This window comes from Roseibium sp. AS2 (genome assembly GCF_038900065.1).
Lineage (GTDB): Bacteria > Pseudomonadota > Alphaproteobacteria > Rhizobiales > Stappiaceae > Roseibium.
This window is the reverse complement of sequence record NZ_JBBMQN010000007.1, coordinates 229,535-284,742: the sequence shown is the minus strand read 5'-3', so window position 1 is coordinate 284,742 and position 55,208 is coordinate 229,535. Positions and strand designations below refer to the sequence as shown.

Genomic DNA, 55,208 nt, shown 5'->3' with positions numbered 1-55,208 from the left:
CACACGGCAGAGCCCTTGCGAGCTGCGCGGTGTCGGCTTGATCAAAAATGGGGAAGAAAGTTGGTACGCCCAACGGGACTCGAACCCGTGTTTCCGCCGTGAAAGGGCGGCGTCCTAGACCGCTAGACGATGGGCGCGCGGTCGACGCGGCTGCGTCGTGGGGAGGCTTATAGGCGGGAATGGTTCGGCCCGCAAGAGCTTATGTTACAATTTTTTGCAGGCCCGGATCACCGGACCTGCCACTGTTGAAAACCGGCCTGTTTCACCACTCGCCGGTGTTCGGCATGGACGCCCAGGGGTCTTTGATTTCAAGAGCTTCGCCCTTTTGCAGAAGCTCGAAGGAAATGTTGTCCGGCGAACGAACAAAGGCCATGCGGCCGTCCCGGGGCGGGCGGTTGATCGTAACGCCTTTTTTCTGGAGGGTTTCGCAATAGTCATAGATGTCGTCGACCTCATAGGCGAGGTGGCCGAAATTGCGTCCGCCGGAATAGCTCTCCGGATCCCAGTTCCAGGTCAGTTCCAGCAGGGGCGCGGAATTGGCCTTGCCGGCTTCGATATCCTCGGAGGCTGCCAGAAAGATCAGCGTGAAGCGGCCCTTCTCGTTCTCGATCCGGCGCACTTCCGTCATGCCCATCTTGTTGCAGTAGAAATCCAGGGAGTCCTCGATGCTGGTCACGCGGACCATCGTGTGCAAATAACGCATGTCCTATCCTTTTCCTCTCGCGAGGCGCATTTTCATTTCAAGGGGCACCGGACAGGCCGATGAAGTGCATAACCAGTCTGCCCGAAGCGCAAGACTTTGTGGCACAATTCAACAAAGGTTCCTACCGGCGCATTGTCGTTCTGACCGGCGCGGGGATCTCGACGGAATCCGGCATCCCGGATTTTCGCTCACCCGGCGGTATCTGGTCCCGTTGGCAGCCGGTTCAATACCGGGATTTTCTCGCGCTGGAGAGCAAGCGCCTGGAAGACTGGCAACGGCGGTACGAGATGCTGGCGTTTTTCCGCAGCGCGCTTCCCAATGCCGCGCACCGGGCGATGACCGGTCTGGCCAACGCGGACCGGCTTGCATGCCTGATCACACAGAATGTGGACGGGCTGCATCAGAAGACAGGATTTCCGGAAGACCGGCTGGTCGAGATCCATGGCAATTCCACCTACGCGTCCTGTCTCGACTGCGGCGCGCGCGCAGACCTTGAAGCGCAGCGGGCGTGTGTTGACGACGGGCGGAGCCCGCGCTGCGACCGATGCGGCGGGCTGCTGAAGGCGGCGGTGGTCAGTTTCGGCCAGCAGATGCCTGACGACGCCGTCCGGAAAGCGGCGGGCGCAGCGCAGGACTGCGATCTGTTCTTGGTGCTTGGCTCCTCGCTGGCCGTGCATCCGGCCGCGCAATTGCCTGCACTGGCGGTCAGGGCAGGTGCTGAACTGGTGATTCTCAATCGCGACGCCACACCGCTCGATTCGCTGGCGTCCACAGTCATTCGAACGCCGCTTGCTCGAACATTTGCCGATTTCGGCGGGCCAGGGGCCGATATTCCGTAAATGGCCTGTGGTTAGTTCGTTAATTTCCCTTCTCGTCGGAAAGCACAATGTTATCCTTTTATTAGGAATCAGCAGTCGGGCGAGTCGGGTTTTGCCCACAGTTGTGATGATGCGGACCAGGGACGGGACAAAAGGCTATGGGGGTTAAGACCGCACGGGAACCCCGCGCACTCGATACGATGACGGAAGATGTTGCCGTCGATGTCTTCGAGATTGCCGGTACGATTAAATGGTTTGATGTCGGGAAGGGCTATGGCTTCATCGTTCCGGACAGCGGCGAGGAGGACATTCTCCTGCATGTCACCTGCCTCAGGCGGGACGGCTTCCAGACCGCCTATGAGGGCGCGCGGGTCGTTTGCGAAGTGCTTGACCGGCCGCGGGGCCTGCAGGCCTTCCGCATCCTGTCCATGGACGAAACCAGTGCCACGCATCCCTCGCAACTGCCTCCCTCCAGAACCCATGTTCAGGTCGTTGCCGAAAGCGGCTTCGAAAAAGCCACCGTCAAATGGTTCAACCGGGTCAAGGGCTTCGGTTTCCTGACGCAGGGCGAGGGGACGGAAGACATATTCATCCACATGGAGACGCTGCGGCGCTTCGGTATCACGGAGCTGCGTCCGGGGCAGGACGTTCTCGTGCGGTTCGGCGCAGGTCCCAAGGGACGTATGGCGGCCGAGATCCGGCCGGTCGGCACCGGGACCCATATTCCCGCTTCCCACTGATCGCCGGTCGCGGTCGCACCGCCGTTTTCGCTCGAAAGCCAGGGCCGGACATGTTCCGGCCTTCTTGTTGTCCGAACGTTCACGGAAGTTTTTCTTTTGTCGGCCCTGCCTCGAAGGCAGGGTGATCCGGTGTCAAATTCCTGCATCTTCAGTGTTGCGTCAGGACGTGTCAGAATGCTTCTCCACCTGTCCCGCCCGGTTCTGTTCATGGTCTTGTCCGTTGTCGCGACAATGGCTTTTTCGGGTGCTGTCCGCGCCGACACCCCGCAGACGGATCTGCCGGTCGAAACGCTGGTCGTCACATCCGCTGACCGGATCCACCGCTTCCAGGTGGAGGTCGCCGCTAGCGACCGCGAACGTGCCATGGGGCTGATGTTCCGCGAAGAAATGGGACCGGACACCGGCATGCTGTTTGTCTTCGAAAGCGAAGACCAGCGCTATTTCTGGATGAAGAACACGCCGTTGCCGCTCGATATCATTTTCATCGGCGCGGATGGAGCCATTGTCAGCATCGCCGCCGGCACCACTCCGTTTTCCACAGACACGATCCCGTCCGGCAAACCGGCCAGGTTCGTGCTGGAACTGAATGCGGGCCGGGCTGCGGAGCTGGGGATCGGGGCCGGGGACACCGCCAGCAGTCCGTCGATGACGACCGACTAGGTCCGAGGCGCTGCCGACTTTTCTGTCCGCGCCGGCACTGCTCGATGCTGAAGGTATTTTACGGATCGGGTTTGCCCCGGAGTGCCATCCGGCAGGGCGATGGCGCTTGCGGATACATGGCATCTACACGTTCCGACACTCCGTGTACCAAACGGGACATGCTTCCCTGACGACAAATACTATCTTCCTTCCAAACTGAATAAGCGTCGCTGAAGGAAATTCAGATGCAGGCACGCGCGCTTGTGGTCGATCTCGGTCGCTTGCTGAGCATTGATCTTGCTCCTGACAATGCCGGGCACTGCGCACTTCGGATCTCCGGGACAGTCGTCGTCGTCGCGGTAAGCGAGGACGGCAAGACACTGAGCTTCGAGGCGATGATCGCGGATGCTTGCGAACATGATTTTCGCGTGGCTTTGGAAGCAAACCATTCCGGTGACTTCGGTGCGACTTTCGTCAGCCTCGATCCCGTGGAAACCGCGTTTATTGCCAGGGAGGTCATCGCGGCGGAACGGGTCACCAGCGATGATCTGAACATCGCCCTTTGCCGGTTTGTCGATCGGGTGGCGGCGTTGCGAGCGCATTTTGTCGACGGAGATACGCTGGCGGCAGTCTCCGAAGACCGCGACACGGCAGGTGAAGTGATCCTGATGCGCGTCTGAGACTTTCGACATTCGAGTTTCATGCAATTTTTCGAGATAGGGGAACGGCACCATGGGTGGCATTCGTCTGGACACAACACAGTCCATTCAACTGATACACACACAACATCAGGAGTATGACCCCGATACGCAACCGCAAGCCTGGCTGCAGCCGATTCCCGGTCATGTGACCAACCGGTTGGCGCGTGAGGATGCCCGTCCGAGCTATACGACTTTCGTGGAGGTTCTCGGCGTGTCGAACGAGAAGGGGGAGGCTATCGAGAACAGACTCACCTATCAGACCAGGGAAAACCTCAGGATGCGCTGTGCGCAGATGATCCCGGTCGAGAAGAAACTGTTCGACGAGATATTGACCTTCAAGCACTACGCGCGCGCACGCACGGCGGAAGAAATGCGGATGGACATCCGCACGATCCTGACCGCGGTGGTGGCCCAGGGCTGTCCGCTCGATCTGGCGACGGTACTGCGCAAGGACCTGAAGCATATGACAGCCGAGGAGGTGGCAGACCTGGTGCGCCGGCTTTCGTATGACGATTGTGCCCTCTTCGAGCTTGAGTTCGACCCGGAACGGCCGATTTCTCTCGAGGTATTGAAGACAGGCCTGAAAACGTCGCTCGGTGAACTGCTCTTTCACTTGCGCCTGGATCTGGACGAAGAGCTCCTGAATTTATTTGATTCTCTGGTCTATCAGAACGACAACGAGTCGCAGCAGGATATTGCGAGAGGCCTGTTCAAGTTGCAACTCGGAGATATTCAGGGCGCGGCGGAACTGCTTGGACAAGCGATCACCAACCTCACCTTCATGTATCGAAATCCTGAGGGGCTTGAGTTGATGAGCCTCCTTTTGGCGCGCGCCCCGGTCGAACCGGATCGCGCGAACCAACGCGAAGCAACCGTGATCTTGCAAAAAATTTTGGATGTACGGATCCGCGGCTTTACCGTCGCCCGCGATGAAACCGGTCAGTTGCAACTCGAGCGCGTGAGCAACGTCAAACTCCACATCGATCAGAAACTGACACAGGAACAGGTCGACAACATCAGGGCTGTCTTTGAGGAGGTCTGTGACAAGCCATACAGCAGGCTCGGCGGGATCCTTGAGTTCGCACGATACGTGGGTGACCAACGGCAGGAAAACCCTGATGCGGCGCTGGCGGACTTGTTTGCCGCCTTCGAGCCCGATCTTTCCACCGTGGTCGACGAGTATGGATTTGGCAACTGCATCAGCCTGGCGGCGAAATTGCAGAGAAAGCTCGCTGACATCGGTATTCAGTCGATCGTGACAGGCATTGCGAATCCGGGGCTCACGGGACTGTCCCTGACGCAGGACCAGTCCGGCCTCGTGCATCACACGGACGTGGTCATCCCCTACATAGGCGAGGACAATGAGCAGCATCACGTGATGATTATTCCGGGGATGGGAGTGCAGCCTGCGCCCGGTGTATACGGGCAGGAGTTTTTTGGTGATCACACCGAACCGTTTCAGGGTCTCTTCTATCTGACGACGCCGGAGGGAGAAGGGGTGCAGATCGGCACGGTGCAAAAGGACGCGATGGGGCACCTGGCCAAAATCCAGTCCCGCAAGGAAGCGCCGGATGGAACAACCACGACCGTGTTCGGTGTCGATCTGAACAACGGCACGATTTATCTGAACGGCAAGGCCTCCGAAGAATACGCCGGCGCCGAGATCGGTGAACGGACAGACCGGGGAAGGGTCGTTCTGAATTTCCGGGAGTTGATGTCAAATCCGGATGGCGCCACAACCGTGATGGTCCCGACAGAAAATGCGGGCACCGAGCCCATGGAAATGACAAACCGTGAGGCCTGCGAGCTGTTTCTGACCTGTCTGGGTCATCAGTTTTTCGAGGGTCAACCTGATCCGGAGGCAACAACCGATCTGTTTGTCGATGACATGATGGCCTTTCTCGAAATCGCCGAGGAATACGGCGACACGGTTCTTTGGCCGGCCGTGCGCGAAACGAAAAGCTGGCTTGCCGGACATGGCGCCACCGGTTGAAATCAAAAGAAACGACGTCAGGAAAGCATGATGACTGAGAAACAGACGCGCTCGGAACTGACCCGCGAGCAATTGCACGCCATGGCACGCCGGATCCTGAAGCAGGGCAGCGAAACGCCGGCGGTTGCCCTTCACGCCGCCTTCGGAGGATCCGGCGCGACCGGGTGGAACGACGAGGCGGAACCTTCCGATCCGCCATCCGCGCCGCCGCCATTGGACAATGCCGGCGCGAACGACGTGTGATAGGACGGGTTTTCCTGCTGAAAACATCCATGACCGGCTTTGCGACCTGCCGCCAGGTCTCGCACCTGTACCGGCTCTGCCTGATATCCGCTTGAGCGGGGGCCGGTTTCGTTTCGCTCGACGGGGTCAATTCAAATGAACATGGCATTGAGAGGGGGGCGGGGGCGGTTGTCGTGTCTCCGATCGCGCCGTGAATACGTCTCGGGCGTCCATGGATCGTGGGTATGAAGACTTCCTGGCTTGTTCCCGCTTGACGGAACCCGCGAACGTCTTTACACCCCCAGAAATCAGCAGTCGGGGCATAGCGCAGCCTGGTAGCGCATCTGGTTTGGGACCAGAGGGTCGCAAGTTCGAATCTTGCTGCCCCGACCATTTCTCCAGCTTTCAGAAACGCCGGTTTTGGCAGCGATCAGCGTCAGGCAGCGATGGCCGCCCGTTTCGTGGCGGCAACTGTGCACTCTGGTCTATGTCTTGAAATTGTTGTGATCAGTCCGGCGCCAAGACGCCAAAAAAGACTCGACACTGAATCGGGTTACCGGTCGTAGGCCTTCAGGAGAAGGGACATCACGTTGAGGAACTCGTCGCGTTTTTCACGAGACAGGTCATCCGGATCCGAAACGCCGTAGTCGAGGGTCAGGATCATGTCCCACATGGTATCGATATTGGCGGCTTCGATTGCAGCTTTCAGATCGTCAGTGCTTACAGTCACCGGTCGGACATGTTCCGGCACATACGCGTCAAGCGGTTTCAGATGGTCGTGTTGCATATTCTGGTCTTGCTCATTCTCTTCCGTGAAGCTGACCCGTTCCGGGCGCCCGCTCCCTGACCGGTCTGTTCACGCAATGATGCCCGAAAAAACGTGGGCCGATGACTGCTTGTTCACGTAAAGTCAGCTCATAACACGGCGGGCGGTCTGCTGTCATGTCACGATAGTGTCACGCAGGCGCCATCGACTGACAGCGTTAACACGGGCTTGCAGCGGAACTTGTTCAACGTTCGTGGTGGCTGAAAGGCCGAGAGAGCCAAGATCGGTGTTGACTCTGGTGGCAAAGGCGGGAAAAAGCTCCTGTAAGAGAAATTGACTCTCCGCGATCCGATTTGAGGGCTGTTCACATGGTTGCGCGCATCTATCGTCCGGCAAAGACCGCCATGCAGTCAGGCAAGGCGAAAACCCATCGCTGGATACTGGATTATGAGCCGGAGGCTGCCAAGTCCGTCGAGCCGTTGATGGGCTACACGTCTTCTTCAGACATGAAACAGCAGATCCGGCTTTATTTCGAGAGTCAGGAAGACGCGGTGGCCTACGCCCGGCGTCACGGCATTCCGCATCGGGTTGAAAAGGTTCACGAGCGGAAGGTGCGCGGTTCGGCCTATGCGGACAATTTCAAATTCAACCGTGTGGCCCCCTGGACACATTGAACGCGCGTTCCGCGTGCCGGCGCAATCGTCCCGGCATGCCTGTTGATTGCGGATCAGCGGATCGAATGAAGTTTCATTTCAGCGATCAGGACAAGGAACCGGATCCGTTCGGCAAAAACACGGCCCCGTAGCTCAGCTGGATAGAGCGCTCGCCTTCTAAGCGAATGGTCGCAGGTTCGAATCCTGCCGGGGTCGCCATTTTTTCATTTTCAAGAATTTCATTTTTCGCACTGTCGCTTGCCGGTTCCTGGCATACCGCGAGATCACCGGCTTCAAGTCGTTCGTGTCGACAGGCCCTGGAAAGGGCCAATACGATCAAGGGGCAGAGCCCGTTCACATGTTGAAATGGTATGAGTCGATCTGGTTGTCTGCTAGCTGCGTTTGAGCGCAAGAATGTCCGGGCTCCAGGCAGGCGCAACGCTGCAGGCGAGCAAGTCGGTCATGTACCGCTGGGATGGGTAAACGGCCACCATGTGCGACATCAAGGTGTTCGACCGGGCAGAAACTTCGGCCGGGCGACATGACTTGACTGAACAGAGCAGCGGTTCCGGTCGTCTGGCGAGGCAAGCCTCGGTCAATTCAAGCCTCAGAAGGGACCGGTTCGAACCTCGCCATCCCGGACCATGCCGGGAGCGAAACAGATCAATTTAGTAGGGTCGCAATGGGCGCCTGCTGCAGCTGGAAAGGAGAAGCGCCGCCCGGATGTGTTCGGCACGGCGCGATCTCTTGTCGCCAAGTGGCGGCTCAGGCTGATTCGGCTTTTCCGGAATCCATCGTCTTTTGACCCACCATGAGGGGGGTGATCTTGGACTTCAGGATCGTATCGACATCTTCGGACCCGTCCTCAAGGGACTGAAGCGCCATATCGAGGAAATAGGAACAGAACGTGCGACCGTCCTTGTCCGATTCCTTCTTTGTATAGCGGATCATGCGCTTGATCGCTTCGATTGCCGGTTCCTGTTCAATCTCGGTACGGTCCGGTTTGACAACTGTCTTAGACATAGCACTACCCACCAGTATTCGTATTGCCGATTGCAGCAACGCTGCTGTGACCATCCACCAAAATCATGCTGTTGCAGCGTGAAATGAGCGTGATAAGGTGTTGTTGTGTTTCCGGTTGCGCGATATTCGCAGTTGCGCAATCACGGATCCGAAAACCTAGAATTCAAAAACGGGGAATTGATGGCAATCGCGTCCTGCTTCGCATGTCTGGGACGGCCTTTGCTCCTCGATAAGGACCAGGATCCCGTCGCGGTAAAAACCCGCAAGGCGCTGGCGATCATGGGGTATCTTGGCCGCATGGGCGGCCTGACGTCGCCAAGGGAAGCGCTGGCCGATCTGCTGTGGAGCAGCACGGACAGACACAAGGCGATGCAGTCGCTGCGTCAGGCCCTTCGCCAGCTCAAGACGGCCGAAGAAACTGCCGGCATCGATGTCGTTCGCTCCTCTCCAGGTCACGTTCAGCTCGATCAGGCCCTGTTCTTTTCCGATCTGACCCGGGTTCTGGAATTGGTGAACCGCGGCAACGCGTCCGACTTCCGCGAGGCGGAAGAGCTGTGGCGCGGCGAATTCATGAGCGGATATGATGACATAGATCCGGAATTCTCCGACTGGCTGACGGTGGAACGGGAACGGGTCCGCTCGGAAGTGGCCAGTGCGGCGTTTCGGCACCTCAACGAGATCTCCGTCGACGACGAAGGCGCGAAGGTGGAGGCCGGCGGACGCTTTCTCCTCAAGATGGATCCGGCGTTCGAGTCGGCGCATCGGGTGTTGATCCGGCTGTATCTCAAACTGGGCCAGCGCGAACGGGCCGAGCAGCAACTGCGGACATGTGAACGCGAAATGCGGTTGCACCTGGATGCCGAGCCGGAGGAGGAGACCAAAAATCTTCTGCAGCGGGACGACGCGGCTTCAGCCCGCCACGAGGGCCTGCAGGACACCGGGGACGTGAAGCCCATCAGGGGTTTTCTTCCCAACAACGAGGATGTCGTCCGCCTCCCGGAAATATCGATCCTGTCGACGTCGCTGTCAAAAAAAGGCCTGGGCGATGCCGTGCACCTGAGGGAAGAGGTGGTCTCCGGCCTGTCTTCATTCAGGTCGTTTGATCTTTACGAGTCGCAATACTTCGGTGACGAGAACGCACCGAAACCAACCCTCGTAGAAGGGCAGGAACTGGGTAGCTACCTGCTTCGATTCCGGCATGATGAACGGTCCGGCAAGATCGTGATCCAGTTTGAGGATCGAAGCAACGGTCAGATCGTTTTCAACGAGATCGTCGATTTTTCACTTTGGGAAGGCATTACTCCGGTAGCCAGCCAGATAGTGAGCCGGATCCATATGCACGCAACCGCTAGGCTCAGAAATCCCTCGAATACAGCTGTTTTTGCGCGTTGGTGCCAGGCCGAAGCACTCTTGTGGGACTTTACCAAACAGTCCGATGAAAAAGCCATGCGCTTGCTTGATGATCTGGAGCGGACGCACGGGTCGTTCTCCATGACCTATGCAGGGAAAGCATCGATCATCATGAAGCAGGAACTGCATTTTCCACTGCTGGACAGAACGATCAGCGAAGGCGAGAACAATCTGCTCAACCTAGCTGAAAAATCAATAATGCTGGATCCTTGGCAGGCTGTGAATCAACGTGTGTATGGCTGGGCACTGATCTTGTCCAACATGCCGGAAGAAGCAAAGCGCGCCTTTCACAATGCCGGACGTCTGAGTTCAGCAGATCCGGCGAACTTGATGTCGGTTGCGGAAGGGCTGGCGTTTTCTGGCGATGTCAACGAAGCGCGCGCAACAGCACAAAGAGCATTCTCGCTCTTCGCGTTTGTTCCGCGTGTTTTTTACGAGTATCTGGCGAATATCTATTTTGCTGCCGAAGATTATGAAAGCGCGATCAAACAGATCGAGCGTGGAGCCGGAGTTGGTATCAGTGGCCTTACGACTCGTGTTGCCGCGTTGGTGTGCGCCGGACGTGAAGAAGAAGCGCTCCAGACGTTAAATCGCTTTGGGGAACATCGCGCGTCGTTGTTGAAACATTCACCGGAAATGGCGAATGATCCACACAATTGGCGACTGAAAATAAACTTCTTCCAAGATGAAAAGGTTCGACATGACTTCGACAAAGGCGCCGCCCTTGTGCAGAGGTTCCTGTTCGACGGTTCGGGATCAGTTTAACGAGAAGGCCCTGGAAAGTTCGCTCAGGTAGGTTTCGTCGCCGTTGCTGAGCTTTTTTTGATTCAGCCGATACGGAAGAGCTACCGCATTGGGCACGCTTTTCTGATCGACGACCTTGAAAGTGAGCAATTTTGTAGACTGCTGCGGCAGGCCGATTTCCTCAAGCAGAGCTGAAGGGTCTTTTGCGAAAGTTTTTCGAAGGTCTTCATCGAGAGCTGCTTTTGCGATCAGCTTTCCAAGGTCTTTCATGTTGCTTTTGTAATATGGAAACCTGGCCATATCGATCACCTCCATCCTTCAACCCGAACTTCCCCGTGAGGATGAAGTCCGGGTGAATGAAAATTTTGTGGCGAAATTTTATTTCGGCAGGTCTTCATAGAAGCAGTTGCCGAGTGCCAGCATTCCGAGCTCTTCGAAGTAGCTTTCGTCATTGGCGGCAATGCGTGCTGCATCGACTTCGGCCGGGATGACCAGGTGGACCGTGTCGGCGGTGTCGGCCAGGATCGTCAGATTGCTCTGTACGCCGATTTCTGCCAGAACTTCAGTCGGGTTCTCGATCAGCTGATCGCGGGCAGCGGCATCCTGGATGATTGCGCCAAGTTTTGCTCCGATTTCGAGTTCGGTTTTCGATGTGTTGATGGCGTTCATGATAAGCCTCCTGAAGTTGTTGTTAAAAGAATATCTGCCAGGAACTTGGATGGTCACCGGGCAATTCTGAATCGGGCGAAGCGTTAGTAAAAAATTATCTTCACTAGTCTATTGTTACTTTGTGACTGCTTCGAAGCAGAATGTAGAATGAATTGGCGTCTACTCACAATAGTAGTTCCGACAATCTGCGATGGATGCAATTGCTGGGTGAGTAACGGCGCCAGATCGCTGCTGTGGAAGGGGTTTCAATGATGCTGGTCGGGAACAAGGGGCAGGCTGTGCCCGGCTCGGAAAACGCGCTCAAGGGGCTTGCCGAAGGCGTGATTGCGGACCTTGTCCGTGTCGGTCTGGTGACCGCCGGCGCGGGCGCTTCCCGGCTGGAGACATTCAAGTACGAGGAAGCCTTGAACCTGTTTTCACCGCTCCTGACGCATTTCGACGTCAGGCTCAGGCCGATGTCGCGGCCTGGCTGCCCGGTCTGGTTCTGCACCGGCATCCTGAAAATGAGTGAGTCAACGGCGGCAGCCCGGGGGGCTATGGGCCGGGGAATTCCTGCCGGTGGGCAGGGAATGCGGAGAGCAGATGCAGCCATAAGTTGTCTTGGCGAGATGGCGGAACGGGTAAGCCTTTGTAGTCTGGGTCCCGAAGATCCGCGGACGGTTTCCAGATGGGTGGAGCAACCGGAAGTGGATTTGGCCGGTCTTCTGGGATTGAGCGCGACGCAAGAGATGGCTGCTGCCTGCGGCGCGAGTGTGTCTGCCAGGGAGGGGCCGGTTTCGGATCCCGGGTCGTCGGCATCCTCCGCCGGGTACGTCCCCTTGCGCAGTCTGATCACCGGTCAGGTCTCACAGTTGCCAAGTTTCGGTGTTCTGTTTCAGGGCGCTGAGCAGACCGTAGGCCCGTTATCTGGGCTCGCATCCAGTACCGGCTGCGCGGTCTGGCCGTCCCTGGAAGGCGCGCGGGAGCGTGCGTTGCTTGAGCTTGCGGAGCGGGATGCGGTGGCTCAGATGTGGTACAACCGCCTGGGGATAAACCGGATCGTCAAGACCCATCTTCAAAAATTACTGCCGAGTGAACTTTATATTTTTCTGAATGAGCAGTCGCGTGGTTGGGGTGTCTATGTGCTCGAAACCGATCTGGCGGTTCAGGTTGCAATGGCGGTGTCCTTTGACCCCGGAGGACGTGGATGTGCCTTTGGATCTTCCGCGGGCTGGGATCTTCCCTCGGCTTGCACGAGTGCAATTGAAGAGATGCTGCAGTCGGAAAATTCACTTGCCCTGATGGACAGGGCCTACCCCGACAAGGGGACGGCTACAGATGGCAGGAGCCAGGAACCGCGCCAGCTGGCCTATGCGCGCCACAGTTCGATTCTTGACGACCTGCCTTTGAAGACAGCACCGACAGCGCGCGACAGTTTTCTGACGGATACATACAGTTACGCGGATCTCCTGCAGAGTTGTGCCGATGCGCATATCGAAATCTGGGAATTCGACGCCACGCGCCCGGACCTGGGCATCCCTTGCATCAAGCTGCTCTCACCGGACCTGTGCGCCTGGGAGCCCCGGTTCGGGCGGCGGCGGCTGTTCCAGGGGGTGGTCGATCGCGGACTGCGCGCCAGCCCCGCATCGGAACAGGACTTCGCCGCGCGACCGTTTCCGTTCTAGGGCCAGCGGGCAATCAGGTTTGGGTCGCGTCTCGACCGGCCCCTGAGTGTTTCCAATCTCTGGCACCCCTGACTGCAGGCGACCAGATAGGCGGGCAGACAGCGCGTCAGCACATTGGAGTTCCGCACCAGACACTTCCCGGACATGGTGGTTTGACAGCCGGAAAATGGCCGGTTAATAAAACATGACTCCTGAATTCAAGTTTTAGATGCAGGGCGTCCGGATGACGACTGGGTCATCCAATCTCTGGAAGAAACTTCTGGCGGGGACGTACCCCGCCATTTTTTTCCGATTGGCGTCTTCAGCGAAGACGTGGACGTCCGTCTGCGTGGGGCCGGGCCAGCGTCATGACCCAGAAATTCCGCCACTTTCCGGTATTGCGGTTGGTCCGGGCGATGCCCACCCGGGTCACATGCGGATTGAGCAGGTTCTTGTTGTGCCCCTCGGACCCGCGCCAGCCGGCGAACGCCGCCGCAAGATCCGCGTATCCGGCCCCGAGGTTTTCCGCGGCCGCGGAGTTGGCGTAGCCTGCCTTGTCGAGACGTTGGGAAAGCCCGAATGCGCTGTGCGCCCAGGTCTCCATGCTGTCACGCTCGGCAATGTGCCGCGCCATCTTCTGGGACACCGCATCCAGTTCGCTGTCGTGGCGAAGCGCCGGGAGGCCATGTCTCTCGCGGTCGTTGTTGATCATCGACAGCATCTGCGCCTTGTCGACCGGCTGGTCGGTCAGAACGGTTCTGTCCTCGAGTTCGCCGCCGCCGGGCACGACACTGCATGCAGACAAGGCCACGCCCATCAGAAACAGCGCAATCGCGGCGCGTCTGCCGTGTAAACCGGTGGCCGGCTTCATCAGGTTTCGTCTCCCGGCCAGACGACGCCTTCGTCGGAGAAGAAATTGTAGGGTCCGGGGAAATCTTCCACATAAGTCATATGGGTCACCACGCCTGTCCGGTCCGAATGGTGGTGCAGAAAATAGGCCGCCGGCTCAAAGTTGAACATGGCCGGCCCGTCTTCCGTCAGATCAAGTGCGACCTGGTGCCCGGTGCTGGGGGCCAGCGTCATGATCCGGCCGGCAAAGGCGGCGATGATCGGCCTGTGCAGATGTCCGCACAAAAATCTTTCGACATGGGCATGCGGGGAGACGACGTCCGCAAGTGCCTCGGCATCGGTGAGGCCTATGGCGTCCATGTGCTGGATACCCGAGAGCGCGGGAGGGTGGTGCAGGGCGATCAGGGTGGGGCGCCGGTCCTCTCGCAGTTTTCCGTCAAGCCAGGCAAGTTGCGCCTGTCCGAGTTCCCCGCAAGGACTGCCGGGCAAGTGCGTGTCGAGCGCGATCAGGCGCACGGTGCCAATGTTCACCGCATAGCAGATCTTGCCGTCCGCGGTCTCCGTCAGGCCCGGAAAACCCGCCATCTCGCGGCGCATGTCGGCTGTCCCGTCGTGATTGCCGGGAAGAAGGTAGACCGGCATGTCCAGTCGGGACAGAAGGCGTCTGGCTACCGCGTATTCCCGCGGGTCGCTGCGGTCGGTAAGGTCGCCGGTGATGACGAGGGCGTCCGGAACCGTTTCAAGAGACCTCAGCGACCGGATGGCCCGCTCCGCAAGCATGTTCGTGTCCGAAATGCGATAGCAGGCGAGCCCTCTCGGGCGCAAATGCAGGTCCGTCATATGCGCGATCAATGTCATTGATAATCCACGAGTCCCGACTGATGATTCAATGCCCCGGACGATAGCCCAGCAAGGCGACAGGGCAAGCACTTGTTTCCCTTTTTGAAAAGCTCATGTAGGAGAAGCCTTCAGGGAACGGGGCAGGCGGTCCAATCCTTCCCGGATGCAGTCACTGAACGCGAGAATCGATGGTGGACAAGAACGACGGCGAGAAACACCCGGCAAAGGACCGGACGGCTGGAAAACAGGACGGAGGGACCACACCGGTGCCGCCCGATCCTGAGCCGGCGGTCGAACGACCGCGCAAGCCGGTCTGGCTGCACATTTTCGGTCACGATATAACCGCACCGTTTCTGCTGCTCCTGCTGTCGCTGGTCCTGTTCGCGCCCGGTCAGTGGACCGTGCCGCCGCTGGACCGCGATGAGCCCCGTTTCACCCAGGCCACCAAACAGATGCTGGAAACGGGCGACTACGTCGACATCCGTTTCCAGGAACAGGCCCGGCACAAGAAACCTGTGGGCATATACTGGCTGCAGGCCGCCGCTGCGAAACTCACCGGGACAGGCGCGGAAGCGCCGCTTTGGGTGTACCGCCTGCCGTCCATCATTGGTGCGACGCTGAGCGTGCTGGCATCGTTCTGGCTGGCGCGCGCGTTCATGGGTCCAGCGGGGGCCCTGCTTGTCGGCGGGTTCGTCGCTCTGGCGATCATTGTCGGCGTCGAGGCGCGCCTGGCAAAGACCGATGCTGTTCTGCTTGCGTCAATCATCGTCGCGCAAGCCGCACTGGCGCGGATCTGGCTGAAAGCTTCCGACAGACGCATGTGGGCAACGGGATTCGTCTTCTGGACGGCGCTGGCCGCCAGTGTCCTGATCAAGGGGCCGGTCGGACCGATGGTGGTCGGGCTCACGGTCGTCGGTCTGTTTGCCCTGACGCGCAAGTTTTCCTGGTTCAGGGCCGCGTCGCCCCTGCTCGGCTTCGCCTGGTTCCTGATCATCATCTCGCCGTGGTTCGTCGCGATCTGGATCGCGACCGACGGCACCTTCTTCACCGAGGCGATCGGTAGGGACCTGTTCGGCAAGGTCGGTCAGGGTCAGGAAGGCCACGGCGCGCCGCCGCTCACGCATCTGGGGGCGATGCTCGGGGTTTTCTGGCCGCTGCCGTCGTTCTTTCTGATCGCACTGCCGCTGATCTGGCGCGAGCGAAAAAGCCCGCTTGTCGTTTTTTCTGCCGCCTGGTTCTTTCCGAGCTGGATCGTTTTTGAACTCGTGGCGACCAAACTGCCCCATTACACCATGCCGCTGCTGCCTGCGCTGGCGCTGCCGGTTGCCGCGGCGATGATCGAGGGAGCGGGCACGGGTACAAGGGCCACCTTGCGCTGGATCGCTGCCATCTTGCTGGCGCTGCCCGCCCTGGGTCTGGCGGTCGCCGCTTTCGGGGGACCGTTTGCCCTGCAGACCTGGCCGTCGCCTCCGGGTGTCGTCATCGTCTCTCTTGCCGGCGTTCTCGCGATCGCCGCTGCCGGGCGTCTTTTGCGCGGGCCTGCGCTTTATGCAATGCCCGCCGTGACCCTGTCGGCAATCTGTCTTGCCGTTGGTATCTGGGGATTTGTCGGCCCCGCGCTCACGCCTGTCTGGGTGAGCCCGCGCCTGGTCGCGGCCCTTGACGAAATTCCGGGCTGTGCGGGCCAGGGGTCCCGGCAGGTGGTCACGGCAGGTTTCCATGAGCCGAGTTTCATTTTCCTGGAAGGCACCGACACGCGCATCATATCACCGAAGGGCGCGGCCGAATTCTTGAGCGAGCCAGCCGGCGCGGACCCGGCAACCTGCCGGATCGCGGCGATAGAAAGCCGGGAAGAAGCGGCGTTTTTAGCAGCCGCGAAGGAAATTGGTCTTGTGCCGGAGGCGCGAAAAAGGGTAGAGGGCCTCAATATAAACGGCGGCGACAAGGTCGATATCGCGCTATATCAGAAAGCAAGTCCGCTTACGGGTACACAAGACCACCATGCAGAGCAGCAGTAAATATGTCTGGCATATTCTGGCGCGCATGCGCGGGAACATGCGGCGCGCTGCCATTTTGTTTTCCGGGCGCAGGGAGCGGGCACGGCAGAACCGGGACACCCTGCCACCGGGACAGAGGCCGCAGGATATCCTCGCCGTCCTCCTGCTGACCGTCGGGATCGCGGTGGTCGCGTTCGATGTGCCGACCTATCCATGGCTGCGGTCGCTTCCGGGCGAATACCGGTCGGCCTTCCGGACCTTCACCGATTTCGGCAAGGCGGACTGGATCCTGATCTCCAGCGGTGTCACCTGTCTGGGCCTGCTGGCGCTGGACGCGGGCCGCTACACATTCAGGCTGCGCATGGCCATCGGCGCGTTGTTCACCTACGCGGCTTTCATTTTCTACTCGGTTGCGGCAACGGGTCTCCTGGCTATCGCGTTCAAATGGTCGCTCGGCCGGGCCCGTCCGAAGCTTTATGAAGAAGTCGGACCCGTCCGGTTCGATTTCCTGGCCTTCGACGGCACTTACACCAGTTTTCCGTCCGGCCACTCGACCACGGTCGCCGCGCTTGCAACCGCGCTGGCTTTCATCTTTCCCGCTTACCGCTGGCTGATCGTTGTCGGAGCCTTCTGGCTGGCTTTCAGCCGGGTCATGGTCGGTGCGCATTATCCAAGTGATGTCATTGCAGGCACGCTGCTGGGCATGACCTTCACGTTTTTCACGGTCCGGGCCATGGCACGGCGCCGGATCGGCTTTCACCTGTCTTCCACCGGCAAGATCGAACCCAATTTGAACCGGCGCTCGGCGATGGCCTGTCTGCGTGCGGCCTGGCAAGTGAGCCGCGGACAGCGCGGCGCCGACCGGGTCGTGATGGACGCCAACAGCGCTGATGTCGCAGAACGGACGGACCCATGACACAAAGCTTTCTGGAAGGGCTGGCTGCCGGCAGTGGCAGCCTTGCCGTCACGGTTGTCGTCCCGGCGAAGGACGAGGCGGAAAATCTGCCGATCCTTCTGGACGAGATCGAGGTGGCCCTGACAGGCCGGCGTTTCGAGGTGATCGTGGTCGATGACGGCTCCACTGACGGAACCGACATCGTGCTTCAGGACTATGCGGCGACCCATGACTGGCTGCGGCCGATCCGGCACGAAGGATCCTGCGGTCAGAGCTGTGCCGTGCGCACCGGGCTGCAGAATGCGCGCGGGGATGTCGTTGCCACGATCGATGGTGACGGGGAAAACAATCCGGCCTATATCCCGGATCTGCTCGATGCCCTGGAGGCTGCGGGACCAGCGGTTGCCCTGGCCGCCGGGCAGCGCCTCGGGCGCAAGGCAAGCCTGGCCAAACGCTATGCCTCGAAGGCCGCCAACAAGTTGCGGGGCGCCCTCCTGAGGGACCGGACCCGGGACAGCGGCTGCGGCCTGAAGGCTCTGCGCCGCGAGGTCTTCCTCCAGTTGCCGTATTTCGACAGCTGGCACCGGTTTCTTCCGGCCCTGGTGATCCGGGAGGGCTACGGCGTGACCCATATCGACGTCCAGGACCGCCAGCGCCGCCACGGCACGTCCAAATACGGCATCTTCGATCGCGCGCTGATTGGAATTCTGGATCTGTTCGGAGTTTGGTGGCTGCGCCGCCGCCGCAAGAAAACTCCGCAGGTCCGACCGCTCACCTGACTGTTCCTGCGGAACGAGACCGAATAACGGGGCTTACCGCCCGACGAAACTGACTGGATCCGCCTCATGGACGCACTTCTGAACTGGTTTCACGCCGTCTTTGTCGAGCAATTCGATTTCTGGATCATTCTGGGGTTCGTTGCCCAGTTCTTCTTCATGATGCGCTTCATGATCCAGTGGATCGCCTCCGAACGGGTCGGCCGTTCCATCGTTCCGGTCGCGTTCTGGTTCTTCTCCATCGGCGGTGGTTCGCTGCTCCTGATCTACGCTGTTCAGCGCCAGGATCCGGTCTTCATCGCCGGGCAGGGACTCGGCCTCCTGATCTATTTCCGGAACATCTGGCTGATCTTCAAGGAAAAGCGGAACGACCCGACCATCTGACCGGGCCGCTCCCAGGGACCTCCTCAGCCGAATGCATTCGTCAGGGCCTGGTCGAGATCGCCGATCAGGTCTTCGGGGTCTTCCAGGCCGATATGAAGCCGCACGGATTGCCGGTCGGGATCGAACGGGGACGCCGTGCGCATGCCTTTCAGGCGGACGGGTATGGCCAGGCTTTCAAAGCCGCCCCAGGAATAACCCAGCCCGAACAGATTAAGCGCATCGAGAAAGGCGAAGGCCTGGTCTCGGGTGGTGCCGTCGGCGAAATCAAACGCACACAGGCCGGAACTCCCGGAAAAATCGCGCTTCCAGAGGGCGTGGCCAGGGTCTGTTTCAAGGGCCGGATACCGGATCGCACTGACTTGAGGCAGGTCCTTGAGCCAGTCGAGAACGCTCAGCGTGTTGCGCTTATGGCGCTCGAGCCGGACCGAGAGGGTTCTGAGGCCGCGCAGCGCCAGATAGATGTCGTCCGGAGCGACATGACAGCCCATGGCGCCGTGGAAGCTGTCGAGCCCTTTCCAGGCCCGTTCGCTGGCCGCGATCGTTCCAAGCATGACGTCCGAATGCCCGACAATGTATTTGGTGCCGGCCTGAATTGAGAGATCAACGCCGAGGGACAGTGGCTGGCAATAAAGCGGACTTGCCCATGTATTGTCCATCAGCACCATGGCATCGATGTCGTGGGCGGCAGCGGCGATGGCCGGAACGTCCTGCATTTCGAACGTGAGCGAACCGGGTGCCTCGGTGAAGACCGCTGTGGTTTCGGGCCTGAACAGCGCCTTGATGCCGGCGCCCAGGCCGGGGTCGTAATACTCCACACTCACGCCGAGACCGGGCAGGACCGTGTCGGCGAAGTGCCTGGTCGGTCCATAGGACGTGTCGGCGACAAGAAAGTGATCACCCGATTTGACACAGGACAAGACCGCGAGGGCAATCGCGTTGAGGCCGGAATTCGCGATTTTGACACCGGCCGCGCCCTCGATTTCCATCAAGGCGCCTTCCAGGGCGTCGGTTGTCGGGTTGCCGCGCCGTGCATAGGTATATTGCTGGCCGGCCGTCAGCATCGTCTGCACATCGGGAAAAAGCACGGTGGAGGCGTGCACGACGGGTGGATTGACAAAGCCATGAAAGGTGAGGGGATCGCGACCCGCATGGGCCAGGATCGTGTCTAGACTCTTTTGCGACAGGGAGGAATCCTTGCTCATTTTGTCCTTCTTGAGTGTCCGGGCATTTCCGGCTCTTCTTTAATGTTTGAATTCAATGCATTAGATCACGATATCGGATTGTCGGTTTTCTTCAACCCATGTGGTCGCTTTGTGATTTTGGCGGCGTTCGAAACGGCTCGATGCAACGATCACGGGACGGGCCGGCGACCGGGTTGCGCCTGCGAAGACCTCGCGTGAACGGCGAAGGCTGAAGATTGTCTGGCATCGGTAAGCTGTGAGGAAGATTTCGCGCGTTGCCGCCTGCTGTGAATGCACCGATGGGTACGCAGTTGCGATCCGGAATCTCGATCTGATCGAGAATTAGTCAACATGTGTCGCAATTCTGGACATGTTCGCTATTTGTGCATCAATCAGGGCGGCAATTGGTGAGCGGCTCAGGAATTTTGGCGCGATAGACGCAGCAAGTACTTGACCCGCACAGTCAAATGCCATCGTATGTGTGGGCAGGGTTGGGACGATCGACATCTGGAGGAAACAGCTTTCAAGGCTGGGAACCGTCCGGAAACGAGATGGGGAAGATGTCTTTCGAACAGACCTGGCAATAAGAAGTATGGGTAACAAATAAAGGCTGCATATCCATGTCGAAAAAAATCCTTCCGCTCGTAATCGGCGCTGCTATGGGAGTCGCCGCGACGACGGCTGCCGGTGCAACGACGCTGGAAGACGTCAAGGCCAAAGGCTTCGTTCAGTGTGGCGTGAGCCAGGGTCTGCCGGGCTTTTCCAATCCGGATGCCCAGGGAAATTGGACCGGTCTCGACGTTGACCTCTGTCGTGCGATGGCGTCTGCCGTGTTCGGCGACGCGACTGCCGTGAAATTCACGCCGCTGTCCGCCAAGGAGCGCTTCACCGCGCTGCAATCCGGCGAAGTCGACGTTCTGTCCCGCAACACCACCTGGACCATGTCCCGCGACACACAGCTCGGCCTGAACTTCGCTGGCGTGAACTACTATGACGGTCAGGGCTTCATGGTCCGCAAGGACCTGGGCGTGAATTCCGCTCTGGAACTTTCCGGCGCCTCCGTCTGCACGAACACCGGTACCACAACCGAGCTGAACGTCGCTGACTACTTCCGTGCGAACAACATGCCGTATGAAATCGTCGCTTTCGAAAAAGCCGACGAAGTCGTCGCGGCCTATGATGCCGGCCGGTGCGATGTCTACACGACGGATGCCTCCGGTCTGTACGCGCAGCGCCTGAAGCTGACCAACCCGGGCGACCACAAGGTTCTGCCGGAAATCATCTCCAAGGAGCCGCTTGGACCGGTTGTTCGCCAGGGCGACGACGAATGGTTCAACATTGCCAAGTGGACCCTCAACGCGATGCTCAACGCTGAAGAGCTCGGCGTGTCTTCCGAAAATGTTGACGACATGAAGTCTTCCGACAATCCGTCCATCAAGCGCCTTCTGGGCGTCGAAGGCGCATTCGGTGAAGCCATCGGTCTGTCCAACGACTGGGCTTACAGCATCGTCAAGAACGTCGGCAACTACGAAGAGTCCTTCAATGCCAACGTTGGTCCGGACACTCCGCTCGGCATCTCCCGCGGCGTGAACGCGCTGTGGAGCAACGGCGGCTTCATGTACGCTCCGCCGGTACGCTGATCCTCTTGCGATATTGAGGATTGCAGGGGTTCCGGCGGGTGACTGCCGGAACCCTCAATAAATTCCACGCATAATAAATCGGACGGACAGTCCGCAAGCGCGTGGGGGAACAGACTGCGTCCGCCGACAGGGGCGTGCCGTTGACGGCACGATGGGGATGCAGGACAGACATGATCGGGACACGGCGTGAAGCCGGTCTTCTTCATGGCAACTTGGGCGAGGTTCTATGTCAGTAATGGAGCAGGACTCGGCGGGGGCGCCGGCGCGTGCTTCGCTGTTGAACGATCCCAAAGCCCGCGGGCTGTTTTATCAGGTCATCCTGATCGCCGCGCTGGTGTTCTTTGGGTATTTCATCGTTTCGAACACGATCAACAACCTTGAACGACAGAGCATTGCCTCGGGTTGGGGCTTTCTTGGAAATACAGCAGGATTTGGCACCAACCAGTCGTTGGTGGAATATGCTGAAAATTCGACTTATGGTCGGGCGATATTCGTCGGCTTCCTGAACACCCTTCTGGTGGCTGGAGTCGGTATCTTTTTTGCGACGATTATCGGTTTCGTGGTCGGCGTTGCGCGGCTCTCGAACAACTGGGTCGTCAATCGCATCGCCTACTGCTACGTGGAACTTGTCCGCAACGTTCCACTGCTGCTGCAGATCTTCTTCTGGTACTTCGCGGTCCTGCGGTCCATTCCCGGCAAGCGGGACAAATGGTCCCTGTTCGACACGGTCCACCTGAATATTGGTGGATTGCGGTTGCCGAAACCGATCTGGGAACCCGGTTCCCAATGGATCGGCTACGCGTTGATCATCGGAATTGTGCTTACGATCGCGGTCTCCCGCTGGGCGCACAAGCGCCAGGACGCCACCGGTCAGCAGTTTCCCACGTTCTGGACTGCTCTGGGCCTGATCATCGGCCTTCCGGTAATCACCTATCTCGTCACCGGAATGCCCGTCGTCATCGAGCATCCGAACTTTGTCGAAACCGGCCCGATCCTGCGCCAGGGTTTCGAGTTGAACGTCGGCATCAATGTGATCCCCGAATTTCTGGCGCTGACGGCGGCTTTGTCGATCTATACGGCCTCGTTCATTGCCGAGATCGTGCGGGCGGGCATTCAGGCTGTTAGCCACGGTCAGACGGAAGCCGCGCACGCGCTCGGCCTTCGGAGTGGCCCGACGCTTCGCCTGGTTGTCATTCCGCAGGCAATGCGTGTGATCATTCCGCCGCTGACGAGTCAGTATCTGAACCTCACCAAGAACTCGTCCCTTGCGGTTGCCATCGCCTATCCGGATCTTGTGTCCATGGGTGGTACCGTCCTGAACCAGACCGGTCAGGCAATCGAGATCATCGGCATCTGGATGGCGGTCTACCTGTCGCTCAGTCTGCTGACGTCGGCCTTCATGAACTGGTACAACCAGCGCATGGCGCTCGTGGAACGGTAAGGAGCGCACATCATGAACAAAACTGAAATGTTTCAGATCAGGACCGAGGAGGCGCCGCTCTTGCCGGCGCCGATCTCGACCACCGGTGTGATCGGCTGGATGCGGCAGAACCTGTTTTCCTCCATCGGCAACACCGTCCTGACATTCATCGGGATCCTGATCGCCTATCTGCTCATCGCGCCCTTCATTCAGTTCGCGTTTGTCGACGCGGTCTGGTCAGGGGAGAACCGGGAAGCGTGTCTGGCAAAGGACGGCGGTCACAGCGGTGCCTGCTGGGCTTATGTGAAGGCCTATTTCCCTCAATTCATCTACGGGCGGTATCCCACGGAGGAGGTCTGGCGGGTCAACATCGTCTATTTCCTGTTCGCTGTGTTGCTGGTCCCGCTTGCCATTCCGAATGTCCCGTTCAAGAAGATCAACGCGATCCTCTTTCTGGGCGTGTTCCCGTTTGTGGCGCTGATCCTGTTGACCGGCGGCGATTTCGAGATCGGTTTCTGGACATGGCTCGTGATTGCTCTGATTGCTCTGGCTGGCGTGGCTGCGGCACTGCTGCTGATGCTGATCGGCGGACGCAGCTTCAATGATACGGTGCCGGTCCTGACCGCGTTTGTCGGCTCGGCAGCGGTCCTGGCCATCATCTTCCTGGCTGCATCGATTGATTTCGGCCTTGTCGAAGTGGAGACCGCCCAATGGGGGGGGCTTCTGGTGACACTGGTGATTGCGGTGACGGGCATCGTTGCCTCATTGCCGCTCGGGATTGCACTCGCGCTTGGGCGTCGGTCGAAAATGCCGATCATCAAGATGGTCTCGATCATCTTCATCGAGTTCTGGCGCGGTGTGCCGCTGATCACCGTGCTGTTCATGTCCTCGGTGATGCTGCCGCTGTTCCTGCCGGAGGGCGTGACTTTCGACAAGCTGCTGCGCGTCTTGATCGGGGTGACCCTGTTCTCCGCAGCCTATATGGCGGAAGTGGTGCGCGGGGGCCTGCAGGCGATCCCGAAGGGGCAGTATGAAGGGGCCATGGCACTTGGACTGCGGTTCTGGCCGATGATGTATCTCATTGTCCTGCCGCAGGCGCTCAAGCTGGTCATCCCGGGCATCGTCAACACCTTCATCGGTCTGTTCAAGGACACGACCCTGGTCCTGATCGTCGGCATGTTCGACCTTCTTGGCCAGATCCAGTCGTCCTTCACTGATCCGACCTGGTCGACGCCCAGCACCGGCCACACCGGTTATCTGTTCGCGGCGATAGTGTTCTTCGTCTTCTGTTTCGGCATGTCGCGCTACTCCATCTTCATGGAGAACAAGCTGCATACCGGACACAAACGCTAGACAACTTGCATCCGGGGCGCGCGAACCAGCGCTGCGCCCCGGCCCGAGACACTCTTGGAGTAGAATTCATGACAGCAAACGCAGTACGTGACGAGGAACTCGCAGCCGACCGTTCGAAAATGACGGTTTCCGATACGGATGTGGCCATTGAAATCAACAACATGAACAAGTGGTATGGTGATTTTCATGTTCTTCGCGACATCAACCTCAAGGTGATGCGCGGCGAAAGGATCGTTATCTGCGGCCCCTCCGGGTCGGGCAAATCGACCATGATCCGCTGCATAAACCGGCTGGAAGAGCATCAGGCCGGCCAGATCATGGTGGACGGCATCGAGCTGACGGACGACCTGAAGAAGATCGACGAGATCCGCCGGGAAGTCGGCATGTGCTTTCAGCACTTCAACCTGTTCCCGCATCTGACAATCCTGGAAAACTGCACGCTGGCGCCGATCTGGGTGCGCAAGATGCCGAAAAAGGAAGCCGAGGATATTGCGATGCATTATCTGGAGCGGGTCAAGATCCCGGAACAGGCGCTGAAATATCCGGGGCAGCTTTCCGGTGGCCAGCAGCAGCGTGTCGCGATCGCACGGTCCTTGTGCATGAGCCCGAAGATCATGCTGTTCGACGAGCCGACCTCGGCACTTGATCCGGAAATGATCAAGGAAGTTCTGGACGTCATGGTCGGCCTTGCGGAAGAGGGCATGACCATGCTTTGCGTGACTCACGAGATGGGTTTTGCACGCAAGGTCGCGAACCGCGTGATCTTCATGGACGCCGGCCAGATTGTCGAGCAGAACGAGCCGGAAGAGTTCTTCACCAACCCGCAACACGAGCGGACCAAACTCTTCCTCAGCCAGATCCTGCATCACTGAGCCGGACCGGATGAAATGACCGTTGTTGTCAGAAAGGTCCTTCTTGGACTTGCCCTGGCAGCATTGGTCCTTGTCGTCGCAATGGCCCTTGGAACGGTGGTTCCAAGGGCCATTGCTATTCCGGACGCCGGAGCCGGGCCGATGTCTCGGTCGGAGGCTCCGCGACGGCGTATTCTCGTTCTTGCCAATGCCATCCACACTGGCATCGCGGTGCCTGCCGATCCGGATGTTCTGGAGGCTTTCGCGTTCGTTTCAGGTGAAGGCCTGCCACTCGATTATCCCGGTGTTTCCTGGATTGTCTTCGGTTGGGGCGGGCGGTCCTTCTACTTGGAAACCCCGACCTGGGCAGACCTCAAGCCGGGTCCCGTGATCGATGCGCTGACATGGGATCGTTCGGTGATGCACGTCCGGCGGTCGGGAGATATCCCGGTCTCGCTTTCGAACGTCCGCGCTGTGGACCTGGCGCCGCCGGACTTTGGCAGGCTGCTGTCAGGGATCAGATCAAGTTTCCAGCCAGGGAACGCCGGTATCCCGCGCCGGATAGCCGGCGCGGCCTATGGGGATCATGATCTCTTCTTCCCCGCCAATGGCGGATTCAATGCCCTGGCCGGCTGCAATACGTGGACGGCGCATATGCTGAGGATTGCCGGTCTGACCACCGGAGCCTGGACGCCATTGCCATTCAGTCTCGCCTGGTCTCTGGATCTGCACGCGGCGCCCTGATGCCGGTTGCGCGCGCGCGTCCGGAATGCGGCGGTCACACGGACGGTCAGGCCGGTCCCGTGACGACCTTCGTGTCGTCGCGGCTTCCCCATTCGGCCCAGGAGCCGTCGTAAAGGGCAAGGTCCCGGACGCCGAGAGCCGTCAGGCCGAGCGTCAGTATCGCGGCGGTGACACCGGAGCCGCAGGTGGTGGTGACCGGTCTGTCAAGGTCCAGCCCTGCGTCCCGGAAAGCAGCGGCGAGGTCCTCTTTTTGCAAAAAGGTGCCATCTTCGCCGAGCAGTTTCGTGAATGGCAGATTGCGCGCCGTTGGCATGTGACCGCTTTGAAGCCCGGCCCTCGGTTCCGGCGCGTCGCCGGTGAACCGTGCCACGGACCGCGCATCCAGAATTTGACGTGCTCCGGAGGAAGCGGCTTCGCGGACATCTGCAAGATCGGCCACGGCACCGTGGTTGAGACGGGACGAGAAATGACTCTGGACCCTGCGGGGCGTGTCGTCGTCAAACGGCCTGCCTTCTGCCCGCCATTTGGGGAAGCCGCCGTCGAGCACATAGACACGTTCCGCGCCCATGGTGCGCAGCGTCCACCAGACCCGCGGAGCGGAATAGAAACCGAAATCGTCGTAAACCACGAGGGTCTGACCATCGCCGATACCGAGCTTGCGCATGGCGGAGGAGAACACATGCGGCGCGGGAAGCATGTGCGGCAGGTCGGAGCCCTTGTCACAAATCTCGTTGACGTCGAAGAATACCGAGCCCGGAATATGGGCTTCCGGATAGACCGGAGGGGCGTCTGGATGGGTCACCGGTGGCATCCAGGCATTGATGACCACCAGATCGGGAGACGTCAGATGATCGGCCAGCCATTGGGTCGACACGAGCGGGTGGTCGGTCATGCTGTTTCCTTAAGTCTCGTAAAGGCCCTTGGACCTGTGCCAGTCTTCGATCGACAGGTCCGGATATTCCTGGAAATGAACGTGACCGGGTCCCTCCGGTACGTCGATCCAGTCAGGTTTGAAAGCCAGCATGATATGGACCGTCTCCGGCGGTCTTGGCAAGGGGGTGTCGAGCGATCCGGCATGCGGGTGGACAAGATCCGGCCAACGCGGATCCCACACCCACAGATGAGATCCGCAGGTTCTGCAGAAATGGCGTTCAGCCGGGCTGGGTGTGCCGTCGATGACCGCGTTGTAGATCCCCTTGGCCTGCGCTCCCTGAACTTTCAAACTGCCCGCTTCGGCCATCAGATTGATTGCGTGGCCCGAGCTGCCACCGACCTTCCTGCAGATCGAGCAGTAACAGCGCATGTACGGATACGGTGTTTTGCTCTCCATCTCGAAAGTCACCGCACCGCAATGACAGCTTCCTGAAAGTTTCATGGCAGGCCTCTCCAATAGCGGCGTCAGTCCGTCAGGCGAATGCGAACGCGTCTGTTCTGCTTGCCCTTCTTCTCGATTTTTCCCAGGGCAAGCGCGCCGATCTCCGACGTTCGCGTCACATGGGTCCCCCCACACGGCTGCAGGTCGATGTCGCCGCCGATTCTCACCAGCCGCACGCGCCCCGATCCGCGTGGCGGCTGCACCGACATGGTCTTGACGAGGCCTGGATTGGCATCGAGTTCGGCGTCGGTGATCCATTCCGTGGTGATTTCGTGGTCGCCGGAGGCAAGCTGATTGAGGCTTTCCACAAGGCTGTCCTTGTCGATGGTCTCGTCGCCCATGTCGAAATCAAGCCGTCCTTCCGGATCGCCGATCTGGCCGCCTGTGACAGGAAAGGGCAGGGCGACCGACAGGAGATGCAGGGCCGTGTGCATCCGCATCAGCCGGTAGCGGCGGGCCCAGTCCAGATGAATGGTGACACGGGTGCCTGCCTCCGGCGCGGGCTGGTCGGCGGCCGGCACGTGGACAATCGTTGTTCTGTCGTCGTCATAGACGGTTGTCGCAATTTCAGTTTTTCTACCGTCGTCAAGTTCGAGCACGCCGCTGTCGCCGGGTTGTCCGCCACCCGTGGCATAGAAAACGGTCCTGTCCAGCACGATGTCGCCGCGACTGTTGATACCCGTTACCTCGGCTTCACAGCTACGAAGATAGGCGTCATCGCGAAACAGTGGCGTGGTCATTGGGTCGTCTCCCGTGATTTCCTGTCCGAAAGTGAGCAGTGATGCCCGGTCCGTGCAAGTCCAATTCGTCACCGGCCAAGGTGCAGGCGTATGCAGAGGGGCCGTCTCAGCTGTTGGCCCTGGCCACCAGAAGTTTCAGGGCAAAGGCTCCCATGATCCCTGCGAAGGCCCAGTCGAACAGGCGCATGACCCTGGGCGAAGTCTTCAGGAAACGGGCGAAAGCGTTGGCGCCAAAAACCATCAGGACGCAGATGGGAACGCCCAGAAACACGAAATAGAACCCCAGGAACATCAGTTTCCCGACCGCGTCGGGGTCATCGACACGCACGAATTGCGGCAGGAACGTCACGAAAAAGAGCACGATCTTCGGGTTGAGAATGTTGACGCCAAGAGCCTCCAGCCAGACCCGGCCGAGCGATTGTTGCCGCGTTGCGACCGTCTTGATCGAGACTTTCGATCCGTATCGTATGGTCTGATAGGCAAGCCAGATCAGATAACCCGCACCGACAATCTTGAGCAGCAGGAAAGCGAATGCCGACGCGGACAGGAGCGCGGAGACCCCCAAAGCGGCCAGAACCGTGTGAATGACGAGACCGACCGCTGCGCCAAGCACTGCCGCGAAACCGGCGGCGCGTCCGTGTGTCAGGGTCTTCGACATGAAAAGCGTCATGTCCGGTCCCGGCGTGATTGCCAGAACGAGGGCTGCGACAGTGAAGGCGGCAAGTGTTGCGGTATCGGGCAGGAAGGTCATGTTGCACCAGGCTGACAAGTCGAATTCAGAAAAATTTTGGCGAATTTAGAGGACCATGAGGCCGGTGGCCAGCGTCCATGACGAGGCGCTGGAATTTTGGCATCCCGGGCCGTCACAGGATCGGCGACAGCAGCCGCGCGCCCTGGGCAAGCACCCGGAAGACATAACTGCGGGACTGGAAGGCGTCCGGCCAGGTCAGCTTTGCGTTCTGGAAGTCGGTGGTGAGCATGGTTTCCACGTTCGCGATCATGCGTTGATGAGTAAACCAGAGTGTCAGTTCGAAATTGATCTGGAAAGATCTGTTGTCGAAATTCACCGTGCCTATGGAGACCAGGTCGTCGTCCATCAGCGTGACCTTCTGATGCAGGAACCCGTCCGTGTACCGGTAGACTTTCACCCCGCGTTGCACCAGCGTGTCTTCATAGGCATGACTGGCAAGCCAGACGGTCCAGTGGTCCCGTTTTTCCGGCAGCAGCACTCGAACATCGACGCCGCGCATCGCCGCCGCGCACAGCGCCGTCTGGACGTCGAGAGACGGGACCAGATAGGGCGTGGTGATCCACAACCGCGTGCTGGCGCGGGCAGCGGCTTCCACGAAGGCAATGGCGCATTCTTCCAGTTCGTCGGCGGGACCCGTTGGCATCACCAGGATCGGTTCGTCGCCGGGCATCGGTATGTCCGCGACCTGCGGCACGGCGATCTGTTCGCCGCTGGCCCATAGCCAATCCTCGACAAAGGAGAGCGCGCATGCGACCGCGGCGGGGCCCTGCACCCGCACATGCGTGTCCCGCCAGTGCCCGAACCACGCGTTCCGGCCGACATACTGATCGGCGACATTGTGACCGCCGACAAAGGCTTCCGTGAAGTCGGTCACAACCAGTTTGCGGTGATTGCGGTAGTTGAGCCGCATCGGCCCGAGCAGCTTCAGGAATCTGTGTTTTTCGTTGAACCCGCAAACAGAAACGCCGGCATGTTTCAAACGGTTGATGAAAGCCCGGGGCAGGGCATGGCTGCCGACATCGTCATAGAGAAAATAGACTTTCACACCTTCTTTTGCCCGTTTGATCAGGGCGTCGGCCATGTCGCGGCCCAGTTCATCGTCGTGGACGGTAAAGAACTGGAAGAAGATGACGGACCGCGCTCGTGCAATGGCGTCCTTTATCGATCTGAAGGTGGCGTCACCGTCCACAAGGAGTTCCGCCGTGTTGCCCGCCAGAAATGGCATTCCGGCGACACGGGTCAGAACCGGCCAGTCCCTGGTCTCCTCGTGATCCGTCAGGCCGAGTTCATCCGCGCGCCGGGCCCGTTCCGCCCGTCCGAGGGTCGCCTGAATTTTCGCGTAATCGGAAAACGAACGCCAGCCGAACACGAAATACAGCGGCACGGTCAGATAGGGCAGGAAGAACAGGGACAGGAGCCAGGCAACGGACCCCTGTGATGTCCTGGAATTCATCACTTCGCGGACAGCGCAAACGGCCGCCACGACGTACATGGCCGCGACGAAGGCCGCGACCAGGCCGAGATTGTTGGCCATCGTGTCGAGAAAACCGATGTCCGCCACGGCATCGTTGATCAACGCCTCGGCGTCAGCGCCGTCGCCGGCTGGCAATGCATCTTGCGGCTCCATGAGGCGTCAGATCCCTGTCATGGCGGTCAGACGATGGGGGCGTTGATGGCAACGTCCCGTTCCAGCCAGGCCGGTACCGGCAGGTTTTTTGAGCGCATGAAGTCCGGATTGTAGATCTTGGACTGGGAGCGGGTTCCGTGATCGCACAGGATCGTCACGATGGTCTTGCCAGGGCCGAGTTCACGCGCGAGCCGCCGGGCACCGGCAAGATTGATCGCCGTCGACCCGCCGAGGAGCAGCCCCTCGTTTTCCGCCAGATCGAAGACCAGCGGCAGGGCTTCCTCGTCGCCGATCGTGTAGGCGTGGTCGATTTTCAGGTCTTCGACAATCGGCGTGCTGCGTCCGAGACCGATGCCTTCCGACACCGACCCGCCTTCGGAAGCCACCGCCTGTCCGGTCGTGAACAGCGACTGCATCGCCGCGCCCCGCGGGTCGGCGCAGCCGATCACCACGCCGGGCTTCCGTTCCTGAAGAAAGGTCGAGACGCCCGCCAGCGTTCCACCGGAGCCGACCGCACAGATGAAACCGTCGATCTTGCCGTCGGTCTGCGCCAGGATTTCCGGGCCGGTGGTGAGATAATGCGCCTTGCGGTTGTCGAGATTGTTCCACTGATCGGCGAAGATCACGCCATTGGGTTCCGTCCTGGACAGTTGCTCGGCAAGGCGGCGCGCGACATGCTGATAGTTGTTCGGGTCCTTGAACGGTTTGGCCGGGACCTCCACCAGTTCCGCGCCGCACAGGCGCAGCATGTCCTTCTTTTCCTGGCTCTGGGTGTCCGGAATGACGATGACCGTTCTGTAACCGCGCGCGCTGGCCACCAGGGCCAGACCGATTCCCGTGTTGCCGGCCGTGCCCTCGACGATGACGCCACCCGGTTTCAGGTCTCCACGCGCTTCCGCTTCCAGAATCATCTGGCGGGCGGGTCGGTCCTTCACCGATTGTCCGGGATTCATGAACTCGGCCTTGCCGAGTATTTCACACCCTGTTTCCTCGGACAGTGCTCTCAGGCGGATGAGCGGCGTGTTCCCGATTGCATCGACAACAGAAGCGGACACAGACATTTCCTTAAATCCCGATTGATCTGACCTGTTTCTTTTGACTGGTCAGAGAATTCTGATGAGCACCGGACGCTAATGGTCAGCGGCATCTTGATCAAGGACGCAATGTAAGGCGCCCGGTCCGCATTGCCAGCACCGGCGGCTTCGCCGGGATGGACTTTTTACGCGGACACTTGAAGACAGTGCGCAGATTGTTATTTTGCGGCTCAGACGAAAATTCATTTTCGGACTTTTATGGTGTAGAGAATGATCCGATCATCGTTGCCCCGCGTAAGGCGTAAGGAACAACAGTGAATGTCGGAGATATATGAGAGCCGCAATGGAAAAAGACGTCACCGGTATGGACGAATTGCTGGCCGGATATGCCGCCGGTACGCTGTCCTACCCGGCGCAAGCGCTCGTCGGTGCGCATCTTGAGCTGAGCGAGCGGAACCGGGGGTATGTATCCTCTCTGGAAACCCTTGCCGGTGCCGGGCTCGAAGATGTCGATCCTGTGGCGATGTCCGATCGCGATGCCCTTCTGTCCGCGATCTTCAGTGCGCCTCCGGTGGACCTCAACGACAATGAACGGGCGATCGACGCCTCCGAGCCTGAGACTGAGCCCGGTGCTGAAACCGCTTCCGTGCCGGCCTCGCTTCGCGCCATCGTCGGGGGCTCCATCGACAGCTTGCCGTGGAAGACGCTTCTGCCGGGCGTGAAGGAGTGCAAGTTCGGCGAAATCGACGGCTGTAACAGCAGTCTGCTGTGGGTGCGCGCGGGCCGCGCGATGCCCTCGCACACCCATCACGGCACCGAGTTGACCCTGGTGCTCCAGGGCGGCTTCAGCGATCAGGACGGTCACTACGCGACCGGTGACGTCGCCTATGCGGACGGCGACATCGACCACAAGCCGCTTGCCGACAAGGGCGAGGACTGTATCTGTTTTGCGGTTACCGCGGGCCGGCTGGAGCTGACAGGTCCGGTGGGCCGCTGGTTCGCGCCTTTCATGAAATAAAACCGATCCGGTCCCGGTCCGGTCTGCGTATCAAGGCAAACCGCACGGGAGACGGACGTGACGAAATCACACTTTGTGGCCGCACCAACCGACGGGTGTGCATGGGTAACGGGAGCAAGTTCGGGCATCGGCCGGCAACTCTCGATCGAGCTTGCACGTTCGGGGTGGTCCGTTGCCGTGACCGCCCGGTCCGCCGACAGTCTTGACGAGCTCGCGAAAGAGGCCGCCGGCTTAGCGGGATCGATACACCCGTTTGCCGGGGATGTGACGGATACCGCGCTGATGGCGCGCCATTGCCGGGACATCGGCGACAGGCTTGGCGGGATCGCACTGGTCGTCGCCAACGCCGGCATCTATCTTCCGCAGGATGGGCTGAGTGCCAGCGCGGACGCGTTTCGCACCAGCTTCGATGTCAATCTCATGGGGACGGTCAACACTCTTCTGCCGGTCATCGACATCATGAAAAGCACGGGCAGGGGCCAGATCGCGGTGGTGTCCTCGGTTGCCGGATATGCCGGTTTGCCGACATCAGCCGCTTACGGCGCCACCAAGGCGGGCCTGATCAATCTCGTCGAATCCCTGAAATTCGACCTGGATCCCGCTGGCATCCGCATCCAGCTGATCAGCCCCGGGTTCGTGGATACGCCCGCCACGGAATCCAACCCGTTTCCGATGCCCTACCTGATCAGCGTTGACGAGGCCGTTGGAGAAATTCTCAAGGGACTCAGACACAAGACACGCTTTGAAATCGCCTTTCCGGCAGCATTCGTGCGCCGGCTGAAACTTTTGCAGCTGCTGCCTTACAGGGTCTATTTCCCGCTTGTGGCCCGGGCCACTGGCTGGACCGGGAACAAGACGGGTTAGCGACAGCCGCCGGTCTTTTGTCACCGGACGAGGCGGCGCCGCGTCAGGATGATTTCACATAGACCATCTGGCGCACATCGATATTGCCGGAGCGGAAGCCTGCCTCGCAGTAGTGCAGGTAGAACTCCCAAAGCCGCTTGAATCTTTCGTCGAAGCCAAGAGGGCTGATCTGCGGCCAGGCCTGGCGGAAACGCTCCCGCCATTCCGCCAGGGTGCGGGCATAATCCTGTCCGAAGATCGTCTGGTCCGCAAGATCCAGCCCGAGGGACTTGCCGATTTCCGCCAGACGGCTGGGAGGCGGAAGCATGCCGCCGGGAAAGATGTAGCGTTGAATGAAATCCGTGCCGCGCCGGTAGTCATCGAACATCCGGTCCTGAATGGTGATGATCTGCAATCCGGCTCTGCCGCCCGGCTTCAGGCATCTGGACAGTTGCTGGAAATAGGTCGGCCAGTATTTTTCGCCCACCGCCTCGAACATCTCGATGGAAGCGATCCTGTCGAAGACACCTCTTTCATCCCGGTAGTCCTGAAAGACCACGTCGACCTTGTCGTTCAGACCCGCATTGAAAATGCGTTCCCGGGCGTAGTCGTATTGTTCCTGCGAAATCGTCAGTGCGCGCACATGCGCGCCGACGCTCTTGGCAACATGCTCGGCAAAGCCACCCCAGCCGCAGCCGATTTCCAGGACCGTGTGGTGCGGCTCAATGCCCGTCTGGCGTACGAGAGAAGCGTATTTTTCCGCCTGCGCCTGTTCCAGATCATTGGTTTCATTGCTGTAGATCGCGGAGGAATAGGTCATCGACGGGTCGAGCCACTCCTTGTAGAAGGCATTCCCCAGATCGTAATGCGCTGAAATATTGCGTTTCGAACCCCGTTTGGTGTTGGTGTTCAGCCAATGCCGGATAGACAGCAGGAACCGTGACAACGGTTTGCCCTGAAGCGCCTCGATTGCCGATTCCTGATTGATGCAGAAGACTTCCAGAAACGTGGTCACATCGGGCGACGACCAGTAGCCGGCCATGAAGGCCTCGCCCACGCCGACATCGCCGGCCTGGACCGCCATCCGGAAGAAACGCCAGTCGTGGATACAAAGGACGCCGTGCGGCCCGTCCTCCTGTCCCTTGATCAGAAACGTCCGGTCATCGGGAAACGTGACTTCTATCGAACCAAAACGGATTTTCAATGCAAGACCGGCGGCCATTCGGGCAAGGCGCGGCGCCCCCCTCAATTCACTCCGGACATTGTCCCCGGTCAGAAGAACAGGTGCACTCATCCCAGAACCTCTCGAAATGTCACTTTGTAAAACCCGTAACTGCATCCCGGCGATGCCGGTCGGGCCTTCCACCCGAAGCGTCATCCGCAGGCCGAGGATGAAATGGTACACGCTTGCGCCAGATTTTAAAGGCCTCCCAGTGGATGCCGGCGATGACCTTGAATGTCAGCAGCGGCACCCTCAGGCAGGCCCTGAGGATTGTCCCGGTGCGCAACGGGGACATCGAGCCTGAAAAGGTGGCCGCGAGCAGGGGACCCTCGCTGTCCTTTTCCAGGATCCGGACCCTGACACTGCGTCCGGGCGGCAACATGCGGAAATGATAGTGCTGCTCCATGCTGATGAAAGGGGAAACATAGAATTCCTTGCGCTGGTCCTGGCGGATCCCGGCGTCGCTGACCTCTCCCGGCCTGACCGGCGCCAAATAGGTATGCAGGCCGCCGAGCGTGTTGCGTACTTCATAGATGAGCGCAACGAGACGGTCCCGGCCGTCATAGGCGTAGTAGACGCTGAGGGGATTGAAGCCGTAACCAAGCAGTCTGGGATAGGCGAGCAGCAGGATCCGGCCAGGCGCTGACAGCCCCTCCGCGGCCATCAGGCCCTCGACGTGATCTCTCAGGCAGGTGCCGTCGCGCTTGCCATGGTCTTTTTCATGAAAGGACAGCAGATTGAAGCGGTTGACCGAAAAAAACCTACTTTGCGCGGCGGCTTCGCCCAACCTGTCGACATCGATCAGAACGTTGAAGACCGTGTAGTTGAACCGGTTCTCGCGCGGCTTCATCCGGTGATGCATGACCGATCCGTTGTAGAGCACGGCTGCCGCAGGCGGCGGCGGCCCGTTCTCGCTGGCGCGGTTGCTGTCCCGGTGCCTGTGCCTCATTCGGCCGCATCCAGGAATTCGGCCGGCGCGGACTTGTGTTCCCATGGCAATTGCGCCCCGAGGGCCTTGGCGACATCGAGGCCCGATGCCAGCCCATCCTCGTGAAATCCGTGGCCCCGCCAGGCACCGCAGTACCAGGTGTTGCCGACGCCTTGTATCTCCCCAAGCCGTTTCTTGGCCGCGAGTGCCGGGGCGTCGAATTGCGGATGGTCATAGACATATTTTGCGAATGTCTTGTCCTCGCGCGGCGCCTGGAACGGGTTCAGCGTCACGAACAGGGGCTTCGCGGCATCGATATTCTGTAGTCTGTTCATCCAGTAGCTGACGGTGACGTCGCGCGTTTCACCGGCGTCCCGGTCCGACATGTAGTTCCAGGAGGCCCAGACGTTTTTCCTTTTGGGCATGAGGTTTTCGTCGCGGTGCAGGTAGACTTCGTTTGGCCGGTACCGCATCGCGCCCAGAATGTCGCGTTCCTGCGGGGTGGGATCGCCCAGCAGGGCCAGGCTCTGGTCGGTGTGGCTGGCAAGCACGACATGGTCGAAGACATCGGTGTTCCCGGAGGCATCCGTGACCAGAACCTCGCTGTCGCGGCGCAGGATCCGCGTGACCGGCGTGCCCAGACGGACCTTGTCCCGAAGAGGGGCCAGCAGGCGCTGGACATAAGACCGGCTGCCGCCGGAGACAGTCCGCCAGACCGGACGTTCCAGGGACAGCAGCCTGTGGTTCTCGAAGAAGGCCACGAAGCTTTCGGCGGGATAGGAGCGCATCTCGTTGATGGGCGTGGACCAGATCGCCGCCCCCATTGCCAGCAGGTAGTCGTTGACGAAACCGGCGGAGTAGCGTTCCCGGCTCAGGTAGTCTCCGAGGGAGACCCCGGCAAGGGCGCCATTGCCAAGATGGTCGACCGCGGTTCTGTTGAAACGCAATATGTCGTTCAACATGCGCAGAAAGCGAGGTGAAACCAGATTCTTGCGCTGCGCGAAGATCGTCTTGAGTGAATTGCCGGACCATTCCAGCTTGCCACCGTCCGCCGACAGGGCAAAGCTCATGTCGCTGGCCTCGGTGGCCACGCCGAGATGGTCGAGAAGTGCAGTGAAATTGGGGTAGTTGAGTTCGTTGTAGACGATGAAACCGGTGTCTACGCAAATCTGCGCGCCGTCATAGTCGATGTCTTCCGTCGCGCTGTGACCACCGGGCCGCAAGCGCTTTTCGTACAGGATGACATCGTGAGAGGAGCTGAGTGCCCAGGCTGCGCTGTTTCCGGAAATTCCGGAGCCGATGACGGCGATCCGCATATTTTATCCTTCGGCCTGCCGGTTGGTCTATAAAAAACACCGGCCGTCTGTAAGAGGGGCGGACTGTGTGTCCGGTCCAGATTACGCCGAAGGAGGGCAGCCGGATCATGCAGGTCAATGAATTTAATAAATTTTTCGGGTTCCGGCGGCCACCGGAGCAAACAGCCTCCCATCGGCATCCATGCATCTGCAAGTGAACCGGGCGCCGGAACATCCGCCTGTTGGAACCTGCCCAACAGACCGGATGCGCCGGTCCACCCGGGTTATCGCCTCGATATCAGGCCCGAATGGTGCCGACGAGCCAGGTCCAGGCGACCTGGACACGGACCCGGGCCTCATCGAAGAAAGCGGCGACCTTGTTCCAGAGCGTTTCGCCGAAATCGGCGATCTGCAGGATCGGCCCCCTTTTCACGGGCGCCTCTTCAGCGGTTTCGATCAATTCGATCGTGGTGGCGTCGGCGCCCTCATTGACCACCCGTCGGGTCACCATGAGCGTGCTTTCGCTGACAAGCCTGGACTCATCCTTGCCGGCAATGATCATGTCCTGATCAACGGAACTGACCACGACGGCGCGGCCGTCCGGCAGAAGATGGGTCTCGTTCGTATTCACCTCTGAATCGTAGATCACTTCGCCGTAGGAATCGATAAGTTCGACCCACACGGCCTTGCGGCCATCGAGTTCGATCTCGCCGACCCAGATCGTCAGTTCGCTTTCCAGCGGATCAAGTTGGTCCTGGGACGCGGACGCAACTGTCACTGAAAGACGGTCTTCGGGAAGCCTGATCGTTTCCTGCGGAAGCGGGGCGGCCACCGCACTTCCTGCCAGGGTCAGGACTAAGCCGAGCGCAAAAACACCTGTCTTGATATTCCGTTGCATGTACGCCTCCCAGGGCTGATACAACTTTATTCTCTGCGCAGGGGCTGTCTTGAGCCGGTCCTTTTTGGACATTTTTCAGTAGCTTGGGCTTATCCGCCCCTTACTGCGCAGACACGATTTTGCCATTATCGCACCACAATCTGTTGAATGCGTGTAATAAAGATCACAAATTCAGCGGTTGTCGGTGACTTTCTGTTAATAAATAAGGTGAACAGACTGTTCTTCAAGGCTTATCACCTCCAAGTGATGATTTGGACCTAGTTAGAATTGTCAATAATTCTAAGTAAAATTTGTTGCGTGCGCTTTATCGACAGGGAAGATCTCATTGGTTGCTCTGCGTTGTCGGTTTGCGCCAGGCAGGAACAAGGGCATCAACGCCACCGCAATTCCCGGTCCCTGAAATCCGCTGTATCAGACCATGATCGGCGCGCTGCTTCTTGCAGAAAAGAACCGGGTCCAGAACGTATCGCAGGTTGCCTGGATGCGAATACGCTCCACCGGACCGGTCCGACGGAGCGCATTCCTGATCCGCACGGTCGGATGGGGCCACGTGTCGAAGATCCGGTAAACCCGGTTCACTTGTCTTTCGTATCACGTTCCGTGCGATGACAGATATGAAACTGAGTGGTCAGTCATATTCAATACTGGCAGAAATACCAATATTGCCGTCCGGGAGGCGCTTGATTTGGTGTGTTTGCTTCTAACTTGTTGAATCTAATCCATTCTAACGGACTGCAAAATTTGATAACCAAATTCGATCGATTAAACAAAAGCGATATAAATTTAGAAATACTCGCAAAAATAGAGTTGCTTTAAGCCTGAAATACTGCGGGCGGCGTAAAAAAGAGTGAGACGGCACCAGATTATTCTTCGGTTGGCCGGTCGAAAATCCCGATTTTCAGGTCCGCTGACCGGCTCGAACCTGAAATTCAGAGGTACGCCCTTTTGGAAAGGTGCGGTGCGGGGTGCCACTGGAAGTCCTGTTGAAAGGGATGGCAGGGAAATGGCCGCCGCGTGTTCGAGAGTTCCGAAATCGCCTGATGAACGGCCCCCTCGGTCAGCGCCATGCGCGATGGATTGGCGATCGGAGCCAGTTGCGGTGACAGGTAGCCGGACTTCACAATCAGAAAACACGCCTTTTCGGGGTCTATTTCAAATCGGGCAAAGTCGCTCAGATCGTGAAATGGCTTGCGGCGTTCGGTCAGTATGACCAGGTTGCCCGCAATCTCGACCAACACCTCCCGGTCCGCGGAAGTGCCGTCCCCCAGTTTCTTCCGGACAATGGCGGCAGCCGAAACGGGCGGGCAGGGGCTTCCGAACGCACCGCCGATGCGCAAACTCAAGGGTGTGCCTTCGACTGCGTTCCACGCGGCCTTGACGGCGCTCGGATCCGCAATAGCGGCAAAAACGCCTTCGGTCAGGCCTTGGGCGAGCCAGGCGTGCAGGACGTCGGTCCGGTCGCCGACACCGCCACCAGTCGGATTGTCACCGCTGTCGGCAAGGACAAAGGGTCCGGTGGAAGCGCTGGCCGCGTCGTCAAGGCATTCGTCCAGGGTCTTTGCCGGAACGCCGAAGTCGAAACGCGCGCGTGCGGTCCAGTAGCCTTGCGCGATGTCGGAGGCGGCGCGGCCAATCGCGTCCCGGTCGGTTCCGGTAACGACGGCTGCTGCCGTCGCGCGCGCGCTATCGGCCCAGACATAGCCGATCATGAGATTGGCATCGCAGATGCCCGTCTGCCGGTCGATGTCGGGAAGCTGCCGGTAAAGTGATCTGGCGGGTTCGTCCTCCGTGCTGGTTCTTTCGCCCGGATGCAGGACCGGCACCGGCGCCCAGCCCACATACCGGCGCGCCCCGCCGCGCAACTGGTCTACAAGTTGAGCGGCTGCACGCATATGGGTTTGTCTGATGTCGATATGCGGCGCGGTGCGGTAGGCGCAGAAAATGTCGATCTGGTCGATGATCTTCTGCGTGACATTGCCGTGCAGATCGTAGCTGACGGCGATCGGCACGTCTTGTCCGACAAGAGCCCGGACCGCGGAAATCCAGTCCCCCTCCGTGTCTTCGATGCCGAGTACGTGCATCGCCCCATGCATGATCAGCAGGACCCCGTCGACCGGCAGTGCAGCTGTCAGCTCTTCAAGAAACGCGGTCTTGAAGCCGGTGTAACAGTCCGGTGCCACCGGGCCACCCGGGATGGCGCGCGCATGAAACAGCGGTTTGAACGAAACGTCCTGAAACCGGTCTCCGTCAAGGCCGCAATCCTCCAGAAGAGCCCGGCCTCGGACGATCCTGAAATCGTCAGCGGTTTGAACCAGGGGAGAATAGGTGCTGCATTCGGTATGGATTCCGCCGAGGACGATTTTCATGAATTAGACCTAAAGCTCGGGAAAAAGAGCGCTGAGCGCGGCAAATCTCTGCCAGTCCTTGTGCCGGGGCTCTGTCCAGCCTGCTTCGGCGACTGCGTAAAGCCTCGGAAAAACCATGTGGTTGAAGAGCCTGTTGTCGATCAGGTGCTCGCACCAGATGCAGGCCTGCACGCCCTTGAGCGCCCCTTTGCCGGCGTTGCTGAGACCTGTCGACGGCTCGTAGTCATAGGCTGCCTGGGGCGTCGAGACGCCTGCCCAGCTTGCTCCGGGCTCCTGCCAGCCGGACGCCTGGGCCATGTCCAGATAATAATGCTGACCGGGCGTGCAGATGACCTCGTAGCCCTGGTCGACAAGGTCCCTGGTGACCTCCGGCTTCTGCCAGGCCATCAGAAGAACGCCTTCCGGATCGATGCCGCCGCCATGCGAGACTTCGTCCCACCCGGCCAGCTTCTTGCCCAGCCCTTTCAAGATGTCCCGGACCCGCCGCATGAAATAGGCCTGAAGTTCCATCGTGTCCTGAAGGCCGCGTTCTTCCATGAGACGCCGCGCTTTCGGAGAAGCCAGCCAGGAATGCGCGTCGACCTCGTCGCCGCCGATATGGACATAGGCGCATGGGAACAGGTCGGCCACTTCCGCGAACACGGTCTTCAGGAAGGTGTAGGTCTCCTCCATCGCCGGATTGAGCGCGTTGTTGGGATAGCCCTGTACGGACTGATAGCTGTCCGGTGTCTCGGCCTGATCCGCGAAATGCGGATAGGTTTTCAGGAGCGCTGTGGAATGGCCGGGGACGTCGATTTCCGGCAGAACGTCGATGTTGAGGCTGGCGGCATGAGCGACGATCCCCCGTACCGTGTCCTGGGAATAGGCCCCCTGATAGACGCTGGAGGCGAAACCGAGCTGCGCGACCTGACGGCAGCCGGGACCGCGTCTGGCGCCGCTGATCGTCAGTTCGGGATAGGCTTTGATTTCCAGTCTCCAGCCTTCGTCATCTGTTAGATGCCACTGAAAGACGTTCATTCTCGCCCAGGCCAGTATGTCGAGCAGCCGGATGATGTCATTCGGTCCACGGAAGTGCCGAGAAACGTCCAGATGCGTGCCACGCCAGGAAAAGCGCGGCTGATCCTCGATAACGCCCTGCGCAGGGAACCGGTAGGTGTCGGGATCCGAATGGGCACCGTAAGCGATCTGCGCAAGCACGGTCAGGCCATAGTCCCGCCCTGTTGTCCCGCCGGATGCCAGGGCCGCACCGTCTGGAGAAAATGTCAGCCGGTATCCGTCTGCCGGCAGGGTGTTCTCCTGCTGGAAGGTCAGGGGCACCAGGCCGTGTGTTCCTGAAAACCGGAATGGCGCGGGCGCTTCGGGAAACAGGCGTCTGGCGAGGCCATTGATCTTGTTTGCAGCGGCTTTATCCTGGGCGCCTGCAGTTTCCACGAGGAATGCCCTGGCATCTGGGCGGCAGCTATCGACGGCAACGGTTTGCGGCCACGGAACAATGTAAAGCGGAAGATCCACTTGTCCGGGCGGCACGCTCTTGCGCTCTCCCGTGTCTAGAATGCCGGGCGCTTCAAGGTCATTGCAAAGCACATCCCGTACAGTCCCGGACGCGGTCAGATAGGCCGACTTGGGTCCGTCAAGCCTGTGACGGGCGGCATTGGTCAGCCCCTGAATGGCAAAGGACCAGGTTTCGCCGGGACGCAGCGACAATCCGTCCGGCGGCGTGACCTCATGGAAATTGGCGACGCGCGTGATCGCCGCGGCATTTTCAAGCCGGGCGCCGGGACGCGCTCTTGCCAGGGACGTATAGGCCAGAGTGAAGGACGAGAGTTCTTCGGACCCTGTATTGGTCAGGGCAATTTCGAGCCGCGCGTCCTGCAGACGGTCAGCCGGTCTGAAATAACTGTCGAGTGCGAAACCGGTCATTGCGTTATCCATCAAAATCGGACGATTGGGTGAAGGTCCGGGGCAGGGCGGTGGTCCCCGCCGTCAGGCCGCTGTCGACGGGCAGGCAGATGCCCGTGATGCAGCGTGCGGCCGGACCGACGAGGAAATCCACGGCGGCTGCTATGTCGTCGGGTTCGGGAAGTTTTTTGAAGGGATACTGGTGCAGGGCCTCTTCAAAAACCTTTGGATTGGCCGCAGCCCGGTCTTTCCATGCCCTGGTTTTCACGGTTCCGGGCGCGACTGCATTGGCCCTCAATCCGTATTTGCCGTATTCGACCGCGATTGCCCGGGTTGCGTGAATGAGGCCGGCTTTCGCCGCGCTGTATGCGGGATGTCCGAACGTGCCCAGACCATTCACCGAAACGATATTGACGACGGCCCCGTTGCCGCACCGCGTCAATTCCTGTTCCAGAGCCTTGAAGCAGGTCAGGGCAGCTTCCAGATTGAGCGCAAGGTCTGCGGAAAGATCGCCCGGCGTCATGCTGTGCAGGGTCAGGCCCCTGGCTGCGCCCGCATTGTTGATGAGAACCGATACGGAACCGAGTTCCGCCGCCGAAGCGGCCATTCGGGCGACGTCTTCCGTGTCTGTCACGTCACATCTGATCGCGGTCACGGTCAAACCGTCCGCCTCCAGGTCGCTGATAGCGGCGGACAGGGCCTTGGCGTCGATGTCGACGGCCGCAACATGGTGGGTTGCCGTCAGGTGCCGGGTGATGGCTATGCCGATGTCGCCGGCAGCGCCGGTAACGACGGCGACAGGCATGTCTTTCTTGTCAGTCACCAAGGGCCTCCTTGTCATCCGGATCGCGAGCGTTGCTGAGTTGGTATTTGACGCGCCTGAGATTTTCGCGCGCGCCGTCCCCAAGGTGCATGGCAACGAGGGTGGCCAGGAGGTCGGTCACGAACAGGAACGCATAGCGGCTGGTACTCGGTCGCAGAATGTTGTCGCCCTCCGGCAGATCCAGGCCGATGGTGATGTCGGCGAGTTCCGAAATCGGCCGGCCGGGCCGGGTCAGTGCGATCACGGTCGCGCCATAGCTGCGCGCGGCCTCCAGGGCATTGGCCATCTGCAAGTTCCGGCCGGACACGGACAGGGCGAGCACAACGTCACCCGGTTTCAACGTGGCGGCCTGCATCAGTTGCATGGCATGATCGGTGATGCTGACCGTGCGCAGTCCCAGTCTGAAAAAGCGGTTCTGAACTTCATCCGATATCATCGAGGACGTACCGCCGGAACCGAACGCGGCAAGCAGATTGGAGCCTGCGATCGTTTCCGCCGCGCCAACGACCGCCTTCATGTCCAGCGCTTCGCGAGTTTTGACCGCGGCCGCCTGCAATTGGGCAAGCAGGCTGTCCGCCACATCGTCCGGATCGGCAGAGGAAGCGTTCGCCGTCAGGTACCGGGTGCCGCCAAAGGTCACCTGGGCGACCTGCATCTTGAACGCGGTGTAGCTTTCGCAGCCGAGGCGCCGGCAGAAACGGGTAACGGTCGGCGGAGAAACACCGGCGCGTTTCGCAACATCCGTGATGCCGGCATTGACCATGAAATCCGCGTCATTGCGCAAAAGCGCGGCCAGTATGCGCTCGGACTTGGAAAGCTCCGGCTCTACCTGCTGCAACACGGACAGGATATCCCGCATGGTGTCAGTCCGGCTTCTTGTAGGCGACGCAATCGATTTCGACCTTGCAGTCGACCATCATGGTGGACTGCACGCAGGCCCGCGCGGGCGGATGTTCTCCGAAATAACTCTTGTAGACGCTGTTGAAGGACCAGAAATCGCGGGGGTCGTCGAGCCACACGCCAACACGCACGACATCCCGCAGGCCGTAACCGGCTTCCTCCAGAATCGCGATGACGTTGCGGACCGTAAGATGCGTCTGTTCGACAATTCCGGCGCCGACGATTTCCCCGTCCTTCATGGGAACCTGCCCGGAAACGTACAGCCAGCCGTCCGCCTCGACGGCGCGGGCGAAGGGGAGGTTCTGACCACCGGCCCCCGATTTTTCAGCGCCATAGCGTTTGATCGACATGCAGAGCTCCGTTTTTGTAAAAGATTTACATAGTGGTTTGACATTGGTTTTATTTCATCCGTATATTTTACAAAAATCAACCTCAGAGATGAAAAAGATTTCCGGCATGCAGAAAAGTTTGAACAATCAGGCCAACCCGTTCGCGGGCAGGGACGCAGACCGTGCCGAGATCTGGGACATGCTGGTCCAGCGCGACATCGAGGCATTCGTTGCGGCGGACTGGTCGCTGGTCGCCGATGATTTCGACGCCCCGGCGTTTTTCGGGATCGATGGCGGAAAGGTAGCAAATCCGGATGACTGGACACTCGGTTTTCCCGATCTCGAGACCTACCGGATCGAATGGCTGCGCCAAGCGCAGGAGTTCGCCGAAACGGATTTCGCGGAAGATGCCAGGGCGGCCATATTCGGCGCGACGCGTTTGACCGAGATCGAGATCAATGGCGCGCGTGCGGTCGCGCACAAGAAATTCGACGGGCGGATCCACAAAGCGGACGGCGGCGAAGACCGGTTGCTCTGGCAAACACTCTATTTTTGTGTGCGCAAGGACGGGCGGTGGAAGATTTCCGGATTTGCAGGGTACCTGCCGAACCCGCTGGAAGCGGCGTCCTGACCATGACCCGGCCGCGCGCATTCACCGCCGTTCTGGCGACGGAAACGAACACCTTTTCTCCGATCCGCATCGACATTGAAGCCTTCAGGGCGTCCCTGCTCGCGCGGCCGGGCGAACATCCCGACACGCCGACCCTGTGTTCCGCCGTCGTCACCGTCGGCCGCCGCTTTGCCCGGGACAACAATTGGGACCTTGTTGAGGGAACTGCGGCCTGGGCCGATCCGGCGGGACTGGTTTCAAGACAGACCTATGAACTTCTGAGAGACGAGATCCTTGATCAGATCGCGGCAGAGGCGCCCTTCGATGTTGTCGTGATCGGTCTGCACGGAGCCATGGTGGCCGATGGTTACGACGATCCTGAGGGCGATTTCCTGTCCCGGATACGAGTGCTGATCGGCCCGAAGACGCCCCTGATTGCCACATTCGATCCCCACAGCCATCTGACTTCAAAGCGCGTGGACGCCGCGGATGCCCTCATTGCGTTCAAGGAATTTCCGCATATCGACTTTGTCGACAGGGCGGTGGAGGCATGGGATCTGGCCAAACGGACAATTGCCGGCGAGGTTGTCCCTGTCATGAGTGTCTATGATCCGAAAATGATCGACGTGTTCCCGACGACCTCCGGTCCGATGCGCGGTTTTGTCGACGACCTGGTCCGGAGGGAACGGGAAACACCCGCGATCCTGTCGCTTTCCGTCATCCACGGGTTCATGGCCGGGGACGTGCCGGAAATGGGCACCCGGCTGCTGGCAGTCACCGACAATGACCCTGCCCTGGGGGATGCGGTCACGCGGGAGTTCGGCGAAGCCCTTTTTGCCTTGCGCGGCAAGGTCCGGAGCACCGAATTGTCCCCTGCGGAGGCCTATGAACGAGCACTTGCCCATGAGGGTGGACCGGTGACGATAGCAGACATGTGGGACAATCCCGGCGGCGGTACGGCTGGAGACGCGACCGTTCTTCTTGCCGAGGCCATGGAACGGAAACTGGAAGACACGGCTTTCGGTTCGATCTGGGATCCTATCGCCGTGCAATTGTGTCATGCGGCGGGAGAGGGTGCCCGCATGATGCTGCGATTTGGCGCCAAATCCGCGCCTTTCACGGGAAACCCGATCGACGCGGAAGTCGAGATCATTCGCAATATCAAAAACGCCGAGCAGCGGTTCGGTGAGAGCATCGTCCCCATCGGCGACGCCAGCCTGATCCGGATCGGCGGCCTGGAGGTGATCCTGAATTCCACCCGCGCACAATGCTTCGACACCAGCCTCTTCACCAACTTCGGCATTGATCCGGCACGGCGCAAGATTCTGGTCGTCAAGTCGACCAACCATTTCCACCAGTCGTTCGCCCGTGTCAGTCCGCTGATCCTTTATTGCGCGGCCGGGCGGCCCTATCCGAACGATCCCTCGGTGACGCCCTACACCAAGGCGCCCCGGGATATTTGGCCTATCAATGCGGCGCAGGGCGCCGGAGACCGCCCGCGGACGGCAAGCAGGGAGATAGTACAATGAGTGGAGGGCTTTCCATCCATGAATTGCTGACGCCGGTCGCGGTGATCGACGAAACGATCATGGAAACCAACATCAAGGTCGCCCAGGACTATTTCGACCGGATCGGCCGCAACTTTCGGCCGCATATCAAGACGCACAAGGTTCCCGCGCTCGCGGCCGCGCAGATTGCGGTCGGCGCGAAGGGCATCAACTGCCAGAAAATAAGCGAAGCCGAAGTCTTTGCCGATGCCGGGTTCACGGACATTCTGATCACCTTCAACATGTTCGGCCAGGCACGCCTGGACCGTCTGAAGACCCTGAACGCCAAACTGGATCTGCAGGTCGTGGCCGACAACAGTGTCGTTGTCGACGGTTTGGCGGAGGTCTTTCACGGCGAGCAGCCACTGAAGGTTCTGGTGGAGTGCGACACGGGAGCCGGGCGCAACGGTGTCCAGTCGCCCGAAGCGGCTGTCGAACTCGCCCTGCGGATTGCCGGCGCGCCGGGTTTGGCGTTTCAGGGACTGCTGACCTATCCGAAAGCGGGCTGCGAACCGGCGGTCGAAGCGTTTTTCTCACAGACGCTGGCGCTGCTCGCCGGCGCCGGACTCGACTGCCCCGTGGTCTCCCATGGCGGTTCGCCCGGCCTGTTCGACAGTGATCTGGTGCCAAGCGCAACCGAGCACCGGGCCGGCACCTATATTTTCAACGACCGCTCCATGGTGCGGGCGGGCATGTGCGACTACGACGACTGCGCGATGCATGTGCTTGCCACCGTCGTCTCCCTTCCGACGGAAACCCGCGCGGTTCTGGATGCCGGTTCCAAGGCCCTGACCTCGGATCTGCTCGGATTTACGGATCATGGCCTGCTGATTGACTATCCCGGCGCATCGATCGCGGCACTGAGCGAGGAGCATGCGGTGGTCGACCTGAGCCATTCGGACCGCAAACCGGTCATTGGCGAGCGTGTCCGCATCATTCCGAACCACACCTGCGTGGTCTCCAACCTGTTCGACAAGCTGGTGTTTCACCGGGACGGAATCGTAACGCGCATCGAACCTGTGGCCGCTCGCGGCAAGGTGGTTTAGCTACCGCGCCTCACCCACCCGCGCCCCGGGCGCAACGCGCCGCGTCCCCAATCGAGTGTCCGTTGAAACGGAGCTTCATCGGATAGAATTGGGGCGGGCCGGGCAGGGGAAACCCTGAGAGGGCGCCCAATGCCCTGCACCGATCAAACATGCATGTCGCCGGTATCGAGTTCGGCCAGGGAGTGCCTGCGTTCGAACGCCAGGCCGGTGTCGTCAAACAGGTGGCAGTCGGCGCCGTTCAGGCCCATGGAGACAGGCTGGCCGACTTTTGCCGGCGCGGAGCCTGGAAGCAGACTGCAGAATGTAGTGGTCGCACCTTCCACGGCGCTGTAGGTGACCGTGTGAATGCCCAGATGCTCGACGACCGTCGGCACCACTTCGATCGACGCAGCCGCTTGCCCGATCGACAGGTGTTCCGGCCGGATGCCGAGTGTCAGGTTCCTTCCCGAAACGTCCCCCGTGGCCGAGACCTCGACCGTCACCTTCGCGCCGGAGGGCAGCCGGACCGTGACGCCGTTTTCGTCCACGCTTTCACCGGTTACCTTGATGAAATTCATCTTCGGATTGCCGATGAACCCGGCAACAAAGATGTTTTGCGGCATGTGATAAAGCTCGAGCGGTGTTCCGCACTGGGAAATCACACCCTGGTCGAGCACGACGATCCGGTCCGCCATGGTCATCGCTTCAACCTGATCGTGGGTGACATAGATCATCGTTGCGTCGAGTTTGGTGTGCAGCTTGGCAAGCTCGACACGCATTTCCGCGCGCAGCGCCGCATCCAGGTTGGAGAGGGGTTCGTCAAACAGGAACACGGAGGGTGCCCGTACGATGGCCCGGCCGATGGCCACCCGCTGGCGCTGGCCACCGGACAATTCTCCTGGTTTGTGCTGAAGTCTTTCGGTCAGTTGCAGTATATTGGCGGCGGCCTGAACCTTCTCTTCCACCTTTTCCCTGGGGAGGCGTTCGACGCGCAGGGGGAAGGCGATATTCTCGAAGACGGACATATGCGGATAAAGCGCATAGGACTGGAACACCATGGCAATGCCGCGCTTGACCGGCGGGAGATTGTTGACGACCCTGTTCTCGATGGTGATGTCGCCGCCGGTGATCTCTTCGAGCCCCGCAATCAAGCGCAGCAAGGTCGATTTTCCGCATCCGGACGGGCCAACGAAAACGATGAATTCGCCATGGTCGACATCCAGATCGACGCCCTTGATGACTTCCACCCGGCCATAGTGCTTGCGGATATCGCGAAGCTGCAACTCGCCCATGGTCATTCCTCTTTAGAAAAGCAGGCCGGGTCCCCGGGATGGGGACCCGGTCGATGCGCAGGGATTACTTGAATTCCTCAAGCTGCTCGGCGGCGATCTCGACAGCTTCCGCTGCTTCGACTTCCCCCAGAACGACGCCCTGAACGGCTTCGTTGATGGTGTCCTGAAGACCGACATAGTCGGTCACGAACGGCTCGGGACCACCGGTCGGAATGGCTTCCAGAAAAGCTGTCCAGGTCGGGTCTTCCTTGACGATGTCCTGGACCTCGGGCAGGTCGCGCAGGGGCGTGTAGCCCTCGGCGACTTCGAAGGCCATCTGGTTTTGCGGGTTGGTCAGCAGCTTGGCGAGGGACAAGGCCTGCTCCTCGACACCCGAACCCTTGAAAACGGCAAGGGAGTCGGTGATCAGAAGTGTTCCGGGACCGCCGCTCGGACCGGCCGGGATCGGTGCCACACCCCAGTTCACGTCCTTCACGCGGACCCGCTCCCACGGACCGGAAATGAACATGCCGATCTTGCCTTCGGAAAAGAGCGGACGGAGTTTCGCACGGTCATAGGCGACCGGCCCAGGCTGGGAAACCCCGGCCATCTTGCCGTAGAATGCGAGTGCTTCGACATTGTTCGGGGAATTGAAGACGATTTCGCCGTCCTCGTTGATGACCTCGCCGCCATTCGTGTACACGTAGTTCATGAACTGGTGCATCGTGTTGTCGAAGGAGGCGGCTGCAAGGCCGAATCCGTCGGCATCGGTCTTGTCCTTGATCGCCTTGGCGGCGTTGTACATCTCGTCCCAGGTCTTCGGCGGTGTTTCCGGATCGAGGCCCGCTTCCTTGAAGAGGTCCTTGTTCCAGTAGAGTGCCTTGGTGGAGAAGGCGCGCGGCAGGCCCCACTGCTTGCCGTTGGCCGTGATCGTGGCGAGAATCGGAGCGGCATAGGTCGCTTTTTCTTCGTCGCTCATGTCGACCGGGATGATCAGGTCATTGGCTGCGAGCTGTTTCAGCGTGCGCGAGCCCATATAGGCGACCGCCGGCGGCTGGCCCGCGGAGGCGAGCGTCGTGGATTTCTCCTGGCACTGGCCCCAGGGAACGAATTCGACCTGGACCTTGTAGCCCGCATTGTCCGCTTCCCAGTCCTTGATCAACTTGTCCTGGACCGGAATGCCCGCGCCAGTGTTGTCGCCGCAGTTGATCATGTGAATGACCTTGTCCTCCGCCTGGACGGCGGTCACGAGGCTGAGGGCGAAGGCGCCCCCCAGTAGCACTGATTTGTATGTCATCTGACTTTCCCTTTCTGGTTGGTTTCTTTTTGTTTTTGTTATTCTTTCACGGCGCCGGCCGTCAGGCCGGCGACGATGTAGCGCTGAAGGAAGACATAGACGAACAGCACGGGCAGGATGCCCACCAGGCTGGCGGCCATGAGTTCGTTCCAGACCACCGACTGGCGTCCGAAAAACTGGAACAGGCCGACCGGAAGCGGGTTCAGTTCGTTCACCGAGTTGAAGGTCAGCGCGTAGATGAATTGCTGTGCATAGGCTGTGATGAAGGCCGTGATGGTGACCACCATGATGCCGGGAAGCGCGACCGGGATGATCACCCGCCACAAGGTGTAGAGCCTGCCCGCGCCGTCGACCCACGCGGCCTCCTCAAGTTCTTTCGGAATGCGCACCAGGTAGGAGCGCAGCAACCAGATGCCGGTCGGGATCACGAAGGCAGTTCCTGGTGCGATCATCGCGAAATAGGTGTTCAGCAGGCCGTATTGCTGCATCAGCTTGAACAGCGGAATGATCAGGACGGCTCCGGAAAACATGTTCACCGCGATGAAAACACCCAGCAGCGAGTTGCGCGCGGGAAATTCGAACCGGGCAAAGGCATAGGCCGCCGGAATGATGCAGATCAGGCCCAGAACGGTGACAACCGTCGCGATGAAGAACGAGTTGAACATGTACATCCACAGCAGCGGCACGTTCTCCCACATGGTGAAATAGGCATTGAAACTCATGTCGTCGGTGATGAACCGGTAGGGTATTGAGAACAGGCGGCTAAGCGGGCGCAGCGAGACCACGAAGGCTTCCACGAACGGCGCCAGCACGAAGGTCAGGAACACCGCGACGCCGGAATAGATCAGCACATATTCGTACCAGCGATACTTATGCAGCATTGTTCGGGCTCCTTCTGGCAAGGCGCGACAGCAGCAGGAAATAGACCAGAGTGAAGGACCCGAGGAACAGCACGATCATGACCGTGCGGGCGGCGCCTTCGCCGTATTTGAACCGGCTTATCGCCGTCTTGTAGGTGTCGATGATCATCGTGGTGGTTGCCCCGCGCGGGCCGCCTTCGGTGAGGATCCAGATGATGTCGAAAGAATTGAATGTCGCGATCGCCGACAACAGGGCCATGGTCGCGATCGAGGGGGTGATCAGCGGCAACGTGATCCGGCGGAACCGGTAGAAGCGGGAGGCCCCGTCGACCCAGGCGGCCTCGTAGAGGTCCTTTGAAATCGACTGCATCGAGGCCAGCAGGTAAAGCGTCACCATCGGCACGCCGATCCACACATCCGTGACGATGGTCGCCATGAAGGCGGAGTTCTTGTAGGCGAGAAATTCGAAGGGCGCATCCAGGATGCCGATCCGTTGCGCCACGCCGGAAATCATGCCGAACTGGCCGTTGTACATCCAGCCCCAGATGAAAACGCCAATGGCGATCGGTATCACCCAGGGCGGCATCACCAGGATCCGGAACAGGGTCCGGCCCGGCACCATGGCGTTCAGCAGAACGGCCCCGAACGTGCCGATCATCATCTTCAGGGCGACCGACAGGCTCATCCAGTAGAAGGTTCGCGCGATCACTTCCGGGAATCGGCGGGACATGATCTTTTCGTAGTTAGCGAGACCGACATAGTCGAATTTCGGGCTCATGCTGGTGTTGGTGAAGGAAAGCCGAAAGGTTTCGAACAACGGATAGGCGACGATGGCAAACATGACGAGGCTTGCCGGCACCAGCAGGAGGTAAGGGAAGTAGTCTTGCTTTTTCGCCGTGTGTGCCATGAGACCCTCTAAGCCAGACCGAAGCTGTCGTATTGCTGCCAGGTTTCCGCAAGATCCAGAACCGCGCGCGCCTGGCGCGCTTCGTCCAGCTTGATCGCGGTGAGCCCGGCTTCGAGCGCATCCAGCACTCCGACGGGCAGGTCGCCGCCATTTTCGAAGTAGTGGACCAGATCCCTGGCCATCGCCTCGTCGGCGCCGTAATGCCCGTCGCGGGTCGCGTCGACGACTTGTGGCCGGTCGACCAGGCAGGCCGAGGTCAGCGCATCGTGGACCTTGTAGTAGTTGCGGATGAAATCGCCTTCCGCCATGCCCTTCGTGCCCATCACCGCGAAACGGCGAAATTCGTCGGGCACATACATGTTGGTGTGAAAACACAGGTTGGCGCCGTCTTCATATTCGATCAGCGCGGTCTGGTAATCGATGATGTCGCCGTCGGAATCGAAATCGGCATTGGCGCCGCCCCAGCGCGGCGTGAACGGATCGACCCGGCCGCTGATGTCCGGCGCCGGGAAACTGTGGTCCTGATCGGGCCGGTTTTCTGGCACAAAGCTCTTGCGGCCACCGAAACTGGAGACAAATCGCGGCCGGCAACCGGTGACACCCTGGTAAAGGTCCAGGTCGTGGCAGCATTTTTCCAGCATGAAGCCGCCGGAATTCTTCGAATGGCGCCGCCAGTCGCGCATGAAGAAGGAGCCGTGATAGGGGCCGATATGTTCGGCCGCCTCGATCGAGACGACCTTGCCGATCTGACCGGTCTCGAGGCTTTTCTGAAGTGCGGTGTAGAGAGGCGAATACCGCAGCACGAGGCCAACGAGGATTCGCCTGGCGCCGCCATGCTCTTTCATCAGGGACAACAGCTCGAAGGTTTCCGCCTCGGTGATGACGATCGGCTTTTCGCAAAAGATATGTTTCACATCCGAGCGCAGCGCCGTTTTCAGATGTTCCAGATGCAGAAAATTGGGGGACCCGATCATCAGGAGATCGAGGTTTTCCACCCGCAGCATGTCCGACAGGTCGTCATGAGTGGTGAGGGAATTTCCGCTTCGCGCCTCGACATGTTTCAGGCCCGCGGGGGCCGGGTCGACATAGGCACATGGGTCGATCTTCGCGGAAACATCCTGCAAAGAGTTGCTGACATTGGCGATCCTGGCGCCCAGGCCGACGTAACCGGTCTTCATGCGGCTGCCTCTTCAAAACGGTTCATGGCAAGGCGAAGGGCCCTGACGAGATTGCCATCTGTCTTTCTGATGCCGGCTTCCGGAACAAAGCCGAGCCGCGCTTCCGGCAAATCGGGTGTGCGGGCCTTGATCCGGACGGAACAGGAGGCGTGTAATTCGCTGACAGACGCCTGCTTCAGCAGGCGTACGGCGTTTTCGGTCGTGACACCGGAACCGGCCATGATCGACATCCGGCCGGCGGCCAGATCAACGGCATGCGCCAGTTGTTCCAGGCCGCATGCCGCGCTGTGTGCCTGGCCTGATGTCAGGACACGTTCGAACCCGAGAGTGATGGCGGTCTCTATCGCAAGGTCGAAATCGGCGACCGTATCGATGGCCCGGTGAAGGGTGGCCGGCAACTCAGCCTGTGACAGGGCATCGGCCAGAAAGTCCCGGTCCAGGCGCGCATGATCGTCGACCGCGCCGATGACGATGCCCTTGAGCCCCGCCCGTTTCACTGCGGCGATGTCCTGCAGGATGAGGTCTTTTTCGGCGTCGGAAAAGCGAAAGTCACCGGCCCTTGGCCGGATCATCGCGTAGACGGGCACGGGCAGGTCGGCTGCGGTTGTCATCAGACCGAAGGAGGGGGTCAGGCCGCCTTCTGAAAGAGCCGCGCACAATTCGATCCGGTCGGCCCCGTTGGCGGCGGCGGTCCTGGCGCCTTCAATCGTGTCGACGCAGATTTCCAGAGGGACGCGGGTCATGCGGGCGCCTCGCCATAGGCGATCCGGGCGATGATGCTGGCGCCCATGAGGCCCCCGTTTTCGGCAAATCGTCCCTTGATGACGAGGGGATCGGCGTAATCGGCCAGCACCAGCGCCCTGGTTTTCCTGTCGATCAGGTCGAGCAGCGCCGCTTCCCCTGAAAGACCGCCGCTGACCGGGACAACATGCGGGCCGAGTGTGTTGACGATTACCGAGAGGGCGCGGGAGAGCAGCGTCGTATAGGCCTCTATGGTTCGGATCGCCGCTGGGTCGCCCTCATGCCACGCACCGGTGATCTGCCTGCTTGAAAGGGCAAGACCATGAAGCGAGAGGTGGATTTTCTCCATGCCCCGGGCGGAGCAGACCGCGTCGATGCAGCCGGTCTGGCCGCAGCCGCAGGGAAAATGCCCCAGCCCGCTGAGTTGCCCCCCGGCCGTCGGGTCCATCACGGGACCGTGGCCCCACTCGCCGGCAATCCCGTCATAGCCCTTGACCAGCCCGCCGTTGACGGCGATGCCGCCGCCGACGCCTGATCCCAGAATGATACCAAAGACGACAGGTTTGCCGCGTCCGCTTCCCGCGACGGCTTCCGCCAGGGCAAAGGCGTCGGCATCGTTGGTGATCAGCACCGTCCGGCCAAGCGCCGCTTCCAGATCTTTGAGGACGTTGCGTTTGTGGAGGCACGGGATATTGGCGACATCGGCGATGCCGGTGCGCTCGTCAAAGGCGCCGGCCAGCGAGATTGAAACCGGATCCGAGCCGGTGTCGCAACGGTTTTTGATCGCATCGACAAAGGACAACCAGTCCGTGCCGGGCGTTTCCACGCGGCCGCTTTCAACAACGTTGCCATCCGTCTGGAGGAGACCGTGACGGACGAATGAGCCTCCAATGTCGAAACAGGTGATCATTGACTGATCAGACGCCTCTGGTTTTGTGTGTTGACAATTATTAATACCAATATGCAACCAATTAACGGGTTCGTAAACCTTAAAAGTAATTGGCATGGTTTTTTTAGGGAATTGGACGCGAGGTCACCGGGCGCAGGGGGCTCTGGCCGCAAGGCGGGATTGGCGGCGATACGCCGTCGCAAGCCGGACGGAATGGTCGGTTTCGGGCGCGCGCTCATCGATGTGAACGCCTGCAAATTGAAAAATCGGGATGTTAGAGAAACGGTCTCAGATTGCCGTCATTGGCGCTCAACAGCTGTGCGGCGCCTTCCGCGTCCAGGTCTTCCAGGATCATCAGCGCGGCGATCTTGACCCTGCCGTCAGCCAGCACGAGTTTTTCTTCCGCCGCCTCTGCGGCACAGCCGGTCAGGTCCTGCAGGATCCGCTGTGCGCGCTGGCGCAACTTGTCATTGTCGGCAACCAGATTGACCATGTGGCCACGAACGGCGTGGCCCAGTCTGAGTGCGACAAGGGTCGAGATCATGTTGAGCGCCGCTTTCTGCGCGCTGGCCGCGCCAAGCCGGGTGGAGCCGGCAACGATCTCCGGGGGGGTGTTCAGGAACACCGGGTTGTCGGCGATCCTGAGCAGAGGGGTATCCGGGTTGTTGGCAAGCGCGATGGTTACGGTCCCCGACTGTCTGGCTGCGCGGAAAGTGCCCAGTGTGAAAGGGGTTGTGCCGCTTGCCGACACGCCGATGAGGATGTCGCCTTCGCCCAGTCCGGAGGCCTGAAAGTCCCGGTAACCGGTTTCCTCGTTGTCCTCGTGGCTGCCGGCAAGATGCAGCAGGTTTTCTGCGCCCCCGGCGAAAAGCATGCGCAGGCGCTCGGGCGGAAATCCGAATGTGCCCGGCAGCTCAAGACAATCCGCGAGCGCCGTCAGGCCCGCGCTGCCCGCGCCCGCGTAACCGATCTTCCGGCCGGCTTGAGCGGCTTTGCGAAGGGCTTCCGCCGCGCGGGTGATCTGCGGTATGGCGGCTTCCGTCGCCGTCAGCGCATCCCTTTGCCGTTGCAGCAGCAGAGCAAGGATCTCCTCATCCGGCCTTGTTGAAAGGCCGATGGAAAGCGGGTCCCGGTCTTCTGTCGTCGGCAGTTTCATGGTGTCGGGTACTTGACTGCAAGGT

At 60.0% G+C, this 55,208-nt stretch carries 54 protein-coding genes and 3 tRNA genes; 25 read left to right on the top strand and 32 right to left on the bottom strand.

Going from position 1 to position 55,208, the window contains the following annotated elements; genetic code table 11:
• Positions 1–61 precede the first annotated feature (61 nt).
• Positions 62–137: transfer RNA gene (locus WNZ15_RS20845), tRNA-Glu, on the bottom strand.
• A gap of 125 nt (positions 138–262) precedes the next feature.
• A complete protein-coding gene (locus tag WNZ15_RS20840; protein ID WP_342894944.1) occupies positions 263–703 on the bottom strand; it encodes a VOC family protein in 441 nt (146 codons plus the stop codon).
• A 59-nt stretch (positions 704–762) separates the two neighbouring features.
• Between WNZ15_RS20840 and WNZ15_RS20835 the strand changes: the two genes are divergently transcribed.
• From WNZ15_RS20835 to WNZ15_RS20805, 7 genes are all read left to right on the top strand, one after another.
• Complete coding sequence (locus WNZ15_RS20835; RefSeq protein WP_342894943.1) at positions 763–1,542, top strand: Sir2 family NAD-dependent protein deacetylase; 780 nt, start codon at positions 763–765, stop codon at positions 1,540–1,542.
• Positions 1,543–1,679: 137 nt separating this feature from the next.
• Positions 1,680–2,261 (top strand): cold-shock protein, encoded by a 582-nt coding sequence (locus WNZ15_RS20830; protein ID WP_342894942.1) that lies wholly within the window; start codon positions 1,680–1,682, stop codon positions 2,259–2,261.
• A 174-nt stretch (positions 2,262–2,435) separates the two neighbouring features.
• On the top strand, positions 2,436–2,921 hold the full coding sequence (locus WNZ15_RS20825) for a DUF192 domain-containing protein (RefSeq protein ID WP_342894941.1): 486 nt from the start codon (positions 2,436–2,438) through the stop codon (positions 2,919–2,921).
• Between the two features lie 224 nt (positions 2,922–3,145).
• Positions 3,146–3,580, top strand: a complete 435-nt coding sequence (locus WNZ15_RS20820; protein WP_342894940.1) for a type III secretion system chaperone — start codon at positions 3,146–3,148, stop codon at positions 3,578–3,580.
• A gap of 52 nt (positions 3,581–3,632) precedes the next feature.
• A complete protein-coding gene (locus WNZ15_RS20815) occupies positions 3,633–5,594 on the top strand; it encodes a hypothetical protein (RefSeq protein ID WP_342894939.1) in 1,962 nt (653 codons plus the stop codon).
• Positions 5,595–5,624: 30 nt separating this feature from the next.
• A complete protein-coding gene (locus tag WNZ15_RS20810) occupies positions 5,625–5,837 on the top strand; it encodes a hypothetical protein (RefSeq protein WP_342894938.1) in 213 nt (70 codons plus the stop codon).
• Between the two features lie 295 nt (positions 5,838–6,132).
• A tRNA-Pro gene (locus WNZ15_RS20805) sits at positions 6,133–6,209 on the top strand.
• A gap of 160 nt (positions 6,210–6,369) precedes the next feature.
• On the opposite strand, the gene WNZ15_RS20800 is transcribed toward WNZ15_RS20805, so the two are convergent.
• A complete protein-coding gene (locus tag WNZ15_RS20800; protein ID WP_342894937.1) occupies positions 6,370–6,546 on the bottom strand; it encodes a hypothetical protein in 177 nt (58 codons plus the stop codon).
• Positions 6,547–6,950: 404 nt separating this feature from the next.
• Here WNZ15_RS20800 and WNZ15_RS20795 point away from each other — a divergent pair, with 404 nt between their 5' ends.
• Together WNZ15_RS20795 and WNZ15_RS20790 are read left to right on the top strand one after the other, a co-directional pair.
• Positions 6,951–7,256, top strand: a complete 306-nt coding sequence (locus WNZ15_RS20795; protein WP_342894936.1) for an ETC complex I subunit — start codon at positions 6,951–6,953, stop codon at positions 7,254–7,256.
• Between the two features lie 121 nt (positions 7,257–7,377).
• A tRNA-Arg gene (locus WNZ15_RS20790) sits at positions 7,378–7,454 on the top strand.
• A 546-nt stretch (positions 7,455–8,000) separates the two neighbouring features.
• Here WNZ15_RS20790 and WNZ15_RS20785 read toward each other — a convergent pair.
• Positions 8,001–8,258 (bottom strand): hypothetical protein, encoded by a 258-nt coding sequence (locus WNZ15_RS20785; protein WP_342894935.1) that lies wholly within the window; start codon positions 8,256–8,258, stop codon positions 8,001–8,003.
• A gap of 219 nt (positions 8,259–8,477) precedes the next feature.
• Between WNZ15_RS20785 and WNZ15_RS20780 the strand changes: the two genes are divergently transcribed.
• Entirely contained in the window at positions 8,478–10,433 is a 1,956-nt protein-coding gene (locus WNZ15_RS20780; RefSeq protein ID WP_342894934.1) for a BTAD domain-containing putative transcriptional regulator, read from the top strand.
• On the opposite strand, the gene WNZ15_RS20775 is transcribed toward WNZ15_RS20780, so the two are convergent.
• Together WNZ15_RS20775 and WNZ15_RS20770 are read right to left on the bottom strand one after the other, a co-directional pair.
• Positions 10,425–10,727 carry a hypothetical protein gene (locus WNZ15_RS20775; protein WP_342894933.1) on the bottom strand — a complete coding sequence of 101 codons (303 nt, stop codon included), beginning with the start codon at positions 10,725–10,727 and terminating at the stop codon, positions 10,425–10,427. The genes WNZ15_RS20780 and WNZ15_RS20775 overlap by 9 nt on opposite strands.
• Positions 10,728–10,790: 63 nt before the next feature.
• Complete coding sequence (locus tag WNZ15_RS20770) at positions 10,791–11,081, bottom strand: hypothetical protein (RefSeq protein WP_342894932.1); 291 nt, start codon at positions 11,079–11,081, stop codon at positions 10,791–10,793.
• Between the two features lie 248 nt (positions 11,082–11,329).
• Between WNZ15_RS20770 and WNZ15_RS20765 the strand changes: the two genes are divergently transcribed.
• A complete protein-coding gene (locus tag WNZ15_RS20765; protein ID WP_342894931.1) occupies positions 11,330–12,745 on the top strand; it encodes a YcaO-like family protein in 1,416 nt (471 codons plus the stop codon).
• A gap of 301 nt (positions 12,746–13,046) precedes the next feature.
• Here WNZ15_RS20765 and WNZ15_RS20760 read toward each other — a convergent pair whose 3' ends face one another.
• Both WNZ15_RS20760 and WNZ15_RS20755 read right to left on the bottom strand, forming a co-directional pair.
• Complete coding sequence (locus WNZ15_RS20760) at positions 13,047–13,595, bottom strand: CAP domain-containing protein (protein ID WP_342894930.1); 549 nt, start codon at positions 13,593–13,595, stop codon at positions 13,047–13,049.
• Entirely contained in the window at positions 13,595–14,431 is an 837-nt protein-coding gene (locus tag WNZ15_RS20755; protein ID WP_342894929.1) for a phosphodiesterase, read from the bottom strand. Before WNZ15_RS20755 ends, WNZ15_RS20760 begins: the two co-directional genes overlap by 1 nt.
• A gap of 170 nt (positions 14,432–14,601) precedes the next feature.
• On the opposite strand from WNZ15_RS20755, the gene WNZ15_RS20750 reads away from it, so the two are divergent.
• The 4 genes from WNZ15_RS20750 to WNZ15_RS20735 all read left to right on the top strand — a co-directional run bounded on the left by WNZ15_RS20750 (position 14,602) and on the right by WNZ15_RS20735 (position 18,465).
• Positions 14,602–16,431 carry a glycosyltransferase family 39 protein gene (locus WNZ15_RS20750; protein ID WP_342894928.1) on the top strand — a complete coding sequence of 610 codons (1,830 nt, stop codon included), beginning with the start codon at positions 14,602–14,604 and terminating at the stop codon, positions 16,429–16,431.
• Positions 16,415–17,326 carry a phosphatase PAP2 family protein gene (locus WNZ15_RS20745; protein ID WP_342894927.1) on the top strand — a complete coding sequence of 304 codons (912 nt, stop codon included), beginning with the start codon at positions 16,415–16,417 and terminating at the stop codon, positions 17,324–17,326. Before WNZ15_RS20750 ends, WNZ15_RS20745 begins: the two co-directional genes overlap by 17 nt.
• Positions 17,323–18,084, top strand: a complete 762-nt coding sequence (locus tag WNZ15_RS20740) for a glycosyltransferase family 2 protein (RefSeq protein ID WP_342894926.1) — start codon at positions 17,323–17,325, stop codon at positions 18,082–18,084. Before WNZ15_RS20745 ends, WNZ15_RS20740 begins: the two co-directional genes overlap by 4 nt.
• Before the next feature lie 66 nt (positions 18,085–18,150).
• Positions 18,151–18,465, top strand: a complete 315-nt coding sequence (locus WNZ15_RS20735) for a lipid-A-disaccharide synthase N-terminal domain-containing protein (RefSeq protein WP_342894925.1) — start codon at positions 18,151–18,153, stop codon at positions 18,463–18,465.
• Between the two features lie 23 nt (positions 18,466–18,488).
• On the opposite strand, the gene metC is transcribed toward WNZ15_RS20735, so the two are convergent.
• Complete coding sequence (gene metC / locus WNZ15_RS20730; protein WP_342894924.1) at positions 18,489–19,667, bottom strand: cystathionine beta-lyase; 1,179 nt, start codon at positions 19,665–19,667, stop codon at positions 18,489–18,491.
• Positions 19,668–20,266: 599 nt separating this feature from the next.
• On the opposite strand from metC, the gene WNZ15_RS20725 reads away from it, so the two are divergent.
• The 5 genes from WNZ15_RS20725 (at position 20,267) to WNZ15_RS20705 (ending at position 25,654) form a co-directional block, all read left to right on the top strand.
• On the top strand, positions 20,267–21,286 hold the full coding sequence (locus tag WNZ15_RS20725) for an amino acid ABC transporter substrate-binding protein (RefSeq protein WP_342894923.1): 1,020 nt from the start codon (positions 20,267–20,269) through the stop codon (positions 21,284–21,286).
• Positions 21,287–21,512: 226 nt separating this feature from the next.
• On the top strand, positions 21,513–22,727 hold the full coding sequence (locus tag WNZ15_RS20720; RefSeq protein WP_342894922.1) for an amino acid ABC transporter permease: 1,215 nt from the start codon (positions 21,513–21,515) through the stop codon (positions 22,725–22,727).
• A 12-nt stretch (positions 22,728–22,739) separates the two neighbouring features.
• Entirely contained in the window at positions 22,740–24,059 is a 1,320-nt protein-coding gene (locus tag WNZ15_RS20715; RefSeq protein ID WP_342894921.1) for an amino acid ABC transporter permease, read from the top strand.
• 68 nt (positions 24,060–24,127) lie between these two features.
• Positions 24,128–24,931 carry an amino acid ABC transporter ATP-binding protein gene (locus WNZ15_RS20710; protein ID WP_342894920.1) on the top strand — a complete coding sequence of 268 codons (804 nt, stop codon included), beginning with the start codon at positions 24,128–24,130 and terminating at the stop codon, positions 24,929–24,931.
• A gap of 15 nt (positions 24,932–24,946) precedes the next feature.
• The gene (locus WNZ15_RS20705; RefSeq protein WP_342894919.1) at positions 24,947–25,654 is read left to right on the top strand and encodes a TIGR02117 family protein; all 708 of its coding nucleotides are present in this window, start codon (positions 24,947–24,949) and stop codon (positions 25,652–25,654) included.
• Positions 25,655–25,700: 46 nt separating this feature from the next.
• On the opposite strand, the gene sseA is transcribed toward WNZ15_RS20705, so the two are convergent.
• The 6 genes from sseA to WNZ15_RS20675 form a co-directional block, all read right to left on the bottom strand.
• Positions 25,701–26,546 carry a 3-mercaptopyruvate sulfurtransferase gene (sseA, locus tag WNZ15_RS20700; RefSeq protein ID WP_342894918.1) on the bottom strand — a complete coding sequence of 282 codons (846 nt, stop codon included), beginning with the start codon at positions 26,544–26,546 and terminating at the stop codon, positions 25,701–25,703.
• Between the two features lie 9 nt (positions 26,547–26,555).
• Positions 26,556–27,029, bottom strand: a complete 474-nt coding sequence (locus WNZ15_RS20695; RefSeq protein WP_342894917.1) for a GFA family protein — start codon at positions 27,027–27,029, stop codon at positions 26,556–26,558.
• A 23-nt stretch (positions 27,030–27,052) separates the two neighbouring features.
• A complete protein-coding gene (locus WNZ15_RS20690) occupies positions 27,053–27,769 on the bottom strand; it encodes an alanyl-tRNA editing protein (protein ID WP_342894916.1) in 717 nt (238 codons plus the stop codon).
• Between the two features lie 106 nt (positions 27,770–27,875).
• Complete coding sequence (locus WNZ15_RS20685; protein WP_342894998.1) at positions 27,876–28,520, bottom strand: LysE family translocator; 645 nt, start codon at positions 28,518–28,520, stop codon at positions 27,876–27,878.
• A gap of 112 nt (positions 28,521–28,632) precedes the next feature.
• Positions 28,633–30,147: a cardiolipin synthase gene (gene cls / locus WNZ15_RS20680; RefSeq protein ID WP_342894915.1), complete on the bottom strand. Its 1,515-nt coding sequence runs from the start codon at positions 30,145–30,147 to the stop codon at positions 28,633–28,635.
• A gap of 26 nt (positions 30,148–30,173) precedes the next feature.
• On the bottom strand, positions 30,174–31,208 hold the full coding sequence (locus WNZ15_RS20675; RefSeq protein WP_342894914.1) for a cysteine synthase A: 1,035 nt from the start codon (positions 31,206–31,208) through the stop codon (positions 30,174–30,176).
• Between the two features lie 316 nt (positions 31,209–31,524).
• Here WNZ15_RS20675 and WNZ15_RS20670 point away from each other — a divergent pair, with 316 nt between their 5' ends.
• Complete coding sequence (locus WNZ15_RS20670) at positions 31,525–32,199, top strand: ChrR family anti-sigma-E factor (RefSeq protein ID WP_342894913.1); 675 nt, start codon at positions 31,525–31,527, stop codon at positions 32,197–32,199.
• A gap of 57 nt (positions 32,200–32,256) precedes the next feature.
• The gene (locus tag WNZ15_RS20665; protein ID WP_342894912.1) at positions 32,257–33,063 is read left to right on the top strand and encodes an SDR family NAD(P)-dependent oxidoreductase; all 807 of its coding nucleotides are present in this window, start codon (positions 32,257–32,259) and stop codon (positions 33,061–33,063) included.
• A 43-nt stretch (positions 33,064–33,106) separates the two neighbouring features.
• Here WNZ15_RS20665 and WNZ15_RS20660 read toward each other — a convergent pair whose 3' ends face one another.
• The 9 genes from WNZ15_RS20660 to WNZ15_RS20620 all read right to left on the bottom strand — a co-directional run bounded on the left by WNZ15_RS20660 (position 33,107) and on the right by WNZ15_RS20620 (position 43,723).
• Positions 33,107–34,336, bottom strand: a complete 1,230-nt coding sequence (locus WNZ15_RS20660) for a cyclopropane-fatty-acyl-phospholipid synthase family protein (RefSeq protein WP_342894911.1) — start codon at positions 34,334–34,336, stop codon at positions 33,107–33,109.
• Positions 34,337–34,355: 19 nt separating this feature from the next.
• The gene (locus WNZ15_RS20655; protein WP_342894910.1) at positions 34,356–35,213 is read right to left on the bottom strand and encodes a DUF1365 domain-containing protein; all 858 of its coding nucleotides are present in this window, start codon (positions 35,211–35,213) and stop codon (positions 34,356–34,358) included.
• On the bottom strand, positions 35,210–36,508 hold the full coding sequence (locus WNZ15_RS20650) for an FAD-dependent oxidoreductase (RefSeq protein ID WP_342894909.1): 1,299 nt from the start codon (positions 36,506–36,508) through the stop codon (positions 35,210–35,212). The genes WNZ15_RS20655 and WNZ15_RS20650 overlap by 4 nt, the downstream gene beginning before the upstream one ends.
• Positions 36,509–36,785: 277 nt before the next feature.
• Complete coding sequence (locus WNZ15_RS20645) at positions 36,786–37,385, bottom strand: hypothetical protein (protein WP_342894908.1); 600 nt, start codon at positions 37,383–37,385, stop codon at positions 36,786–36,788.
• 929 nt (positions 37,386–38,314) lie between these two features.
• The gene (locus WNZ15_RS20640; RefSeq protein WP_342894907.1) at positions 38,315–39,751 is read right to left on the bottom strand and encodes a M81 family metallopeptidase; all 1,437 of its coding nucleotides are present in this window, start codon (positions 39,749–39,751) and stop codon (positions 38,315–38,317) included.
• 9 nt (positions 39,752–39,760) lie between these two features.
• Entirely contained in the window at positions 39,761–41,671 is a 1,911-nt protein-coding gene (locus tag WNZ15_RS20635; RefSeq protein ID WP_342894906.1) for a beta-N-acetylhexosaminidase, read from the bottom strand.
• A 4-nt stretch (positions 41,672–41,675) separates the two neighbouring features.
• Positions 41,676–42,455 (bottom strand): SDR family oxidoreductase, encoded by a 780-nt coding sequence (locus WNZ15_RS20630; RefSeq protein ID WP_342894997.1) that lies wholly within the window; start codon positions 42,453–42,455, stop codon positions 41,676–41,678.
• 10 nt (positions 42,456–42,465) lie between these two features.
• A complete protein-coding gene (locus tag WNZ15_RS20625) occupies positions 42,466–43,332 on the bottom strand; it encodes a MurR/RpiR family transcriptional regulator (protein WP_342894905.1) in 867 nt (288 codons plus the stop codon).
• Positions 43,333–43,336: 4 nt separating this feature from the next.
• The gene (locus WNZ15_RS20620; RefSeq protein ID WP_342894904.1) at positions 43,337–43,723 is read right to left on the bottom strand and encodes a RidA family protein; all 387 of its coding nucleotides are present in this window, start codon (positions 43,721–43,723) and stop codon (positions 43,337–43,339) included.
• Positions 43,724–43,901: 178 nt separating this feature from the next.
• Between WNZ15_RS20620 and WNZ15_RS20615 the strand changes: the two genes are divergently transcribed.
• The 3 genes from WNZ15_RS20615 to WNZ15_RS20605 are packed head-to-tail and all read left to right on the top strand — an operon-like array spanning position 43,902 to position 46,905.
• On the top strand, positions 43,902–44,333 hold the full coding sequence (locus WNZ15_RS20615; protein ID WP_342894996.1) for a hypothetical protein: 432 nt from the start codon (positions 43,902–43,904) through the stop codon (positions 44,331–44,333).
• A 2-nt stretch (positions 44,334–44,335) separates the two neighbouring features.
• Complete coding sequence (locus tag WNZ15_RS20610) at positions 44,336–45,841, top strand: M81 family metallopeptidase (protein WP_342894903.1); 1,506 nt, start codon at positions 44,336–44,338, stop codon at positions 45,839–45,841.
• Positions 45,838–46,905: a D-TA family PLP-dependent enzyme gene (locus WNZ15_RS20605; protein ID WP_342894902.1), complete on the top strand. Its 1,068-nt coding sequence runs from the start codon at positions 45,838–45,840 to the stop codon at positions 46,903–46,905. Before WNZ15_RS20610 ends, WNZ15_RS20605 begins: the two co-directional genes overlap by 4 nt.
• 143 nt (positions 46,906–47,048) lie before the next feature.
• Here the strand turns inward: WNZ15_RS20605 and ugpC are convergent, their stop codons facing one another.
• From ugpC to WNZ15_RS20565, 8 genes are all read right to left on the bottom strand, one after another.
• Positions 47,049–48,176 carry a sn-glycerol-3-phosphate ABC transporter ATP-binding protein UgpC gene (gene ugpC, locus WNZ15_RS20600; RefSeq protein WP_342894901.1) on the bottom strand — a complete coding sequence of 376 codons (1,128 nt, stop codon included), beginning with the start codon at positions 48,174–48,176 and terminating at the stop codon, positions 47,049–47,051.
• 64 nt (positions 48,177–48,240) lie between these two features.
• Positions 48,241–49,452 (bottom strand): sugar ABC transporter substrate-binding protein, encoded by a 1,212-nt coding sequence (locus tag WNZ15_RS20595; RefSeq protein ID WP_342894900.1) that lies wholly within the window; start codon positions 49,450–49,452, stop codon positions 48,241–48,243.
• A gap of 38 nt (positions 49,453–49,490) precedes the next feature.
• Positions 49,491–50,333 (bottom strand): carbohydrate ABC transporter permease, encoded by an 843-nt coding sequence (locus WNZ15_RS20590; protein WP_342894899.1) that lies wholly within the window; start codon positions 50,331–50,333, stop codon positions 49,491–49,493.
• The gene (locus WNZ15_RS20585; protein WP_342894898.1) at positions 50,323–51,219 is read right to left on the bottom strand and encodes a sugar ABC transporter permease; all 897 of its coding nucleotides are present in this window, start codon (positions 51,217–51,219) and stop codon (positions 50,323–50,325) included. Before WNZ15_RS20585 ends, WNZ15_RS20590 begins: the two co-directional genes overlap by 11 nt.
• An 8-nt stretch (positions 51,220–51,227) precedes the next feature.
• A complete protein-coding gene (locus WNZ15_RS20580; RefSeq protein WP_342894897.1) occupies positions 51,228–52,397 on the bottom strand; it encodes a Gfo/Idh/MocA family oxidoreductase in 1,170 nt (389 codons plus the stop codon).
• The gene (locus tag WNZ15_RS20575) at positions 52,394–53,140 is read right to left on the bottom strand and encodes a copper homeostasis protein CutC (protein WP_342894896.1); all 747 of its coding nucleotides are present in this window, start codon (positions 53,138–53,140) and stop codon (positions 52,394–52,396) included. The genes WNZ15_RS20580 and WNZ15_RS20575 overlap by 4 nt, the downstream gene beginning before the upstream one ends.
• Positions 53,137–54,048, bottom strand: a complete 912-nt coding sequence (locus tag WNZ15_RS20570) for an ROK family protein (RefSeq protein ID WP_342894895.1) — start codon at positions 54,046–54,048, stop codon at positions 53,137–53,139. The genes WNZ15_RS20575 and WNZ15_RS20570 overlap by 4 nt, the downstream gene beginning before the upstream one ends.
• 253 nt (positions 54,049–54,301) lie before the next feature.
• Positions 54,302–55,183 carry an N-acetylmuramic acid 6-phosphate etherase gene (locus WNZ15_RS20565; protein ID WP_342894894.1) on the bottom strand — a complete coding sequence of 294 codons (882 nt, stop codon included), beginning with the start codon at positions 55,181–55,183 and terminating at the stop codon, positions 54,302–54,304.
• Between the last annotated feature and the right edge of the window lie 25 nt (positions 55,184–55,208).

What these genes read in the sequence shown, in the direction of transcription:
- WNZ15_RS20840 (WP_342894944.1), bottom strand. Translation starts at nt 703, where the DNA reads ATGCGTTATTTGCACACGATGGTCCGCGTGACCAGCATCGAGGACTCC.
- WNZ15_RS20835 (WP_342894943.1), top strand. Translation starts at nt 763, where the DNA reads ATGAAGTGCATAACCAGTCTGCCCGAAGCGCAAGACTTTGTGGCACAA.
- WNZ15_RS20830 (WP_342894942.1), top strand. Translation starts at nt 1,680, where the DNA reads ATGGGGGTTAAGACCGCACGGGAACCCCGCGCACTCGATACGATGACG.
- WNZ15_RS20825 (WP_342894941.1), top strand. Translation starts at nt 2,436, where the DNA reads ATGCTTCTCCACCTGTCCCGCCCGGTTCTGTTCATGGTCTTGTCCGTT.
- WNZ15_RS20820 (WP_342894940.1), top strand. Translation starts at nt 3,146, where the DNA reads ATGCAGGCACGCGCGCTTGTGGTCGATCTCGGTCGCTTGCTGAGCATT.
- WNZ15_RS20815 (WP_342894939.1), top strand. Translation starts at nt 3,633, where the DNA reads ATGGGTGGCATTCGTCTGGACACAACACAGTCCATTCAACTGATACAC.
- WNZ15_RS20810 (WP_342894938.1), top strand. Translation starts at nt 5,625, where the DNA reads ATGACTGAGAAACAGACGCGCTCGGAACTGACCCGCGAGCAATTGCAC.
- WNZ15_RS20795 (WP_342894936.1), top strand. Translation starts at nt 6,951, where the DNA reads ATGGTTGCGCGCATCTATCGTCCGGCAAAGACCGCCATGCAGTCAGGC.
- WNZ15_RS20785 (WP_342894935.1), bottom strand. Translation starts at nt 8,258, where the DNA reads ATGTCTAAGACAGTTGTCAAACCGGACCGTACCGAGATTGAACAGGAA.
- WNZ15_RS20775 (WP_342894933.1), bottom strand. Translation starts at nt 10,727, where the DNA reads ATGGAGGTGATCGATATGGCCAGGTTTCCATATTACAAAAGCAACATG.
- WNZ15_RS20770 (WP_342894932.1), bottom strand. Translation starts at nt 11,081, where the DNA reads ATGAACGCCATCAACACATCGAAAACCGAACTCGAAATCGGAGCAAAA.
- WNZ15_RS20765 (WP_342894931.1), top strand. Translation starts at nt 11,330, where the DNA reads ATGATGCTGGTCGGGAACAAGGGGCAGGCTGTGCCCGGCTCGGAAAAC.
- WNZ15_RS20760 (WP_342894930.1), bottom strand. Translation starts at nt 13,595, where the DNA reads ATGAAGCCGGCCACCGGTTTACACGGCAGACGCGCCGCGATTGCGCTG.
- WNZ15_RS20755 (WP_342894929.1), bottom strand. Translation starts at nt 14,431, where the DNA reads ATGACATTGATCGCGCATATGACGGACCTGCATTTGCGCCCGAGAGGG.
- WNZ15_RS20750 (WP_342894928.1), top strand. Translation starts at nt 14,602, where the DNA reads ATGGTGGACAAGAACGACGGCGAGAAACACCCGGCAAAGGACCGGACG.
- WNZ15_RS20745 (WP_342894927.1), top strand. Translation starts at nt 16,415, where the DNA reads ATGCAGAGCAGCAGTAAATATGTCTGGCATATTCTGGCGCGCATGCGC.
- WNZ15_RS20740 (WP_342894926.1), top strand. Translation starts at nt 17,323, where the DNA reads ATGACACAAAGCTTTCTGGAAGGGCTGGCTGCCGGCAGTGGCAGCCTT.
- WNZ15_RS20735 (WP_342894925.1), top strand. Translation starts at nt 18,151, where the DNA reads ATGGACGCACTTCTGAACTGGTTTCACGCCGTCTTTGTCGAGCAATTC.
- metC (WP_342894924.1), bottom strand. Translation starts at nt 19,667, where the DNA reads ATGAGCAAGGATTCCTCCCTGTCGCAAAAGAGTCTAGACACGATCCTG.
- WNZ15_RS20725 (WP_342894923.1), top strand. Translation starts at nt 20,267, where the DNA reads ATGTCGAAAAAAATCCTTCCGCTCGTAATCGGCGCTGCTATGGGAGTC.
- WNZ15_RS20720 (WP_342894922.1), top strand. Translation starts at nt 21,513, where the DNA reads ATGTCAGTAATGGAGCAGGACTCGGCGGGGGCGCCGGCGCGTGCTTCG.
- WNZ15_RS20715 (WP_342894921.1), top strand. Translation starts at nt 22,740, where the DNA reads ATGAACAAAACTGAAATGTTTCAGATCAGGACCGAGGAGGCGCCGCTC.
- WNZ15_RS20710 (WP_342894920.1), top strand. Translation starts at nt 24,128, where the DNA reads ATGACAGCAAACGCAGTACGTGACGAGGAACTCGCAGCCGACCGTTCG.
- WNZ15_RS20705 (WP_342894919.1), top strand. Translation starts at nt 24,947, where the DNA reads ATGACCGTTGTTGTCAGAAAGGTCCTTCTTGGACTTGCCCTGGCAGCA.
- sseA (WP_342894918.1), bottom strand. Translation starts at nt 26,546, where the DNA reads ATGACCGACCACCCGCTCGTGTCGACCCAATGGCTGGCCGATCATCTG.
- WNZ15_RS20695 (WP_342894917.1), bottom strand. Translation starts at nt 27,029, where the DNA reads ATGAAACTTTCAGGAAGCTGTCATTGCGGTGCGGTGACTTTCGAGATG.
- WNZ15_RS20690 (WP_342894916.1), bottom strand. Translation starts at nt 27,769, where the DNA reads ATGACCACGCCACTGTTTCGCGATGACGCCTATCTTCGTAGCTGTGAA.
- WNZ15_RS20685 (WP_342894998.1), bottom strand. Translation starts at nt 28,520, where the DNA reads ATGACCTTCCTGCCCGATACCGCAACACTTGCCGCCTTCACTGTCGCA.
- cls (WP_342894915.1), bottom strand. Translation starts at nt 30,147, where the DNA reads ATGGAGCCGCAAGATGCATTGCCAGCCGGCGACGGCGCTGACGCCGAG.
- WNZ15_RS20675 (WP_342894914.1), bottom strand. Translation starts at nt 31,208, where the DNA reads ATGTCTGTGTCCGCTTCTGTTGTCGATGCAATCGGGAACACGCCGCTC.
- WNZ15_RS20670 (WP_342894913.1), top strand. Translation starts at nt 31,525, where the DNA reads ATGGAAAAAGACGTCACCGGTATGGACGAATTGCTGGCCGGATATGCC.
- WNZ15_RS20660 (WP_342894911.1), bottom strand. Translation starts at nt 34,336, where the DNA reads ATGAGTGCACCTGTTCTTCTGACCGGGGACAATGTCCGGAGTGAATTG.
- WNZ15_RS20655 (WP_342894910.1), bottom strand. Translation starts at nt 35,213, where the DNA reads ATGAGGCACAGGCACCGGGACAGCAACCGCGCCAGCGAGAACGGGCCG.
- WNZ15_RS20650 (WP_342894909.1), bottom strand. Translation starts at nt 36,508, where the DNA reads ATGCGGATCGCCGTCATCGGCTCCGGAATTTCCGGAAACAGCGCAGCC.
- WNZ15_RS20645 (WP_342894908.1), bottom strand. Translation starts at nt 37,385, where the DNA reads ATGCAACGGAATATCAAGACAGGTGTTTTTGCGCTCGGCTTAGTCCTG.
- WNZ15_RS20640 (WP_342894907.1), bottom strand. Translation starts at nt 39,751, where the DNA reads ATGAAAATCGTCCTCGGCGGAATCCATACCGAATGCAGCACCTATTCT.
- WNZ15_RS20635 (WP_342894906.1), bottom strand. Translation starts at nt 41,671, where the DNA reads ATGACCGGTTTCGCACTCGACAGTTATTTCAGACCGGCTGACCGTCTG.
- WNZ15_RS20630 (WP_342894997.1), bottom strand. Translation starts at nt 42,455, where the DNA reads ATGCCTGTCGCCGTCGTTACCGGCGCTGCCGGCGACATCGGCATAGCC.
- WNZ15_RS20625 (WP_342894905.1), bottom strand. Translation starts at nt 43,332, where the DNA reads ATGCGGGATATCCTGTCCGTGTTGCAGCAGGTAGAGCCGGAGCTTTCC.
- WNZ15_RS20620 (WP_342894904.1), bottom strand. Translation starts at nt 43,723, where the DNA reads ATGTCGATCAAACGCTATGGCGCTGAAAAATCGGGGGCCGGTGGTCAG.
- WNZ15_RS20615 (WP_342894996.1), top strand. Translation starts at nt 43,902, where the DNA reads ATGCTGGTCCAGCGCGACATCGAGGCATTCGTTGCGGCGGACTGGTCG.
- WNZ15_RS20610 (WP_342894903.1), top strand. Translation starts at nt 44,336, where the DNA reads ATGACCCGGCCGCGCGCATTCACCGCCGTTCTGGCGACGGAAACGAAC.
- WNZ15_RS20605 (WP_342894902.1), top strand. Translation starts at nt 45,838, where the DNA reads ATGAGTGGAGGGCTTTCCATCCATGAATTGCTGACGCCGGTCGCGGTG.
- ugpC (WP_342894901.1), bottom strand. Translation starts at nt 48,176, where the DNA reads ATGGGCGAGTTGCAGCTTCGCGATATCCGCAAGCACTATGGCCGGGTG.
- WNZ15_RS20595 (WP_342894900.1), bottom strand. Translation starts at nt 49,452, where the DNA reads ATGACATACAAATCAGTGCTACTGGGGGGCGCCTTCGCCCTCAGCCTC.
- WNZ15_RS20590 (WP_342894899.1), bottom strand. Translation starts at nt 50,333, where the DNA reads ATGCTGCATAAGTATCGCTGGTACGAATATGTGCTGATCTATTCCGGC.
- WNZ15_RS20585 (WP_342894898.1), bottom strand. Translation starts at nt 51,219, where the DNA reads ATGGCACACACGGCGAAAAAGCAAGACTACTTCCCTTACCTCCTGCTG.
- WNZ15_RS20580 (WP_342894897.1), bottom strand. Translation starts at nt 52,397, where the DNA reads ATGAAGACCGGTTACGTCGGCCTGGGCGCCAGGATCGCCAATGTCAGC.
- WNZ15_RS20575 (WP_342894896.1), bottom strand. Translation starts at nt 53,140, where the DNA reads ATGACCCGCGTCCCTCTGGAAATCTGCGTCGACACGATTGAAGGCGCC.
- WNZ15_RS20570 (WP_342894895.1), bottom strand. Translation starts at nt 54,048, where the DNA reads ATGATCACCTGTTTCGACATTGGAGGCTCATTCGTCCGTCACGGTCTC.
- WNZ15_RS20565 (WP_342894894.1), bottom strand. Translation starts at nt 55,183, where the DNA reads ATGAAACTGCCGACGACAGAAGACCGGGACCCGCTTTCCATCGGCCTT.